Raw genomic sequence first — 57671 nt, forward strand, 5'->3', positions numbered from 1 at the left:
ATTTCGGAAGCAAGCTTCCAAAATAACCTCGCTCGACTTGCATGTATTAGGCACGCCGCCAGCGTTCGTCCTGAGCCAGGATCAAACTCTCCAATAAAGTTCGGATAAGTGCTCTTGCCCGAAAGCAAGAGGCGCTCCATCCGATTATCGAATAAGCTGATAGCTCATTTTGAATCTGACGAGATCAGATTTGCATCTGACTCTATTATTAGATTTCACTTGCGTGAAACCCGCTCACTCGTTGTTCAGTTTTCAAAGATCAAACCTTATTTCGTGCGCCGATATTGTTTCAGCAGCGACTTTTATAATGTATCATGGACGCCCTTCATAAGTCAAGACTTTTTTTAAAATAAATTGTCCGGCTGGCCATATCAATATCGGCCTATTGAAGAAGCGATTTATAATGTAACACACAAATCAAATCAACGTCAACCATTAAATTGAATCAAAACATTGTTAATTTAAGGCCGAGCAGTAAACCAACACCAGGCAGCCCGAGCACAAGCACCGTACTTATAGTTGCCGGGTTCATCGGGATATATGCCTCGGTCAGCAGTCCGGAGAAATTAACGACGTAAATACCGAGTGCGGCCAGCACGATGTGCAGGCCCAAGCGGGTAAGCCAGGCTAATCCAAGCTTCCGCGTCAATAGAATGTACGTTATTAATAACAGGGATACGATAAGCACCATTGTAAGTATTACTCTCATCCTTCTTCCCCCTTGAACAAAAATACACTTTCCAGCGGTTATTTTCTATAGGATGTACGAAATTGGGACTCCAGTTGAAACGGCTCCCATGTTACCTGAGCCTGCTTGGCTGCCTTCAATTGAACTTGATACCGCCTCTCCGCGGCTTCTAGTATATAGATCGCTATGTCGACCTCATCCGAGCCAACCGCTTCTTGGAACGCACACCACGCTTGCTCCCATTCCCGTTGAGCCTTTTTAACCTCTTCGTATAAATGCTCCTTGTACTCCAATTCTTTCTCGTACCGGCGAATATTCATTTTACCGAGCAGCCATTGCATCAACCTCACGATTATCCTCGCCTCCCTGATACGGTATATTTCATGTGTATCGGGATTAGGACAAACTTAGAACTGCCAAATTTCACCCCTTTTTTTATTTCTCAAAAAATACCCCGGCCATCCCAGCCAGCAAAAAGAAGCCCCGGTTATCCAACCGGAGCTTCCAAACAATCGACGGATACATATGAACTTATCTTAACTCGCGCCTGCCCTCGAGCGCCTTGGATAAAGTCACTTCATCCGCATATTCCAAATCACCGCCGACCGGCAGTCCATGCGCAATACGAGTGACGCGAATTTCGAACGGCTTCACAAGACGAGAAATATACATCGCCGTAGCTTCACCTTCAATATTAGGATTGGTTGCTAAAATCAACTCTTTCACCCGCTCATCGCTCAAGCGGTTCAAAAGCTCTTTAAGCCGGATATCATCCGGACCCAGCCCTTCCATGGGTGAAATGGAGCCCTGCAGCACATGATAGTACCCATCAAACTCCTTCGTCCGTTCCATAGCCACCAAATCCTTGGGGTCCTGAACGACGCAAATGACGGAAGGGTCCCGGGTCTTATCCTGACAAATCCGGCATGGATCGGTATCCGTAATGTTGCAGCATACCGAGCAATAATGCAGATTCCGCTTCACGCTAACTAGAGCCTTGGCAAAATCAATCACATCGTCTTCCTTCATATTCAGCACGTGAAAAGCCAGCCTCGCGGCCGTCTTCGGCCCGATTCCCGGCAAATGAGTAAAGGCGTCGATCAGCTTAGCGATCGGTTCGGGATAATACAATGAGTGTGTTCTCCTTCAGTCTTATAATTAGAACAGGCCTGGGATCTTCATTCCGCCTGTGAATTTGCCCATATCGTTGTTAGCCAATTCATCCGCTTTGGTAAGCGCATCGTTTACAGCCGTCAGGACGAGGTCCTGCAGCATTTCTACATCGTCCGGATCTACAGCTTCGGGTTTAATGTTGATGGACAACACTTTCTTATGTCCGTTCACCTGCACCGTAACAACACCGCCGCCCGCGCTTCCGTCCACTGTTTTTTCGCCTAGTTCCTCCTGGGCTTTCAGCATTTGCTCCTGCATTTTTTTTACTTGTTTCATCATTTGGTTCATATTGTTCATATCAAACACATCTCCTTCACTTTAGTCATTTTCATTTTATATATTAAAAGAGGTTGTTCCAAGAGTCCCCTTTTGATCCGATCTTTGAGAAAGCGATTAGCGGGTTAGTAAGTCGGTGAGTCGGTGCATCGGTGAAGCAATAATGCAATGATTTAGCAAAAAGCCTCACTATCAGCCCAGAACAGCTCACGACCCATACTAAGCCTTCGGCAACATTACAGATGCTCTAACTCTACCCGGCCCAGACCAATTCCCTACTCCTTCACGATCACAAGATCGTCACCGAACATTTGCAACGCCTCATCTACCCACGGCTCCTTGCCGCCGCTTTCCTCCTCAGAACCTGGAACTAGCTGAAAAGGCTCCTCCTTGGAAGGATCGGCCGCAATCCCTTCAACATTATCGTTCCAATCTTTCAACATCATCGTTACAAGCCGGTATGGCGACCCAAGCACCCGTTCCATAACCATTTCAATCAGTTGCTTATTCGCCGGCTTCTCCGTAGTTTCACGGTGAATATCATTTTTAAAAGCGACCAGAACGGCATCTTCCAGCACAGAAACGGGTTCCCCATTCACGAACCAGGCATGGATTGTAATTTTCTCATCCTTGACGCCCTGCAGCACTTGACTCCACTTGCTCTGTACGGCGGTAAACTCCGGACTACTGCGCTGGGCGACATACCGGTCGAGTCCTGATGGAAGCTTGGCCTTGGAAGATACCCGAGGGGCAGCAGCTCTCGATGCCGGGCGGCTCCCTTTATTGTCCGCGTCTTGACCCGATCCGCTCAGGCCTCCTTGCATGGCCCGTTCCAGCTTCTTCTCCAGCTCCGCCAATTGGCGCCGAAGCTGCTGGATCTCGGAATGGCTGTCGGCAGAGCCGGCAGCGGCGGATGGCGCAGCTTGCGGCTGGGCCGCTTCTTCATGCTGCGGGATGCTGCACAGCTTCAGCAACGCTACCTCAAACAGCGTTTGAGGCTGCAGCGCATACTTCATTTCCGTCTGATATTGATTCAGCGTATCAATGATCCGGAACAGCTGCGAGCGGGTAAAAGCTTCCGCCATCTCCCCGAAATCCTCGAGATCGAGCACGCGTTCCGTCATTTTATCTGCCTGCGGAACCATTTTGATCATTAACAGATCGCGAAAATAATACAGCAGGTTCTCCATGCACTTATCGGCGCTCTTGCCTTCCTGCATCAGACCTTCGATCAACTGCAGCATACCGCCGACATCGCCTTCAATCAGCGTCTTGGCAATCGCCGCAAACTGTTGCGAAGGGATCCCGCCCGTCATATTCAGCACCTGCTGGTAAGACACATGCCCGTCCGAGAAGGAAGCGATTTGATCCAGTATGCTCAGTGCATCCCGCATCCCGCCGTCCGACAATCGCGCGATATATTGAATAGCTTCATCTTCGGCGGCAATTCCCTCCTGCTCACAGATCAGCTTCAACCGCCCGCTTTGTTCCTCCAGGGATACCCGGCGAAAATCAAACCGCTGACAGCGGGAGATGACTGTTGCCGGAAGCCGGTGCGGCTCTGTCGTGGCTAAAATAAACATGACGTGTGACGGCGGTTCCTCCAACGTCTTAAGCAGCGCATTAAACGCCTCTGTCGTCAGCATATGAACCTCATCGATAATATAAACCTTCTGCCGCACTTCTGTAGGGGCATATTTTACTTTTTCACGCAAATCGCGAATTTCCTCGACTCCCCTGTTGGAAGCGGCGTCAATCTCGAGCACATCCATAACAGCCCCTGCCGTAATCCGCCGGCATGAGTCGCAATCGTTGCACGGCTCTGGAGCTGGTCCCTTTTCACAGTTCACGGCTTTGGCCAAAATTTTGGCCGCACTCGTCTTGCCCGTTCCCCGGGGGCCACTAAATAAATAAGCATGCGAAAGCCGCTGCTCACGAATCGCATTCTGCAACGTGCGGATAATATGCTGTTGTCCTACCATGTCCTGAAACGACTGCGGCCGCCAAGCACGGTACAGCGCAATATGCTCCATATGCGGCACCTTCTTTCTTCATGAAGCGATAATCGACACTTTCCCATTATACTATACTCTACGGACGAGAAAAACTTCTAGCTGATAAGTTGCTCCGACATATTTCAATCCAATCGGCCTCTTCCCCCTAACTTACGCCTACCCAGATTGACAGCCAAACTAACAGCTAGGTGTACAAAGAAAAACATCCATTTTATATATTCCTGCCCCACCTGCATATTCCTGGAATTTTGTCTCCCTGTTTGTTTCTGAAATGAAAAAACATCTCTGTCCAACAGACAAAGATGTTGATGTATAAACCTATGTAGCCGTGCACCTGTTATTGATCATTGCGATCCAAGCGGCACCTTTACGGCGCAACTCGAGACAGGCTTCCCCCCGGCACAAAAGTAGGACTGCTTATGGCTGCTTCCTTCCGGACCTGACCAGGTTCACAGGTACTCATTGCGGAGGACCCGTCTGTCAACGTCTGCCGTAAAGACCGGACCTCACATCGGCAAGACCTCTAACAGGAATTCAACCTCGCTATAGCGGATTGCGAGTTACAGGGCACCGCTACCTCCCCATCTAGCACGGTGAAAATAAGTATATCTCATACATGTCCAAAATGCAACCGACGGCAAAAGTTGTCTTTTTACGTTCCTTAGGACATGCCTTCTCTCTTAATTTTTGATATATTTATAGAATAATATGGCACTTCATAGAGAGGATGTATTTTGATGAAAAAGATAGGCCAACTCCTACTCGCTGCCGCATTAATGAGCGGAGTCTTTGCCGGGATTACGCCGCCGCAGCGAGCTCAAGCCGCCGCCCCAATCCGTATCATGCTTGATGGTTACCCGCTCGGTTTTCCAGCAGAGCCTATCGTGGTTAAAGGAACAACCCTGGTGCCTTTTCGCGCCATCTCCGAAGCGCTGGGCATTCAAGTTACATGGGACTCGAAAGAAAAGAGAATCTCCGCTGTTAAAGGAAGCGGGGCAAACGCTATACGCGTACAGCTGACACTGAACAGTACAAAGGCAACCGTTAATGGAAATCCCGTCAGCCTGGCCGTAGAGCCGCAAACCGTAGATGGCAATACATTGATCCCGCTTAGCTTTTTTAGCCAGCAGTTTGGCGCACAGGTCGATTGGGATCAGGAGACACGCACCGTCTCGATTGCATCGCCGCAAAAGCGAGTATACACACTGGGCTTCTATGCGATCTCCTCTTTTTCTGAGGCATCCGCCATTCCGCAACTTGATTCCGTCGCCTTTGGCTGGAGCCGTATCGATGAGAATAGCAAATTTACGCTTAGCGGCAAAGACTTTAAATGGCCTCTTCCTGCCGGAGATGTCACGCCGGAAAATCTGGTCAGTGAAGCGGCAAAATCCCGGACTCTTCCTTATTTAATGGTTTATTCAGGGGACGTCTATGGTGAATTGACCAACATTATCGAAAATACCGAGCTACGGAGACAAACAATTTCGGACATGATTAGCGCAGCCAAAAACAATCAATTTCAAGGCATCATGCTGGATTTCGAAGGCCTTGGACTAACTACGGACAAAGCGAAAACCCGAGCTTCCTTCACCGCATTCGTGAAAGAAGTATCTTTGCAGGCCAAATCAGAAAATTTAAAGCTGGCCCTGGCGCTGCACCCGTTAAACTCGTCTTATCAAGGCTATGATTACAAGGCGCTCGGCCAAATTGCCGATGAAATTATCATTATGGCCTATGACTACCGCAGCACCGGTGGAACGGGTCAACCGGAGCCTGCAGACAAAGTGGATGAAGCGATTCGCCTTGCCCTCAAAGAGACCAACAAAGACAAGCTTGTGCTCGGCCTCAATTTGAACAGCGAAAATGCCAAGTCAGTCCATACGCTGATCGGCTTAGCCAAACGCTACGATCTCAAAGGCATTGCTCTATGGCGGCTCGGCTTGATTAGCAGTGATGAATGGACACAAATGCAAAAAAGTGTGGAGTTCAAAAAGTAAAATATGGCACACCACAAAAAATCCCCCGTTCACTTTGAACCGGGGATTTCGCATGTATTCGAGATGCCGCAGCGCAGCATATCAACATCAAATGTAAATTAGATGCCGTATTTTCTCTTAAATCTGTCAACGCGACCGCCAGCATCCACGAATTTTTGCTTACCTGTGAAGAATGGATGGCAGTTGGAGCAAATCTCGACGCGCAGGTCTTGTTTAACAGAACCTGTTTCAAAGGTATTGCCGCAAGCGCAAGTTACCGTTGTCACGTGATATTTAGGTTGAATTGCTTCGTTCATGACTTCACCTTCTTTCCGCCCTGAGCCTCAAGCGTGCACAGAGTTATAAATGACACATAAAGAGATTATATCACGCGATGTTTTGTCGCGCAATTGGAATATATGAGGTTTATCCCCGTACTTTTACCCGGGCTAATTCGGCAGGCGGCACATGCGTGTAAGAGCCGATGACTACATCCGGCAGCTCTTGCTGAAATATTTCAATCGCCTGTTTCATGCCGAATATATCCCCTTGGGCCGGAGGAATGAGCTCCAAATAGCTTTCGGGGTCGATATTCAGATTGCGAAGCTGAATGAGACGCAGCTTCGTACGGCGCGCGAATTCAATCATCGCTTCAATCTCTTCCTCCCGATCGGTGACGCCGGGAAAGATCAAATAGTTAATCGACGTGTATACGCCTTGATCCGAGGCATAGCGGAGCGACTTCTCCACATTTGCCAAAGTATATCCGCGCGGCTTGTAATAAGCGTTATAGTGCCCGTCCAGCGCACTAATCGTACTCACGCGCATCAAATCAAGCCCGGCATCGACGATACCGCGAATGTGGTCGCTAAGGCCGGCATTCGTATTAATATTGATATACCCCATATCGGTCTGGCGCCGGACTTCGCGAATCGCTTCGATGATCAGCTTGGCCTGCGTCGAGGGCTCTCCTTCACAGCCTTGACCGAAGCTGATGATCGACTCCGGTGTCTTCAAATGCTCCAGCATAATTTCAATAAGCTCCTCCACACGGGGACGGAAGTTCATTCGTGTCTGCGGGGCAACGAACCCGCTGTCATCCGGCTGTTCCGAAATGCAGCCAAAGCAGCCGGCATTACAGGAATAGGATACCGGAACAGCCCCCTCCCAACGGTTCAAAAACGTGTTGGAGGCAGTCAGGCATTCGTAGCCTAACGCACAATTGGATAAGTGATCGTACAGCCGGTTGTCCGGATATTTTGTCCGAAGCGCCTTAACTTGACTCTTCAGCTCTAAAGGGTCGCAGTTCAGAGGATTCCATTTCTCGGGATCATCGGATAATCGGGCGGTCACATAAAATTGATTGTCCTTCCATACAACCGCTGAATATCCGAAGAGCGGCAGCTTGTAATCTTTATCCGTCTTCACGTAACCGGGGAGGCAAAGGCGCGTATAGCCTTGCGGAAGCAGGGCGCCCACGGCCTGGACATCACCGGGAACCGGCATCATTTCTCCCGTAACCGGGTCCATCCCGATCGGCCTCGTAGAAGGCAAACCTACCAGAGTCGCTCCTTCCGGCAGCGGAATGAGCTCGTCCTCTAATATTTCCACAATCATATCTGCGCTGCGGGCAAGACCGTACAGCGAGGAATGATCATATACTTGTCCTTGTTTGTCTGCATATACTAAATACATGTCGTTCTCCTCTTCGCTTTACGTTATGGCCCATTTTGAACCACATCATGATGCCAGGCGTATGGTTATGACCCTGAGCCTGATCCAGAGCCTGATCCGGAACCTGATGGCGCAGCCGTACGGGTCGTGCGGCGCACGCCATTTCCGCTGCCGGACGAAGGTGCATGTCCAGTTGCCGCATTGCCGGCGGCATCGAAGGAAGCGAGAAATTCCGCGTTAGTTTTGCTGTCACGCAGCTTCTTCAAGAAACCTTCCACAAAATCGTAGGAATCGTTCATATTTTTGCGAATGGCCCAAATCGTATCCAGTTCCTCCTTCGTCAGGAGCACTTCTTCCCGTCTTGTCCCGGAACGGCGAATATCGATCGCCGGAAAAATACGGCGCTCTGCCAGCTTCCGATCCAAATGAAGCTCCATGTTGCCCGTCCCTTTAAACTCTTCATAAATAATATCATCCATTCGCGAGCCTGTATCCACAAGAGCTGTAGCCAAAATCGTCAGGCTCCCGCCCTCTTCCACATTACGCGCCGAACCAAAAAACCGTTTCGGGCGATGGAAGGCCGCAGGATCGATCCCTCCGCTTAGCGTACGGCCTGAAGGCGGCACGACAAGATTGTACGCTCTGGCCAGGCGGGTAATACTGTCCAGCAGAATGACGACGTCTTTCTTATGCTCCACAAGGCGAAGCGCACGCTGCAGAACAAGCTCAGCCACCTTGATATGATTCTCCGGCAATTCATCGAACGTGGAAGCGATCACTTCCCCCTTTACCGAACGCTGCATATCCGTAACTTCTTCCGGGCGCTCATCGATAAGTAACACAAATAGCTCAATCTCGGGATGATTAGTAGAAATGCTGTTGGCAATTTCTTTAAGCAACAGCGTCTTGCCCGCCTTCGGCGGTGCCACGATCAAACCGCGTTGTCCAAGACCGACAGGGGCTAGAACATCCATGATACGAGTGGATAAATGGTTAGGGGTTGTTTCAAGCACGAGCTTGCTTTGCGGATAAAGAGGTGTTAATGCCGGGAAGTGCAGACGTTCGGCTGCAATGGACGGATTCTCTCCATTGACGGCATTCACTTGCAATAGTCCGAAGTATCGTTCATTTTCTTTCGGCGTTCTACATTTGCCGGATACGAGGTCTCCTGTTCTCAAATCAAACTTTCGTATTTGGGATGCGGAAATATAAATATCTTCCGTACTTGGCAAATAATTAATCGGTCGAAGAAACCCGTAGCCTTCCGGCAAAATTTCCAGGACGCCCTCCATAAACATGAGACCGCTCTGTTCGGCCTGGGCCCTTAAAATGGCAAAGATCAGTTCCTTCTTCTTCAGCTGACCGTAGTAAGGAATCTGATACTGCTTCGCCAGTTTATACAGCTCCGTCAGTTTCATTTCTTCCAAATCGGCAATTTGTAAATCCATATAGTATACCACCTATTCAATTTTCATTTTTGTTCAGCGATTTCTCTTCATGTTGCTTCTTTTGTTTTCCCTATCTTTGATTTTCCTAATTTTGGTTTACCCTAATTTTCATTGAAACGAATTTTTCTATTACACTATGAGATCAGTATAAATCTATAAACAATAAAAATGATAGACGCATTTTATTAATATTACCCGGAAATCATCATTTTATGCGGCCGGGCAGAGATATCTACTCTGCCTGACGCCACACATCCGCGCCAAGGGCACGCAAGTTGGTTACAAGATGATCATAGCCGCGATCGATCAGCTCCACGCCCGATATTTCGGTCACTCCGTCTTTGACGGTCAAACCGGCAATAACGAGAGCGGCTCCGGCCCGTAAATCGGTAGCTTTCACTTTAGCGGCATTGAGCTCGCCGCCCTCAATAATAGCTGACCGGCCTTCCACGCGGATTTTAGCGCCCATGCGTATGAGCTCAGGCACATGCTTGAATCTGTTGCTGTATACAAAATCGCTTAGCACACTGACTCCTTCAGCCTGCGTCAGCAAGCTTGTCATCGGCGATTGCATATCAGTCGGAAAACCAGGATAGATTAAAGCCTTCACGTCGACATGCTCATACTTGGATGCGCCGAGCACACGAATCGACTCGTCCATCTCTTCGACACTGACGCCCATTTCAATCAATTTCGCTGTTAGCGCCTCCAAGTGTTTAGGAATGACCCCATCGATAATCATATCGCCGCGCGTGGCCGCCGCTGCAATCATATAGGTACCTGCCTGAATCCGATCGGGAATAATGGAATGACGGCAGCCGCGAAGCTCCTTAACTCCTTCAATCCGGATCGTTTCTGTACCAGCACCCTTAATGCTGGCTCCCATAGCATTTAACAATGTAGCTACATCTATGATTTCAGGCTCCTTCGCCGCATTCTCAATAATAGTAGAGCCTTTAGCTCTTGCAGCAGCCAGCATTATATTTATCGTAGCTCCAACGCTGCAAACATCGAGATAAATTTTAGCGCCTCTTAATTCCTTCGCTTTGAGATGAATAGAACCATGTTCATTGGTAACTGTAGCCCCGAGTGCTTCAAATCCTTTAATGTGCTGGTCAATGGGGCGCGGCTCGAAATTACAGCCCCCCGGCAAGCCGATCGTAGCCTCGCCAAATCGCCCGAGCATCGCTCCCATCATATAATAAGAAGCGCGTAATTTCTTTACAGGCCCGTTAGGCATCGGGATAGAGCGAATCTGGCTGGGATCAATTTTGATCTGGCTGTCTTGCCAGGTCACGGTAGCCCCAAGCTCCTCCAAAATTTCCGTATATACAGCCACATCGCTCAGATGCGGCAAATTATCCAGCGCTACTTCTGACTCCGCTAAAATGGCAGCAGGAAGAAGCGCAATGGCGCTATTTTTAGCTCCGCTAATTTGGACGGTTCCCTTTAGCGGACGCCCGCCACTGATCATTAACTTTTCCATAAGACGAAAATCCCCCTGAAGCCAAAAATAAGTCTTAGCTTAATAACTCTAATGATTCTTATCCATAATACCACTTCTATGCTGAAATAGGAAAGACACCGCATGAAGAGCGGTGTCTTTCTTGTAATATAAGACTTCAAATCGTGCCTAGAAGTGAATGATTATGCTTGGTTGTTAGAGCCAAACTCGCGTATTTTACCAATAACCGTTTGTTTGATAGCTTCACGGCCAGGTTTCAGGAATACACGCGGATCGTATGCTTCCGTCTTCTCAGCGAGAACTTCCCGAACTACTTTCGTGAAGGAAATTTGGTTCTCTGTGTTCACGTTGATTTTGGAAGTACCCAGAGAAATAGCTTTCTTAATATCATGAAGAGGGATGCCTGTGCCGCCATGCAGAACGAGCGGAACGCTAACCGCGTTGCAGATTTCCTCCATTTCCTTGAAGCCCAGGTTCGGTTCGCCTTTGTATGGTCCATGTACGGATCCAAGAGCTGGTGCAAGTGTGTCGATGCCTGTCTCTTGGACGATGCGGATACAATCATCCAGCTTCGCGTACATCACTTCACCGATCACATCGTCTTCTTGTCCGCCGACCATACCTACTTCAGCTTCGACGGAAACGCCTTTGGAATGCGCATATTCAACGACAGCTTTCGTCGTATCAATGTTCTTATCGATTGGGCTGTGGGAGTCATCGATCATAACGGAAGTAAATCCGGCTTCGATCGCCTCTTTACATTTCTCAATGCTTGAACCATGGTCAAGGTGGATTGCAACAGGGATAGTGATTTTCAAATCTTCCATCAGACCTTGCACCATCTTAACAACGGTGTTAAAGCCGCCCATGTAACGTGCTGCGCCTTCAGAAACACCAAGGATTACCGGTGATTTCTCTTCTTCAGCAGCCTCAAGAATAGCGTGTGTCCACTCCAGGTTGTTGATGTTGTACTGACCCACTGCATACTTACCTTTAAGAGCTTTGTTCAACATGTCTGTCATACTTACTAATGGCATGGCTCCAATCCTCCTAGGACGTTTGTTTATATTCATTTTGCCGACATTCACACGTAATTATTATAACACAACCCGACAAAAATACTATTCAAGCTTTTCCATCTATTTGTGAAACTCTCATGTTGTACAGCGATTTAGAAGCAGGGGAACTCCCAGTAGATTTTACCCGGTTTATTATACAAAGAAACCTCCTTTAGAATAAACGCAGGGAAATGGAAATCCTGCTCTTACCTAAAGGAGGCTGCCTTATCTTATACAATGAAGCATGAAGGAACCGTTCATACAATCCCGATCGGCCTCTGAGTTCGGCTGATTCAGACTGAGGTGATATTATGCGCTTAAAGAACAGCGCCGCCTTTCAGCTCCATGTTTACTGCCAATCTCATTTCATCAATGTCGAAAGGCTTCGTAAAATGTCTCAACGCGCCGAGTTCGGTCGCTTCCTTGATCATATCCAGCTCGCCGTAGGCAGTCATCATAATTACCTTGATGGCCGGATTGACTTCCTTGATATGTTTCAAGATCTCAAGTCCATCCATACCAGGAATCTTCATGTCGAGAAGCACCAGATCCGGCGAATCACTGCGGACGATTTCTAATGCCATCTTGCCGTTAGCAGCCTGGAACGTCTTATAGCCCTCGCTGCTGAACACTTCCATCAATAAGATACGGATTCCGTTCTGATCATCAACAATCAACACTTTCTTCTCTTCCACTGAGACACCCTCCTACAAGTTACCCTTGTAATCCTCATAAAGGTATAATTCGCCTCAATTTAGGAAATCCCTTCTGAATTGGTAAAAAGATACTTAAAAACATTCGGAATATCCCGGAGGGCTGTTCCCGTGGTTTAATATAGAAGAAAAATGTAAAATAATCTTTCTTATTTGAACCGGTCTGTCGAATTTGACCCAGACTGTCGAACTTAGGCTTGATGTACTATCGAAGCTTTCACAAATTCCCGGAACAATGGCTGCGGCCGATTCGGACGGGAGGAGAATTCTGGATGGAATTGAACCGCCAAGAACCACGGGTGGTCTGGAAGCTCGATAATCTCAACCAGCCGTCCGTCCGGCGATGACCCGGAAATCCGCAGACCCGCTGCTTCAAGCTGTTCACGGAAATTATTGTTGAACTCATACCGATGGCGGTGTCTCTCGTGAACAAGTTCTTCCCGATAGCATTTTTCGGCAAGCGAGCCCTTCTCCAGCTTGCACGGATACAGTCCGAGGCGCATCGTGCCGCCTAAATCCTCGATATCCTTCTGCTCTGGCAGAAGGTCGATAACAGGATAGGCCGTCGACGGATTGATCTCTGAGCTATTCGCCCCGTCCAATCCAGCCAGCGCGCGGGCAAACTCAATGACAGCCACCTGCATGCCAAGGCAAATTCCAAAGAACGGAATTTTGTGCTCGCGGGCATAGCGGATCGTTGTAATTTTGCCCTCAATCCCCCGGTCGCCAAAGCCTCCGGGCACAAGGATGCCGCCAATGCCTTTTAACTGCTCGGCCACATTCTCAGAAGTTACTTCCTCCGCGTTCACCCAGCGGATCTTCACTTCCGCATTGTTATCGAAGCCCGCATGCGACAGCGACTCAACAACGCTCAAGTATGCATCATGAAGGGCTACGTATTTACCGACGATGGCAATTTCAACCGTCTTCTCGAGCTTGTTAATGCGGTCAACAAGCTCCACCCATTCGCTCATGTCCGGAGCCGGAGCATTCAGCTTCAGATGATTTACGACAATCTCATCCAAACCTTCCTCCTGAAGGTTAAGCGGAATCTCATATAACGTATCCGCATCGCGGCACTCTACGACCGCATTGGCATCAATATCGCAGAAGAGAGCGATCTTCGCCTTCATGTCCTCGGACAGCTCATACTCTGTACGGCATACGATTACGTTCGGCTGAATGCCGATGCTGCGGAGTTCTTTGACACTATGCTGGGTCGGCTTTGTCTTCACTTCACCGGCAGCCTTGATATATGGAATAAGCGTGACGTGGATATACATGACATTGTCGCGCCCAACATCGCTCTTGATCTGACGGATCGCTTCCAGGAATGGCAAGCTTTCGATATCGCCCACCGTTCCGCCGATCTCCGTAATGACCACATCCGAGCCCGTCTCGCGGCCAGCCAGGAACACACGCTCTTTGATTTCGTTCGTAATGTGCGGGATCACTTGAACCGTTCCACCGAGGTATTCCCCGCGGCGCTCTTTGCCGATGACGGAGGAATAAACTTTGCCTGTCGTGATGTTGCTGTTCCTAGACAGATTGATGTCGATAAAACGCTCATAGTGACCGAGGTCGAGGTCTGTCTCAGCCCCGTCGTCCGTGACGAACACTTCCCCATGCTGGTAAGGACTCATCGTACCCGGATCCACGTTGATGTAAGGATCGAATTTCTGGATCGTTACCTTTAAACCTCTATTTTTAAGCAGCCTGCCGAGTGAAGCGGCCGTAATCCCTTTGCCAAGGGAAGATACAACCCCGCCTGTTACGAAAATATATTTTGCCACAGTTTAAAAACCTCCTACATAATAGTCCAGAAATTCAGGCGACTCAGATCATAGCGTAACCCATTAGCTCAATAATCATAGCTAAAAATGGCATAAAAAAACAAAAAAGTGACACCCGAATAGGTCGGGGCACTTTTTAAAATTAGAACATATTTATAGGTTTGAATCATAAGCCCATGCAATAGTTTAACCGTTCGCCACTTCTCTGTCAAGTAAAGAAGAAAGCATTTCTACGGGTAAAAATTGTGGCAATCTCGTGCACAAAAAGGGGACGAAAAACCTATTTTTCCTCATATTCATCGTCGTATTCGTCTTCTTCAGACTCAATCTCTTCGTCGTCCTCATCTAAATCTTCATCATCGATCAGGGAGTCATCTTCGACCTCATCGACTTCATCGACTTCTTCATCATCTTCATCCGAGAACAGTTCGTCTTGATCTTCTTCATCATCGATTGCATCAAAGTCCTCGTCCTCGTCAGAGAAGTTCTCTTCCTCGTCGGTAAAGTCTTCATCCTCCAGGTCGTCGTCATCATCGTTAATGATGCGCGGACGCTTCGCATTCGCCACAGGATCCTCAGACTTCTCAATCGGGTACCAGCGCTTCAAGCCCCACAAGTTGGTGCCGACGCAAGCAAATCGTCCGTCGATGTTAATCTCCGTGTACAATTGAGCGATCGCTTCATTGATTTCTGCCTCAGACATATTGCGGATCTTAGCTACCTCGCTCATCAGGTCGCGGTAATAATACGGTGTATTCGCCGCTTTTAAAATCAAAAAGGCCAAGTCAACCATCGGAATTTCATGCACTTTCTCCGGGTCGATTTTCAAATTAAGTGGGGTACTCACCAGGCGGACACTTCCTCTCACGCAAAGTTCAGAATACAGGTATCCGAAATCAAATTGTAAATTGATTCCTTAACTAACATATCCATATCACACATAAGTAAAACCTATTTGGTATTGCCATGTCAAGTTTATTCCTCCAGCCGAAATATGTCCAAAGGATGTCGGGAACATTCGGCGGCAAAGTGACTGCCCACACAAAAAGACGGGAACGAGTCGTTCGCCGTCTCTTGACTGTATCCTATCCGGAAAAGAAGCGCCTTGTCCGGATGGCCGCGAAGGCTGCAAAAACCTTCATTACATCCTATGTCTGTAAGTCCGCTTTGACACGGGACTCCAGGGCCAATCCCTATAATTCATCAAAAAATATCGAGACCTGTTTGCCCATTTCCTTGAAACAGGGCCTCTTCCCCACTCCCGGGTAAAGCCGTCATCATAGAATACTCCAACACGCTAATCTCGGGAGGACACCAGATTATGGATTACTCCAAACTTTTGCGATATTTGAATGACTACATCGACACTTCCGGACAGGGCGGGCGGCATATTATCCGATTTTCGCAGCCCGCCCATTATGCTGAATGCCTTCGCCAATTACTGAAATACCGGCGCAAATATCCCGCCCTGCGGCTTGTTCGCTCTTCATCGCTGCTTCACGCCCTGTTCTGTCCATTACGAACACCGGATGCCGCAATATACGCAGAGCCCGAACTATCTATTGAAGAGGATGCCACGATCAGCGTTCATTCCTCAGCATCCTCCGGTAAAGAACGGGCAACCGACATTCCTTGGGGCGTCAAGCGCATCGGTGCCCCCGAGACGTGGTCAGTATCGACTGGACACCGTATCCGTATAGGCGTCATCGATACGGGAGCTGACTATAGCCACCCTGATTTGCACCATTCCCTCGCTCGGGGGATTCACCTGCTGAACCGGGCCGGCCTGCCTCATGACGACAACGGGCATGGCACGCATATTGCCGGCACGATCGCAGCGGCTGGCGGATCGCAAGGGATGATCGGCGTGGCTCCCCGCTCTTTGATTTATCCGGTAAAGGCGTTTGATCATAATGGCTCGGCGTACGTCTCCGACATTATTCTCGGAATCGACTGGTGCGTCAGAAACCATATGCACATTATCAATATGAGCTTCGGGATGAAATCAACGAGTCAATCTTTGAGAAATATTGTCAGTAAAGCGCACGAAGCAGGCGTTGTCATTGTCGCCTCCTCAGGAAACGACAAAAAACAGCGTACCGCCGATTATCCGGCAAAATATGCTCAAACGATTTCAGTGGGAGCCACGAACCGGGATGGAAAAATCGCCTCCTTCAGCAATTTCGGGCCTTACATTGACATTTACGCGCCCGGTGAAAAAATAACGTCCTCTTGGCTAGGCGGAGGCCACCGCGAAATGAGCGGTACATCCATGGCGACTTCCCATGTCAGCGGTGCAATCGCCCTGCTGCTCGCGCTGCGCCCTGGCCTGACACCGGGCGAGATCAAGCGCCGGCTGCGCCGCACGGCCCGGCCGCTGCCCTGCTCTACCGCCCGGGCCCGGTCCAGGCCCGGCGAAGTCAATGCGGTACGGCTGCTGCGCGGCCGTACCGGGCGGCGGGCGTAGGCGCCGGAGCACAGCAAAGCGCAAAGCGCAACGAGCACAGCAAACGCCGGAGCACACAAAGGAACTGCCCAATAAGACCCTAGAGTTAGACGGAGGACATCACGTTTTTCCGTCTAATTTTTTTTCACATCTGCTTTTATCCTGTTGTGAGGTGTTGGTCCTGAGGTAGCTAGTTGTCGTCGGTTGGTTGTCGGCTGTGAGGCTTGGGTGGGTGGCTTGGTGGCTTGGTGGCTTGGTGGCTTGAGTGGCTTGAGTGGCTTGGTGTACTTGAGTGGCCAGGTGGTCGGTGGTCCGTGAGGCTTGGGTGGCTGGGTGGCTGGCTGGGTGGCTTGGTGGCTTGGTGGCTTGGTGGCTTGGTGGCTTGAGTGGCTTGGTGTACTTGAGTGGCCAGGTGGTCGGTGGTCCGTGAGGCTTGGGTGGCTGGGTGGCTGGCTGGGTGACCTAGGTGGCTTGGGTGGATGGCTGGGCAACTGGATATATGCGGACACTGGGGACGCTAACTGGATATATGCGAGCCTAACGGACATAGGGGACGCTGTTTGTGAAATAACGAGACATCTGAAGAGCTAACGGACCTACGTTCCGCTATTGACCCCAAAAGCCTGTTTATTGCAGTCCATTTGGTCGAATAGCGGAACCAGGGTCCGTAAGCATAGCGAAAGAGGGTCTATTTCAACAAATAGCGGATCTCCTGTCCTTTAGCGGATGACCAGCCCCACCAGTTCTGCCAATTCCATTACTTTCATCATTCTCATCCGTTTCATCAGTCTCATTAGTCTCATAAGTCTCATAAGTCTCATAAGTCTCATTAGTCTCATTAGTCTCATCAGACTTTATCAGTCTTATCTCGTCAGTCTCGTCATTCTCATCAGACTCATTAGATTCATAAATCTTATAAGTCTTATCAGTCTTACCAACCCATCCACACCACCCCCACCACTCTCACCAATTCCACTAATCCCCAAACCGCCACCCTTTGAAGATGAAGAGGCTGCCCTAAAAGTCAGTTTTTACTGACTTTTGGGACAGCCTCTTCAAACGGCCTGGCAGCGGAAGCCATCCGCCGCGGACCGGGCCAGGTCGGGCCGGGCCGGGCTTGGGGCTCACACCACCGTACATGCGGCGAGTCCGCATACGGCGGTTCCTGACCAATGGCTGCGTTACATGCGCTCTGGCGCGGATACGCCGATCAGCTTCAGCACATTGGCCAGCACGGTGCGCACGGCGCTGAGCAGCGCCAGCCGCGCAGCCGTCTGCGCCGCGTCCTCGGTGATTACGCGCTCGGCCTTGTAATAGCTGTGGAACAGCGCCGCCAGCTCATACACGTACCGCACCAGGCGGTGCGGTGCAAAGCTCTCGGCCGCCACGCCAATCTCTTCCGGCAGTTCGCCGATTTTGCGCAGCAAATCGAATTCATGCTCAGCGGTCAGCTTGCTAAGCTGCACCTCTGATAATGCCGGAAGATCGATCCCCTGCTCCGCGGCCTGGCGAAAAATGCTGCAAATCCGCGCATGCGCGTACTGCACATAATACACCGGATTTTCATTCGATGCGGAAATCGCCAGATCCATGTCGAAATCGAGATGGGAGTCCATGCTCCGCATCGTAAAGAAATAGCGGATCGCATCAACGCCGACTTCATCCATCAGATCGACCATCGTGACGGCTTTGCCTGTCCGTTTGGACATTTTTACCTTCTCACCGTCCTGGAATAGGCTGACCATTTGCGCGATCAATACGGTCAGCTTATCCGGATCATATCCGAGCGCCTCCATGGCAGCTTTGACACGCGGAATATAACCATGATGGTCAGCGCCCCAAATGTTGATCATCCGATCGAAGCCCCGGTCGTATTTGTTCCGGTGATAGGCGATATCCGGCGTCAAATAAGTATAGGTGCCATCATTTTTGACAAGCACGCGATCCTTGTCATCCCCGTATTGGGTTGATTTCAGCCATGTTGCCCCATCCTGCTCATAGGTTTGTCCCTTGGCCCGCAGCGCTTCCAACGAACGTTCGACCTGACCGTCGGTGTATAGGGACGTTTCGCTGAACCAGACATCGAAGCCTACGCGGAAACGGTTCAAGTCACGCTTGATCTTCTCCAGTTCTTTGTCCAATCCGTATGTCCGGAGAAACGCCTCTCTCTCAGCGGGAGTCCGGGACAGCAAGCCATCCCCCTGCTCAGCTACAAGCTCCTTGGCGAATCCCTTAATGTCCTCACCATGATATCCATCCTCCGGCATCTCCACGTCCTGGCCAAGCTCCTGCAAATATCTGGCCTCAATCGACTTCACCAGATTGACAACCTGATTGCCGGCATCATTGATATAATACTCCCGCGTCACCTCATATCCGGCAAAATCGAGCACATTGCACAAGGCGTCCCCGACAGCTGCCCCGCGCGCGTGCCCCAAGTGCAGGCTTCCGGTCGGATTGGCGCTGACGAACTCTACCTGCACCTTCTTGCCCTGTCCGAGCGCAATGCGGCCATACTTTTCACCTTGTGCAAAGACCTGCTCCAATACCGGATACAGATAGCTCTTGCTTAAGAAAAAATTGATAAACCCCGGACCGGCAATTTCGGCACGCTCCACTCCTGCCTGCTCATAATCCAAATGCTTCAAAATTTCCTCCGCAATTTGACGAGGGTTCTTCTTGGCAATCCGCGTGAGCTGCATCGCGGCATTCGTGGCGAGATCTCCGTGCGCTTTATCCTTGGGCACTTCCAATACAACAGCAGGCACCTCTTCACGAGCCGCTAGGCCTGCGGCGATGACCGCATTCAGGATCGCTTCTTTGACGGATTGATTAATTTGTTCTAACGGGTTAACTGTCATATTAATTTTCCTCCTGTATATGTAAACTGATTGCAAAATGTCCGGTCATTTCTTCATGCACAAGCAAGCCATACTCCCAGGTCACGGTTCCATAGGGGCCTTTCAGACGAACCTCCAGCCGGCTCGTATCTGTAGACAGATTAAACCTCGTATACGGAGAACGGTAGAATCCCGGCAAGCGCTTGCCCTGCTGGAACGTCTGCTCCGACTCCACTTCACCGTGGCGCATCACTTTGAGCTCGTCCGGCGATATTTTGACTGTGGCGCGTGTAATTCCCCCCGTTGGTCCATGCTCAGGCTCGACGTATCTAATATAGACTGAATTCCCCTTGATCAGGGACTCGCCTTTAATTCGCTGCTCCGATACCTCATCGCCATCGCCCTGACGGCTGTTGATGACGATGACAGCGGGATTCCATTCCGGCATCCTATCCTCTCCATCCATTTAAGGCTTAACTCAACTTAAGCCTAATCTCAACATTTTCTTATTGTACTACTATATCCAGTTCACCGGTGCAATTCAATATTTGAGGTGATAAACCATCTTCGCCCTATTGGCAAAACAGAGAGCATTGAAAAAAAACAGAGAGCGGCTCATGATGGATCAGCCGGAGAAAAGGTGAAGCCCTCAGAGCAGCTTATGCTGGATCAGCCGGAGAAAAGTCGAAGACCGCGCTTCACTGAAACGCTGAAAATCCGCCCAACAGAAAAAACCCCGCCAACTGGCAGCGAGGTCACTTATTATTTTGCCACGTAGCCGGCTCCTTCTATAAAGCGCGGCAATTGTGAATGGTGGCATTATGTGGTTTAACAGCCATGCCGCAGAAGCCTGCAATAAAAACGCAAGCCTTGTCAGGCTTTCAGCATATATGGGGCCACAGCCTGCTTTATGGCAGGACAATTTGTCAGAGTATGCCGGACAAATCGTTAGAGCGTATAAGACAAATCGTTAAAGCGGCTGGCTGAGCACCATGTATTTGACCTTAGAGTTATCGTAGTAAAGATGAAACCGGAAGTAGTCCCCGGATTTGTAGCTCCATATACTCGGAAGCGTGCTGGCCTCAGCATCCAGCCTGTTATCTACTTCCTGGGGAGTTAAGCCTACTTTGACTCCGTCAGGCGTCTCATGAGTACTGTCACTAAATACAATTTGATTGTACAGGTATAGAACACCCGCCTTGTACTTGGCTACCTTTCTGACCTCGCCGCTTGCGTAATCGTAATAAGGAATTTCCCATTCGGCTTCCTCATTTTTGAGGCGGTCCTCCCACTGAGCATAGATCAGGCCATCTACAGCGATTTTCTCCCTATCTACCCCCTGCGGCTCGGTCAGGACACCCTGCTCCATTTCCTGCCTGATCCTCTGCTCCAAGGCTGCAAATACGCCCAGCTCCGAGTCAGGCTTAAGCAGATCATGCATCAGCAGCATAACCTGGTCATTTGCATAATAAGCCTTGCCTTCTGCTGCAATTGCGTTGCTCTCCAAATAATAAGGCAGTTCGATCACCTGATCATTGTTCAAATTAAACTGCAGCACAGTCCGTTCTGCGAAAGAAGGCACTTCCGTCACAGCGGCCTGCATATCCGTAAAGCGCAAAGACTGCAGCAGGACCTCCTTCCGTTCAGAAGGGACCTTTTTCTTCGCTCCTCCGTGGACTACAGAGACAGACTTCACCTCATCCTCCGTAAAAGGAAGGTAGTCGAGCAGATAAGGGGAAACGGCCTCCTCACTGCTTGACTCTTCAGTCTGCTCGGAAGGGGGCGGTGACACGACCGGCTCGGCGTTATGAAATTCCAGGGACGGGTCGGATCCCGGGGAGTTTTGGGCATCGCTTTCGCCCATTGTCTCGACCGGATTCGACTGGTCTTGTTGCTGCAATTTAAAAATACCGACAATGAAAATCGCCGCCAGCACAATCAGCATCCCTGCCAGTAAATAGCCTTTTCGTTTGTTCTTATTGTTCATTGTTCCTCCTTGGGTAGAGCGTATAACACGTATTAAGACGATATCAATGAAATATTATTTCAAATTCCAAGTGATTAGACGCATCAACCCGGTAAAAGTTGCCATAATTTCTCGCTCGCCATAAAAACAGTGCTTTCTTCCCACAGCAAATTATTCAGCTCCGCTGAAAACTTATAAATTCTATAATCTCAATAACCTACAAAAAATGCCCTGCAGCGCATAGCACGGCAAGGCATAGCAGCGTAACTTGGAATAACATGACGCAGCAAAGCACATTAGAGTGCATTATTATATTTTCATGTTTAATAACCGATCTAGCTACGGGCCTCTACTGCTAGCTAGGACGCTCCACTACTTCACAAAGCCAAGCAGCATTTCACGGATCAGCTTCGCCGCGACAATCTGTGTTTGCTCTGTAGGATCATAGATCGGGGCGACCTCTACCAAATCGCAGCCCACGACGTTCACATCGGATCTCGCAATCAAATGAACCGCTTGAAGCAGCTCCTTCGAGGTGATTCCGCCAGCCTCAGCCGTACCTGTACCCGGGGCGCAGGACGGATCGAGCACGTCGATATCGATCGTCACGTACACCGGACGCGAGCCCATCTTCGGCAGCTCGGTCTTCAACGGCACAGCTACCTCGAACGGGTGGAAGTTGATATTTTGCCGCCCGTAGAGGAATTCTTCCTTCGAGCCGGAACGGATGCCGAATTGGTAAATGTTCTTGCCGCCCATCAATTCAGCCGCTTTGCGAATCGGCGTAGAATGGGACAGCGGCTCGCCTTCATATTGATCGCGAAGATCGGCATGCGCGTCGATATGAATGACGGCCAGGTCCGGATATTGCTCATACATCGCCTGAATGACCGGCCAGCTAACGAGGTGCTCCCCGCCCAAACCGATCGGGAACTTGCCGTCCTTCAGCAAACCGCGAACATAGTCGCCGATCACATCAAGACTGCGGGCCGCGTTGCCGAAAGGCAGCAATAGATCCCCCGCGTCGAAATATGTTTCATCCAAAATGCTTTTATCCAAATAAGGACTGTACTCCTCCAGCCCGACTGAAGCCTGGCGGATCCGCGCAGGGCCAAACCGTGAGCCGGGACGGTAGCTGACGGTGTAATCCATCGGCATCCCGTAGATGACGGCTTTGGCGTCTTCATACGATTCCGAGCTGCAAATAAACACGTTTCCCGAATAAGCCTGATCCAGTTTCATCGCCGCACTCCCCCTTATTTCACGAGATCTTCTACGAACTTAGGCAGCACGAATGCAGCTTTGTGCAGTCGCGGCGAATAGTACTTCGTGTCGATCTCCGGAATTTGGGCTTCATCCACTTGAAGCGGGTCATAGGTTTTGCTGCCCATCGTAAAGGTCCACAGCCCACTTGGATACGTTGGGATGTTAGCACCATACACGCGGACGATCGGGAAAATTTCCTTGACGTCTTTGTTCACTTTCTGAATCAAATCGGCCTTGAACCAAGGGTTATCAGTCTGTGCTACAAAAATGCCGTCTTCCTTCAGCGCTTCGTAAATCCCTTGGTAGAAGCCGCGCTCAAACAATGGAGCCGCCGGGCCTACAGGCTCCGTCGAATCAACCATGATTACGTCGTACTTATTTTTGCTCTGAATAATATGCATATAGCCGTCATTCACTTGAACCTCAACCCGAGGGTTATCCAGCTCACAGGCGATTTCCGGCAAATATTTTTTCGAATATTCAATCACTTTCCCATCAATATCAACAAGAACAGCCTTCTCCACCTTAGGGTGCTTCATAATTTCGCGTATAACGCCGCCGTCACCACCGCCGACAACAAGCACATGCTTCGGATCTGGGTGCGTAAACAACGCTGGATGGGCTACCATCTCATGGTATACAAATTCATCCTTCACCGTCGTCATGACCATATCGTCAAGCACCAGCATTCGTCCAAACTCTTCGGTATCAATGATCGCTAAATCTTGAAAATCCGTCTGCTCTCTCACCAATGTCTCCCGAATTTTTGCCGTAATGCCAAAGACGGGCGTCTGTTTCTCCGTAAACCACAATTCCATCGTATAACCCTTCTTTCCGTTAGAATAGTGTTTAGCCGTCATATTAACCCATACCGGAGGCCGGGGGCTGTCCAGATTCACTTCTTGCAAAGTTTCTCTTCCTATTGTACCAAACATGTTTGATTATATTAAAACAAGGTGAAAATGCAACTGTTTGCGTAAATCTTTGATTGTGGCCAGAAGCGATTGTGCTGCCTATGAATATCTCCCCTAAATTTTCCCATACTTAACAATAGCTCATTCATGCGAAAAGTGACGAAAAAGGGAGGGTTCAATGCCATGCAGCGACTTATCCGAAGCAGCAGACGGGGGCGCCGTCGCGGGAAACTGTTATTCAAGCTGATACTGATTTGCTGTGTTACTGGACTCATTGCTTTCAGTGCACTCCTGTTCTATTTATACCAGACCGACCTTCCCCTGGCGGACTCCGATCGGAACTCACAGCTGCTTAGCCGGCAGGGAGAGGCGATTGCCGTCTTCTCCAGCACCGATAGAAACCGCTCAGACGTATCGCTGGATGAAATATCGCCGTATTTGATTCAAGCCACTTTAGCAGTAGAAGACCGGAATTTTTTTGAGCATTTCGGTTTTGATATAAAAGGAATGGGCCGGGCCCTGCTCGTTAATATAAAGGAAATGAACAAAGTACAAGGAGCCAGTACACTGACGCAGCAACTCGCGCGAAATCTGTATTTGTCCCATGAGCGAACGTGGTCCCGCAAGTTTAAGGAAGCAATGTACACAGCACAGCTGGAAATGAAGTTCGATAAGGATAAAATTCTGCGCATGTATTTGAATGAAATATATTACGGGCACGGTGCTTACGGAATTGAGGCGGCGGCGCAAATGTATTTCGGCAAGCCCGCCAAGCAGTTAAGCCTGGCTGAGAGCGCCATGCTGGCAGGGGTACCGAAGGGGCCTACTTATTATTCCCCTTTTAATCAGATGAAGAACGCCAAAGACCGGCAGCGCCTCGTGCTGGGGGCCTTGGTCGAGATGGGGAATATTACCCGGAAGCAAGCCGATCAGGCCTATGATGAAATGCTGTATTTCCAATCCCCGAAGCTGCGGACGGCCGGAGACAAGGCTCCTTATTTTCGCGACTATGTCAGGAATGTCGTCATTAATGAGCTTGGCTTCGATGAAAGTCTGCTTGAGCATGGCGGGCTGAAAATATACACCACCTTGGATATGGAGGCACAGGAGGCCGCTGAACTTGCCGTGGCAAGCGAACTGAAGAGTGCGCCGGATTTGGAGGCCGCCCTGATCTCGATCGACCCCCGCAACGGCCATATCAAAGCGCTCGTCGGCGGGAAAAATTATGTACAGAGCCAATACAACCATGTGTTCGCCACCACCCGCCAGCCTGGCTCCACCTTTAAGCCCATTATGTATTTGTCGGCCCTGGCTTCTCACAAAATGACCGGTGCAAGCAAATTTTCCAGTCAGCCGACCCTGTTTCACTATGACAATAACCGGAAGACGTACAGCCCTAAAAATTTTGGCGATAAATATTTGGGGGACATCGATATGCGTCAAGCCATTGCTGCGTCGGACAATATTTATGCCGTCAATACGATCCTGACCGTCGGAGCCGAGCAGGTGATCGAGCTTAGCCGGCGCATGGGCATTACGAGCCCGCTGAATGCCGTTCCTTCCCTGGCGCTCGGCACGTCGCCCGTCAGTCCGTTCGAGATGGCCACGGCCTTCGGCGTGATCAGCAATCAAGGGAAACAGGTCAAGCCGGTTGCCGTACTGAAAATTACCGATGACCAAGACCGGGTATTATATGAAGCTCCCCCGGCAGTGACGGAGCAGGTCGTGGAGCCTGCCGCAGCCTATGTGCTGACACATTTGCTGGAGAGCGTATTTGAGGCCGGGGGAACTGGGAACCGGGTATCGGCGGACATCAAGCGTCCGGTTGCCGGGAAGACGGGCACAACAAGCACCGATGCCTGGCTGGTGGGATTCACTCCCGAGCTCTCCACTGCGGTCTGGGTCGGTTACGATAAGGGAAAGACGCTGGGGACAGCCGAGTCACGGAAGGCAGCGCCCATCTTCGCGAAATTTACAGAAAAGGCGCTGGAGAAAGTTCCCCCAAAAATTTTTCCGATTCCCGATGGGGTAGTCAGCGTATATCTCGACCCTAAAACTGGTCTGCTTGCGACTGAAGATTGCCCGGACAAAAAATTGGAAGTGTTCATCCAGGGCACCGAGCCGACGGAAGCCTGCAGCGAGCACGGAGAGAAACAACCTGAGCCGCTTCCGGTGGAAGACAAGCAAGAGAGCCGCTCTTGGTGGAGTGATCTGAAGCGCTGGTGGATGGACTAGCCGCAAAGTATTCTGTAACATAGGAAGTATCTTTATTACAATACTTATTACGGTACTTATTACAGATCAAGACAAGGAGAGCTTCGACGATGAGCTTCGCATCTGATCAATATTATGAGGGAGCACCGCTGCCCCGGGCATTTTATGAGCTACCGGCTCTGGAGGCGGCTCCCCGCTTGCTTGGGCATACGCTCGTGCGCCGCACAGAAGATGGAGAGATTCGCTGCCGCATAGTCGAGACAGAGAGCTACGGAGGAGTGCAGGACAAAGGAAGCCATGCCTTTAACGGGCGGAGAACGGCCAGAACGGAAATTATGTTTGGCGAAGGGGGCGTGGCTTACATTTATTTAATCTACGGCATGTATCACTGCCTCAACGTCGTCACCGGAACAGAAAACGATCCACAGGCTGTGCTCATTCGTGCGGTGGAGCCTCTGACTGCACGGGATGAAGCCATGATGCGCCATCACCGCGGGGCCGCGGCAAGGAGACCTGTGGATTTATCTGGAGGTCCGGGCAAGCTGTGCCGCGGACTGCGTATCGACAAATCTTTGAACGGCCAATCTCTGGCCGATCAGGGCGGCCCTCTCTGGATTGAGGCAGGAAAGCCGCTGAGAAGCGAGGACATCATGCAGTCCCCCCGGATCAATATCGCCTATGCGGAGGAATATGCCGCCAAGCCTTGGCGCTTCTTCGTGAAGGACAACCCGTATGTCCCACTCCTCGATAAGAACATAAGCAGGTACAAACCATCATAGACAGCAACCTAAATTTCGAGAGCGCTGGTTCGGCGCTTTTTTGTTTGCCGCTTACCGTTTGCCGTTTGCCGTTTGCCGGAGCTTGTACGACACATTCAAGCAAACATTTGAATCTCATAGTGATCAGGAGTATACTATATTCAAACAATCAAATGAACGATTGAACATTATTGTCTTCTATTTACTATTTTTCTATTTACTATTTTACTATTTACCATTTACTGTTTACTACTATTTTACTGTTTCCGTTAATTTTCTGTTTTTGCTGCTTAATGCTGTTCTTTTACTGGTGATTTACCAATGTTCGGAGGTATTTTTTGATGGCAAACTTTGCTCCCTTCATTCAATCTGATGAGCATTCTCACTTACATAATGAAAACGATATAACGACAGACCTGCGAAACAGTCTAAACGAAGAGGACATCGCCGGCATGGCGCAAATGTTCAAAGCTCTTTCTGACCCGAACCGGATGAAGATCGCCTATTTGCTGCAGCAAAAGGAGGAGCTGTGCGTGCGCGATGTTGCAGCCATTCTCGATAGTTCCGTCGCTACGGCCTCCCACCATTTACGTCTATTGAGACAAATGGACATTACCAAATCGCGCAAAGAAGGTAAGAACGTGTTCTACTCGCTAAAGGATCATCATATCCAAACGCTGATCACCATGACGCTGGAGCATCAGAAGGAGAAGAATTACCAGGAGTAAACCATTAAGTACCTCAAGCCGAGAGCAAGCCGCCCCCCAAGTTGAGTACAATCATCGATCATCTTCTTTATATAGAAAAGCACACGAAGGGCAGAAGATATGCTCTTCACGCCTTCGTGTGCTTTCTTTTTCATCCGTTCTATTAATCGAGCTTCCCGCCCTCTACGACAAGCTCTTCTGCAAATCCCTCGCCATAAACCGAGTTCAAAGTTTCTTGATATGCCTGATGAATGAACTGCTCCTCTCCAAGTGCCGCCAGTTCGTTGTTGATCCAATCCAGCAGTTCCTTGTTTCCTTTCGCAACAGCAGGAGCGATCGTGTCCTGTCCGCCAAAGGCCGGAATAGTCACGGTAAATCCAGGGTTCGATTTCGCCCAAGCGATCAATTCCGTGTTGTCATTGGCAATCGCAGCACCGCGCCCGTCTTTAAGTGCTGCGAAAATTTCCGTGTACTGGTCGAACTTAAGCAGCTCGATATCCGGGTGATTTTTAGTGAAGTAAGTTTCCGCGGTCGTTCCTTTAGCCACGATCAGCTTCTTGCCGCCCTCTTTCAATTGATCAATCGATGTAATCGGGGCGCTGTCCGGTGATACGATGCCAAAGGACAGCTTCATATAAGGATGGGCAAAATCGACCTTTTCTTGTCTCTCCTCGGTCACTGTAAAATTGGCCATAATGATATCTACTTTGTTCGATTCCAGGTAAGCCACGCGGCTGGCTGCATCCACCAATACGAATTCGACCTTACCTTCATCTCCCAAAAGATCCTTGGCAAATCGCTTGGCAATATATACGTCGAAGCCCTGATTCTCGCCATGCTCATCCACATAGCCAAATGGCGGTTTATCCGCGAAAACTCCGATTTTAATTTTATCGTTCTTCTTGATCTGCTCGATGGAATTAAATTTAGCCGAGCTTGCATTGCCTCCCCCCAAGCCGCATGCAGCTAATCCCATAAGCAGTAAAAGTCCAACCATCAGCCATCCTAATCTCTTTGTAACCTTCTCCATTCTCCCATCTCCTTAACGAAATTAATGATCGTATTGAAATATATCCAGAAAGTGCTGAGCACGCTCTGACTGAGGCTTGGTGAAAAATTGCTCCGGCGCTGCGATTTCGCTAATTTTACCCTGGTCTATGAACACGATGCGATTGCCAACTGACTTGGCGAACCCCATCTCATGGGTGACGATAAGCATCGTCATCCCCTGATCAGCAAGCCCACGTATGACGTCGAGCACTTCCCGCACCATTTCCGGGTCCAAAGAAGCGGTAACCTCATCAAACAGCATAATATCCGGATTCATGCACAACGCACGGACAATCGCAATTCGCTGCTTCTGTCCCCCCGACAGTTCGCGGGGATAACTGTTTTTGCGGTCAAGCAGTCCGACCCGTTCCAGCAGCTGTTCCGCTTGCTGTAAAGCTTCCTGCTTCTCTCTTCTCTGCACCTTGAGCGGACCGAGCAAAATGTTATCGATGACGGTCAGATGCGGAAACAAATCATAGCTCTGGAACACCATGCCGATATGCTGGCGGACTTCCCGCCAATCCGTGCCCGGGTCCGTTAAATTCTGCCCACGGTAGAGAATGGTTCCGCCCTGTACAGATTCGAGGCCGTTAAGACAGCGCAGCAGTGTACTTTTTCCACAGCCGGACGGCCCTAATATTACAGTGACTTCTCCTTGCCTCACCTCTAAGTTGATATCATCCAATACGTTTCGTTCTCCGTAATTTTTTACGAGCTGCTTGATTTCAAGCAGGATTTCAGCGGATCTTGCCATCCCAGTCTTCCCCCTCAACCGCTAACTTTGCCACCGGCGTTCAAATTTTCTCGATAATCTCGATAACGGGTAGCACACCAGAAAAAATAAAATGAAAATAAACCCATATACCCAAATGGAAGCATTCGGCGCCTTAATGACACCCAGCTCGATAATTTGCTGCCCGACCTTGACGACCTCGATTACCCCGATCAACACCACGAGCGAGGTGGTCTTAATCATGCGTGTAGCCAGATTGATCGTCCCTGGCAGCATGCGGCGCACAGCCTGAGGAATCAAAATATATCGATAGATTTGCCCGGCTTTCAGGCCCAGCGCTTTCCCTGACTCCAGCTGATGCTTTGGCAAAGATTCCAGCGCTCCCCGTACGATATCACCCATTTCCGCCGCACCCCACAGACTAAAGACGAGCACGGCCGTTAGTTCTCCGCCGATGTCTACGCGCAGCATGGGCGTAAATATGAAATAAGCCACATAGAGCCAGACCAAAATCGGAATGATGCGGAATGCTTCCAAATAGAAGCGGAGAATGAATCGGAGCGGCCAGGATTTTAACGTCCGTAAGAGCCCCATCAATAGCCCAAGTGCAGTACCGATAAAAATCGAGGTAAACGCGATCTCGATCGTGACAAGCAGCCCTCCTAGCAGACGCATAAAATTCGATCCCTGGAACAACACCTCAATCCCCAAACTCTGCATAACGCACCTTCCTTTCCAGCCACGACAGCAGAAACGACAATGGCAAAATTAATACAAGATAGGCTGCTACCAGCAGCAGCAGGGATTCCTCCGTCCTGTAAAACATGCCGATTAAGTCTCTGGTCAAATTCGTCAGGTCCATTAACGAAATCGCACCGACCACAGAAGTCTCTTTGAGTAAAAATATCGCGTTGGCCCCCAGGGATGGGATACTAATGGCGAACGCTTGCGGCATCACTACATGTCTGGCCAGCTGCAGGCGGGAAAGCCCGATGCTTAGTCCCGACTCGATCTGTCCCCGGGGTACGGCCTCAATCCCGCTGCGAAACGCCTCGGCCATATAACTGCCGCCCAGAAACGTCAGCCCGACAATTGCACAGCTCATTTCACTCATGTAAATGCCGATCTTGGGCAAGCCGTAATACAGAAAAAATAACTGTACGAGCAAAGGCGTATTTCTGGAAAGCTCAATGTACGCCGTAATGACAGTCTGAACCCCCTTGACTTGATAATGCTGTAAAATGCTGGCCACAAGACCGACGATGAGCGAAAACAGAATCGCCCAAAAAGCGAGCTTCACGGTCAGCCACATTGCTTCCCCATAGAGAGGCAAGCTTTCATAGATGTAATTCCAATTTAAATTCATGTGCCATTCCCTCTGCCAAAAATTAAAATTTGAAATAAATTCTGATTAATCCAATGCATTAAGTTGGTAATTAAGTTGATTAGATTATAGGCATGCCCCTAAAAGCTGTCAATACAGGAAATCACTTATAGCAAAAATTCAACAAAAACTTCGGGCATACAGCCAAAAAAAACAGCGCCAATCGCCGACTAACTCACGATTTACGCTGTTTCCAGTTTATTTTTCAACGCTATTTGCTTATGATTTATGACTCTAGAGCCGACTTAAGCTCGTCAGAGGAACGATCCCACCACTCCGGATTGGTATCAATCAGCAGCTTTTTAAGTAAAGCTTTCTGAGCTTCAGACAAGCCCTCGAGCTGGACTTTTCGTTTCAAAGCATAGTCCATTTTGTTAACATGATCGGCTAAAATCTTCCACCCCCGGCGGGCTTCCGTATCGATCCACATTTCACAGGCTGTCATCCCGCCATAAAACTGACCTTTCTCCGGATGGCGGTCTACCGCAATCCATACGATCCATACTTGACGTCCAGCGGGAACATCCTCCCGGTTCGTTGAAAATTTAATTCCCTTCTCTACCTTGCTCTTCGCATGCATAGCGCCGATATCGATATAAGCTTCATCTCCATCGATAATGACCGGAGACATGCTGTTCAAGTCAATGGAGCCTGCACCGAAGCCTTTATGCTTGCTCTTCTCGTCATTACTAATAATATTTAAGGCAAATATTTTCTTACCCGTCTTTTGCGAAGTATCTTTATGATCCATAATTCCCTCCACCTGGCTTGAGGCAATCACCGCTAGTACCGCTATTCTCTAAACGGTTGATGCTTCAAGGCAGCTTTCGTGTGTTTTTTCCTTAGATAGAGCGGCTGTATCTCCAACATGCACATTAATTTTATTTTAGCTAATAATCTCCCAAATGCAAACATATACATGCTGTAGATGCTTGTCAACAGGAGGTATCCATTGTATGACCCGAACAACTTTTATCCTTCGCCTTTCTATTCTTACCCTGTGTCTTATCGGCGGTTTCATCATGTACAGGCTTTATGCCGACAACGAGGCTGCTCCTTTGCTGGCCCCAGGCCAGGATAAGACCGCAGCAGCAAACACCCCTTTTCCCCAGCAAGTGGAGAGCATACAGCAGCCGACGGCTGAAATACTCAGCAACCGGGTTACAGAATACCATATTGACGTCAAGCTGAATGAACAGGAAAGAACTTTGACCGGCACCCAAACAATGACCTGGACTCATCCCGGGAAAAAAACGCTGAATGAACTTTATTTTCACCTATATCCCAACGCCTTTTCCTCTTCCAACACGACCTTTATGAAGGAATCAGGCGGCCGCCTGCGCAGCGACGTGATGCCCAAGGATGGCTGGGGTTCTATGGAGCTGACTGAAATCCGGACGATGGACGGCATTTCCCTCCTGCACCGGGTTCAATACGTTCAGCCTGATGATGGAAATCCGCATGACAGCACGCTCGCTAAAGTACGGCTGCCCATGTCCGTTCAAGGCGGTGAAAGTATTACTCTCAAAATTGATTTCACGGTAAAGCTGCCTAAAATTTTTGCGCGCATGGGTACTGCCGGCGATTTCGTCATGGCTGGCCAATGGTTTCCTAAGCTATGTGTTTACGAACCAGTCTTACGGAGAGGTCGGACGACCGAAGGCTGGAATTTGCACCAATACCACGGAAACTCGGAATTCTATGCCGATTTCAGCATCTATAACGTAAGGATCGATGTCCCTGGTACGTATACCGTAGCAGCTACAGGATTCCCGACGAAAGCAGCCGCACCAGAAGGAGAACGGCGGATTTATCAATACTATGCCGACGATGTGCATGACTTTGCCTGGGCAGCTTCGCCTCAATTTGTCTATGCGGAGGAGCCCTTCTCTTCGGACGAGGTGCCCGGAGTCCGCATTAAGCTGTATTTGGATCCGGTGCATCAGGATTTAAAGGATCGTTATTTCTATGCCGCCAAGGTCGCGCTGGCTAACTTCAGCAAATGGTACGGGCGCTACCCCTATTCCACTTTGTCGATCGTTGTCCCGCCGGCCGAAGGGAACGGGGCGGGGGGTATGGAGTATCCCACGCTGATCACGGCGTTTGGAGCAGCAAATGACTCCCCCAGCTACGACGAATTGGAGCGTACGGTAATTCATGAAATTGGACACCAATTTTTCTATGGCATGGTCGCCAACAATGAATTTGAAGAAGCGTGGCTGGACGAAGCGTTTACTTCCTATGCTGAAGACCGTTTAATGGAGCAGGAATTCGGCATAACAACCAATTTGCCTATACAAGCAGCCTTAATTCACACTCCGCAGCCATTGACGCAATTCTCCTGGGAGTTTGGATCATCAGATACTTATGCCAAAAATGTATATCACCGCGGCAAGCTTGTGCTCCTCGATATCGAGCGGCAAATCGGCTCTAAAGCGATGAATCGCACGCTGTCTGTCTATGCCCGCAAATATCGTTTCAAGCATCCTACCTCGTCCGATTTTCAACGGGTGCTGGAGCAGACGACAGGGCGTTCCTGGAAAGCTTATTTCAATCAATACGTCTATGACGGAAAAATGGCGGACTACGCTGTAGAGGATGTGGCCATATTTCCAATCCAGCAAGAGCAAGGGCAGCTGTACGAATCCGTCGTTGATGTGAAACGCAAAGGGGGAACCCATCCGAAGGTGCCGATTCTTTTCACTTTTCAGGACGGACATACGCTTCGCAAAAATTGGAACGGAGAGGAAGAGCAGATTCAATTCAGACTGCGCTATAAAGAGCCGCTCGCTTGGGCCATGATCGACCCGGAATACACGTTAGTGCTTGAAAACCGGCACATTAACAACTACTTCAAAGCTGTTATTGATGAGAAGATCAGCACGCGCTCCAACATTAGTATAACGAAGCTGCTGGAGCTGCTGGCCGGCTCATTCCTATGGTAGTAGTTTTGTTCGGAGTTTATTCTGGGCAGTATTGCTCACAAAACTAGGCTTAGGCTTTCGATGTAAGTTTTGTTCGTAGTCTATTCGGGGCAATATTGCTCACAAAACTAAGCGTAGGCTTTCGATGTAAGTTTTGTTCGGAGTTTATTCGGGGCAATATTGCTCACAAAACTTTTAGGAGGGAATATCATGCCCTATATTCGCAATGGGTGGAGCAGCGTCAAAAGACAGTTCCCCTCCGTCATCATTCTGTTTCTGTACCAATTGCTGTGGGGGGTCTTTTTATACCGGCTCGTAAATTCGGCCGTTGTTCAAGTGCTGCAAAGGTTCCCGGATCCTCCGCCGAATGAGTTGAATCGAATCTTGTTTATGGTTGAAGGACAGAACAGGCTGTGGCAAATTCCAGAAGTTCATCATTACGCATGGATTCTAATCGGTATGATTGTACTCCGCCTGCTGTTAACCCCATTGATTCAAGCCGGCATATTATACGGGCTTCTCCCTGACGATGAGCAGGCCACTGGACTTCCCTTATTCCGGGGAATGCAGAAATTCGGAAAGCCGGTCGCTCTATTCTACTTGCTGGAGCTCGCGCTGATGATTATACCTGCCTATTGCTTCCTTCCCAAAGTGATTGACTCCTTGTCCCGCCTCCTTTATGGGAACAGTCCTCTTCCAGCCTTCCTCATATCTATTGCTTATGTGCTCAGCTGGCTGGCATGCAACTGGTTTATTCGTCAAACGATGCTCTTTGTGCAATTTGGTTATTTATTCAAAGGCACTGCCTGGCCCTCCCTGCTTCTTTGCTGGAGGCATCTATTAAACGGCCTCTGGATCTCCTTCCTTCTTACAGCTTTCTGCTCAGCCATTTTTGTAATATTCGGAGCGGTATCCTGGACCTGGACTGGAATTCTAGCTTTAATCCTGCAGCAAATCTATCCATTATTCCGTAGCATATTCAAAATTTGGAAAACAACCTCTCAATTTAATTTATGGCAGCAAAAAAGTTAAAATTTCTTCATCTTCCTAACTCCCTTGAGCCACAAGGCTTCCGTGCTTGCACGGGGCCTTTTTTTATAGTTTTCTATATCATTCTCGCAATTTAACCATTGCCAAATGATGCCTGCCTTGTTACAATAACAACAGTACTTTTTAAGTAACAGATTTGTAATCATTTCTGTCATAATTAACGGAAAGCCAAGCATTACTGGCGAATCCATTACTGACACGATTATGGAATACGTTCTCTGTGGGATTAAATCATAGCCGAATTCCGTCACAGGGGAAACGGGGGAACCACTTTGGGTGAATTGATCTCGCTTCAGAGGGATCATAGGTTACCTTCAAACCGAATCCTTAAGCTAACCTCGTAGGCATTGGAAGGAGCATAATTTCTTTGAAGAAAAAGTTGGCCGTAGCAGCTTTAAGTTTCTCAATTTTATTCTCCCTGGGAGCTGGCAGCGCTTTCGCAGACTCTAAACTGGACAGCACTGTTCAATCTGCTCTAGGGACTAAATATCTGGCAGGCGGAACGACAACGGATGGCTTCGATTGTTCCGGATTTACGACTTACGTTTTCAAGAGTCTCGATATCAAGCTTCCACGCACATCGAAATCCCAATTCGAAATGGGAACAGCGGTCAAGAAAGATGAGTTGAAGGCAGGTGATCTCGTATTCTTCAACACTTCTGGAAATGGAATCTCCCACGTTGGCGTTATGGTCGACAGCGAGAGCTTTGCACATTCTTCTTCTAAGAAGGGCGTAACAATCAGCAAATTAAGCGAAGACTATTATGTCAAACGCTATGTCGGGGCCAAACGTATTTTGAGTACAGACAAGTATGTAGAGGTTGCGGAACCGGGCCAAGACCATGATGATGTAGAATAACATAAGTCCAAGAAACCTGTAGAGATTGTGGTTGAATCCCTTTCTGCAGGTTTTTTTATTTTGTTGAACAAACAACCGCCCTGCGGGAAATCTTTACCAACATGCAATGACGGGGCAAAGCCTTGCAAATGCTGGACTACTTTGTTAGAATAACCAATGAAATAAGTAACAAACTTGTCATTATTATTGTTAGTCGTTTCGTTTCGGGTGCATACAACTTGACCAGCCGAATTCCCGGCACCCGGGAAACGGGGGAACCATTTATGGGTGAATTGATCTCGCTTCAGAAGAGATGATAGGGAACCTTCAACCGAATCCTTAAGCTAACCTCGCAGGCCTTGGAAGGAGTAATACAACTTGAGAAAGACTTTGACAGCAGCGGCGACGAGCTTGGCTATTCTTTTCACGATGGGAACAGCAAGCGCCTACGCAGACTCGGACACTACACTCAACAAAACAGTAGCCTCGGTATATGGCACGCCTTATAAGCTCGGAGGAACCACAGCTAACGGCTTCGATTGCTCCGGATTTACCAGTTACGTCTTTAAGAAAATGGGTGTGAAGTTGGCTCGTGTATCGTCAGCCCAGTACAAGCAAGGTACACCAATTCCTAAGAATCAATTAAAAGAAGGCGATCTTGTATTCTTTAACACATCTGGCAAAGGGGTATCCCATGTCGGTATTTATATCGGCGATGGAAAGTTTGCCCACGCCTCTTCTTCGAAAGGAATCCGTACGGACAAGTTAAGCAACAGCTACTATAAGAAACGTTATGTGGGAGCGAAGCGGATTTTAAGCAAATACGGCTATTCAACTCATGCCGCCCAATCCTAATTCGCATGACTGAGACATTACCTTCGAGCATTTTATTGCATTTCACTGCACTTTACTGCCTTTTGGCTGACCCGCTGTGACAATTCCTGCCGGAATTGTCGCAGTTTTTTCTTTACTCCGGGTTATTTCCATTACTCCATGTTATACGAACTGAGCTTGCGGCTTATTCTAAACATTAAACGAAATAGCATTGGAAAAGGTTTCACCAACCCGGTCTTAAGTACTAAATTTTTTTCAAAAGTAGTTAAAGCGTTTTCAGTGTGGGCGGGAGAAATATTTTCATTGAAATGAGCCTCCTGATAAAAACATCGACTTTAGAGCCTTTACAATGAAATAAAATCCCGTTACAGTGGTGGTAAAAAGATCGCGCCGGAGCAATTCCATGGCACGTCATTTCCATTTGTACAAGGAGGCGCAAGATGGATAAACAAGATATTCAGTTTCATATCGTTCCTATGGAAGAGCACCACGGGGAAGCCATTAGTACTTGGCGCTATGATTCTCCTTATGATATCTATAGCTGGCTGCCTTGGGAGCAAATGAAGGCTCTTGATGTCGAATTCGGCAATCCTGTCTTACGGGCAGAGCAATATGTTTCCATATTGGATGGGGAAGGAACTTTGGCCGGGTTTGCCCAGTATTTCCCGATGGAGAACGTGACCCGGCTCGGCATCGGGATGAGACCCGATTTATGCGGCCATGGATTAGGTAAAACATTTGTGCTAACGATTGTCAAAGAAGCACAGCGCCGTGCACCATCCCACACGATTGATCTCGAGGTGCTTACGTGGAACACGCGAGCGATTCGGGCCTATCAGAAATCAGGCTTCGTCATTACCGACCTGTATGAAAAAATGACTCCCGGGGCTATATCCAAACCTTATTATTGCATGGTATACCGCGGCGAACGATTATAATAGCGGCTGCAATAGTCTGAGAGCGCCTGTGAGGCGATCTCAGACGTTTGTGTGCTTAGTTTGACCTAAATTAAGAGTCCAATCACAACAGCTCTCATTGGCGCTGTGAGGATGCTCATATTTACAGCCCGATTTGCAGCATAAATACATCTAAATCGTTGCTTTTTTTGTCACAAATGCTATGATCAAATAGCATATTCCGTTATAATAATAAGGTAGCTTACATAGGAGGGACGATTGAAATGCAGAAGTGGATAATGAGCGGACTATTCTTTGCTGCATGTACATTAGCTATTGTGCTAATATTCTTTTTGCCAGGTAAAGAACAAGTCGCACAAGAAAATAAGACGCAAATGCCTGAAGTCACATTAAACGCCGAACAAGCTGAGGCCATCGTCAAAGCTAACTGTATCTCCTGTCACGGAGATCAATTGGAAGGCGGAAATGGACCTAGTCTGCAAACTATCGGCGCCGTCATGTCACCGGAAGAGCTTTACAAGGTTATTCACAGGGGTAAAGGCCAAATGATGCCTTCATTTAAGGGTCAGCTGGAGGACGAGGAAATTGCCAACGTCGCGCTGTGGCTTGCTGAAAAAAAATAACGATCTCCGGCTCATACACGCCCATTAGGATCACGTTCCTGATGGGCGTGTCCCGTACCTGGCCGAAATTGTTCCATCACCTGCAGCAGCGCTCCTCCGGGCCTGCGGCAGCCTGCATGCAGCAACAAGATTGGGCACGGGGCAAGCCCCTGCTGTCCTGGCAGATGGCCATTTGCAGCAGGGGTGTTTGGAATAATATATGGACGTATCATCTCTCCTTGTGTTCGACATTTTGAATGGGTAACCTTATTCTGATGAACTCATCTTGTCAAAAGCCTCATTATATTGTTCAGCTTCCTTAATATCGATGGCCGTAATTCCACCTTCCTCCCATGATGTCAGCCGAAGCGTTACGGTCTTATAATCAATTGTAATAAAAGGATGATGGTTAAAAGCTTCGGAGATGGCAGCCACTTCATCAACAAAAGCAATCCCCTTCATGAAATCAGAGAACGTATATTTACGTACGATCCAACGTCCCTCTTCCAATTCCCATCCTTCCAGTTTTTCTAAATGCGCCTCTACTTCTTGTGGTGTAAACGGCATATTTTTTCCTCCCCGTTCTTTCTCAAGAACTCCAAAAGCTATGTAGTTCTTCCTTAATCCATTTAAAGGGCCAAAGAGCAGTGGGCAAAGCAGGAGTATTCTCCTTTATTGTTATTCCTCTTTAGCCCTGTTCATGCATAACCAGAAGAAGATGTTGCCTGGTATTCTAATCTCATATTTTACCACGCTCTAAGTCACATGCAAAATAGCTTTTAGCTTTATTCCCTATATCAATTTTACTGATGTCAGCTCCTCATCCCCGATTAAGACATTAATACGATGAGCTTCCGGGTCATAGATCACTACGGCGCTGCCTACGGCAATTACGGGCTCAGAGCCGAGTCCAAAGAACAAATCCTCAGCCAATGCCTCAAGCACCTCATGCTTTTCCTCGCCTGACAGCCCCTCCCATTCCAAAGAATCCATCTCAAAGAAATCATAACAATCCGAAATACGGCCAACCGCCTCCGTAAAATCCGCCAAAATATATTCATAATCTCTTCCGTGCTTTACTCCCACGGGCGATTCGCTCCTTTCAATATCTGCTTAAATTAGCCATCAACTTATTATAAACGAAAATACCACTTAAAAAAAAAAGGAATTCTGTCGATAAAAAAGATAACCGTTTATTTAAATATGGTTTCTGTCTTTTCGCAAGGATGCTTAGGGACAAAGCAGGGTTCAATTTAACTCAAGGACGAGGTGTATAATGGAAATTTCATCACTCATCGGTATTATTCTCGGTTTAGTCGCCGTAGTTCTGGGGATGTTCCTTAAAGGAGCCCCGATCGTAAACCTGGTGAATAACCCGGCGGCGTATGTCATTATCTTAATAGGAACCGCAGCGAGCCTGTCCATAGGCTTCCCTTCCTCGGAATTGAAGAAAATTCCAAAGTTGTTCAAGAAACTATTCGTCAAGCAAAAAATGATCAGCAAGGCAGAACTCATCTCGCTCTTTATGGAATGGGCTACAGTTACCCGTCGCGAGGGCCTGCTGGCGCTCGAATCGAAGGTCGAGGAAATCGATGATGCTTTTCTGCGCAATGGCATGCGCATGATCATTGACGGTAACGATCAGGAATTCGTCAGCGATGTGCTCGCTGAAGATATTGCCGCTACCGAGGAAAGGCACAGAGCTGGCGCACTCATCTTCTCCCAGGCAGGTATGTACGCTCCAACCCTCGGGGTTCTCGGAGCCGTTATCGGGCTGATCGCCGCCCTTGCGGATATGTCCGATATGGATTCATTGGCGCATGCGATTGCTGCTGCCTTCGTTGCGACACTGCTCGGTATATTTACCGGTTATGTTCTATGGCACCCAATTGCGAACAAGTTGAAGCGCCTTTCCAAGCAGGAAGTCGAAATCCGCCTGATGATGGTGGAAGGACTGTTGTCCATTCAATCTGGTGTCTCAACGATTGCCATCCAACAAAAGCTGGCTGTATTTCTGACTCCATCGGAGCGCGCCGATCTATTAGACAAGGTAGGTGAATCCGGTGAGCAAAAAGACTAGGCATGAACCCCACGAGGAGCATGCTGATGAATCCTGGCTAATTCCTTATGCTGACCTGATGACGCTCCTTCTGGCTCTATTTATTGTCCTCTACGGCATGAGTTCTACAGACGCCAAGAAATTCGAAGAAATGAGCCAGGCGTTTAACAGTGTCCTTACCGGCGGTGTTGGAGTTCTGGATCAGAATTCCTTCAACAGCAACACCAAAAATTTTAACAGCGACAACCTGATACCGAAGGATTCGTCAGATGGCATGCTGAAAAAAAGAGACGAGCTGATGCGCAAGGAGCAGCAAAGCCTAGAGGCTCTGAAAAAGCGCCTGGACAATTATATTAAAGAGAATGGGCTGACAACGCAGCTTAATACACAGCTTAATCATTCGGCCCTAATGATTACAATCAGCGACAACGCCCTTTTCTCATCCGGCGAAGCAGATGTGAAGCCGGAGTCCCGGAAGCTGGCCAAGGCCCTCTCCACGATGCTGGAGCAGTTCCCGGATTATGAAGTCGTCGTCTCTGGCCATACGGATAACGTTCCGATTTCCACAAGCGAGTTCCCTTCGAACTGGGATTTAAGTTCTGGCCGTGCGCTTAACTTTATGAAGATCCTGCTGCTTAATGATAAGCTGGATCCTAAAAAGTTCAGCTCTACTGGACAAGGGGAATACCACCCTGTCGCTTCCAACAACACGAGCGAAGGACGTGCTAAAAATCGCCGGGTTGAAGTATCGATTATCCGGAAATTCCAGGAAGACGCCAGAACAGGCATCCCCGCGATTAACTAGCTTGCATTATTCTCATTTCAATACCCATATAGAGCGAACAATCAGGCCTCACTTGAGAGCCTGATTGTTCGTTTTTTATGCGCCTGATTGTTTTTTACGCCGTATAAAGACTACCGCCTTGGGAAACTCCCTTCCCTACACGAGATTGTAGTTCAGCGCAGCTCCCAGCTCCTGCTTCTCCTGTGCCGTTAAATCCCGCCAGGCCCCTGTCGGCTGTTGGCCTAAATGAATATTCATAATCCGAATCCGCTGTAATCGCTTCACCTCATAGCCGAGCGCGCTGCACATCCGGCGAATTTGACGATTTTTTCCCTCTGTCAAAATAATTCGGAACACTTTGTCTGACATTCGTGTCAGTTGACACGGCTTCGTCATGGTGCCCAGAATGCGTACGCCTTCGCTCATTGCCTTCAAAAAGGAAGGGGTGATTGCCCTATCTACCGTCACGATATATTCCTTCTCGTGCCTGCCTTCTGAACGGAGTATTTTGTTTACAACATCTCCGTCGCTAGTCAGCAATATTAACCCTTCCGAATCTTTATCGAGGCGTCCGATTGGAAATATCCGTTCCTCATGCCCTACGAAGTCGACAATGTTGCCGCGGATATGCCGCTCTGTCGTACTGGTGATCCCTACCGGTTTATTAAGGGCAATATACACATGTTTGGACGTCTTCTGGGCGAGCGGCTGTCCGTTAATTCGCACATCATCCCCCATCTCAGCCTGACTGCCGAGCACTGCGGGCTTCCCGTTAATCGTCACCTGCCCCGATCCGACCAGCTTGTCCGCCTCTCGCCTGGAACAATAACCCGTTTCACTTATAAATTTGTTTATTCTCATTTCTGTCACCCCGTCTATGCTATATCTATGCCGGCCTGAGCTCCAGGGCCCTGATTCAATATCTGCAAGCAGCCTTACCGTTCTCAGGGTCTCACCCTACCCTTCCCCCAGTCCGTCCTTCTGGCTGGCTCTCCGGGCGGTTCCCTGACCCGCTCTCGGGCCTGTCCTCCGCTCTATTCTCTAGCCGGTTCCCTGACCCACTCTCTGGCTCGTCCTCCGGTTCAGTCTCCATCTCCAGCAACCGTGGAAGCGTGATCGTCACCACCGTGCCGCTGCCGACTTCACTGTCAATTTCCAGGTATCCCTTATGTCCTTCAATAATACGCTGACTAATCATGAGACCCAGGCCTGTCCCCTTTTCCTTATTCGTATAAAAAGGTTCGCCAATCTTCTGCATTCTCTCTTTGGAAATTCCTTCCCCTTCATCTATCACCCGAATGACAGCTAAATGAGGTTCATCGGAGTACAGCTTCAGCGTAATTTGTCCACCTGCCGGCATCGCTTCCATAGCATTTTTCAAAATATTAATAAATACCTGCTTCAGTTGGTTCTCTTCACAGTGTACCAGAATAGGCTCCTGGGAGAAATGAACGCTGAACTCTATATTATGTAAATGAGCTTCACTATCCAGAAACGAAATCACATCACCAAGCGTAAACCTGACATCCCTCGTTTGGAATTGAACCGCCTGCGGCTTAGCCAAAATTAAAAATTCACTGACTATGAGATTTATCCGATCGAGCTCGGAGAGCATAATATCTGTATGCAGTGGATTAATTACCTTAGAGCCATGCTGCATTTGCAAAAAACCGCGCAGTGTCGTCAGCGGATTCCGTATTTCATGAGCTACGCCTGCGGCTAACTGCCCTACCGTCGTCAGCTTCTCTGAGCGGCGCAGCAGCTCCTCCATTCTGTTATGCTCGGTCATATCCCTTGAAATACAAATATAAGCTGATATTTTACCGAATTTATCAAAAATCGGTGACTGACTGATGCTAACCTCCACCAGGCTCCCATCCTTACGTTTACGGACAGTCTCGGATAGCACGATAGATTTCCCTTGCTCCAGCTCCCGTGTCCATTCCTTTCTGTCCTCTTCGAGAAAAGAAGGCACATAGTCAAGGTATTGGCCCACGATTTCTGTGCTTTTCCAGCCGTATAAGCATTCAAACGCCGAATTCACGCGAACAATTATCCCGTCCTGATCCATCAAATGAATCGCATCCGCGGTCTGGCTAATGATCGACTCTAAATATTCATTCATTGAACGGTTTTCTTCATTCTTCGCCTCCAGCTCAGCGGTATAATGGCCTAAGCTGCCAGCCATTGCATTAATTTGATGGCCAAGCAGCCCAAGCTCGTCCCTCCGATTCACCTGCAACCTTGTCTCAAACTTTCCGGAAGAAAGCTGGTTTACCTTAATCAGAATATCCTGAATCGGCCGAATAATTTCACCGGCAAGAATATAACTTGCAAAAATGACGAATTGGAGCAGAACTAAAGAAATCGTCACCTGACTAAACATCTGCTTGGAAATAACAGAGGAAATCGGTTCATAACTTGAAACAATCCGAATCACATATGGCCCTTTATTCACAGGTGAAATGGGTATAAAGCTCTCCAGCACTTTCTTCCCGTTAATCCTGCTATCATACATCACACTGTTGCCTTCTCGGATTGCGTCCCTTATAGCTCCCTTGTCCATAATCTCATTTACATAGTCATATGTACCAAACAAAATCCCTTTGTTCCCGCTTATGAAGCTCTCCGGATCGAGGCCGGTAATTTCAAGTAAATTGGGATTGGAATGCAACGTCTCATGGGTAATCCGTTCGGGACTAGTCATTCTAAGCATTCCTTCCGCCAAACTCCGGCTCATGTTACCATTATTCTGCCTTTTGATATATTCATTGACAGAGCGGCTTTGTTCGACAGCCAAGGCAATCTGACGGGCGGTCATCATCATATTGGATTCACTTTCGTTCCTTAAATTGTCCCGGGTTGAGAAGTAACTTAAAGCGATATTCAAGGACAGAAGCACTAACGCGAAAAACGACATAATTAGAGACAGCTTTATTTTAATAGACAAACTTCCCCCCACCTTTAGGACATATCATTGGTGAATTATGGAATAATCCCGTTTCTATCATCATAACTGTAACGACATGTTTTGCAAAGACGTTGATATTCCCACTCCATTTCCCTACAATAAGAAAAAATACCTATAACCATGTAAGAATTACCGGTATGAAAAAAGTTATGCACAAGTTATGAACATATCAACAGATGAAAATAACTTGTTGTGAATAATACTGGGGATAAAATGACGGTTATGCACAGAGTTACCCACAACATGTTAACAACGAATATTTGTTCGTTGGACAGTGTATTTTCTAATGATTTTGAAGGAGATGACTATAAATGGCTTCTGATCCGTTGAATCCTCCCTTATCTACTTATTCCGATGAATATTGGATGCAAGAAGCGATCGCAGAGGCGCGAAAGGCTGAAGCAATTGGTGAAGTTCCTATTGGCGCTATCATTGTGCTTGGAGATGAAGTTATTGGAAGGGGACATAACCTGCGCGAAAGTATACACGACGGAACAGCACACGCCGAAATGATCGCGATCCGGGAAGCCAGTAAAACATTGGGGGCTTGGCGGCTGCTGCATTGCCGGCTCTACGTGACGCTGGAGCCCTGTCCGATGTGCTCGGGGGCCATCGTACAATGCCGGCTCCCTCATGTCATCTACGGGGCCGCTGATCCAAAGGCAGGATGTGCAGGCACGCTAATGAATTTGCTCCAGGAGCCGCGCTTCAATCATCGTACAGCCATCACTTCCGGTGTATTGCAGGCGGAATGCGCTGCTATGCTCACAGAGTTCTTTCGGCGCCTGCGCAAGAAGTAACGGCGATGGGCACCTTGCTGGAGCAGCGCCCGCCACATTAAAAAGGCGCCCCAGGGTCTGATCATAGACCTTGGGAGCGCCCCTAACTTTTGCAATACCGCTGATTTGATAAAATTAATAACCAAGCTCGGTCATTTCCTGTACGAATTCCTGAACTGTAATCGTATTTTGGGGAATACCCACAGAGAACTCCGGCTTTTCGTTAATACTTGTGAATTCAGTTTTCACTTCCATAACGAGCTTAACCTCTTCCCCGGTATCAGGGTCTTTAAATTCTATATCTGCCACCGCCTCTTGATAAGCCGGATAATCATTTTTATCAATTGCCGTATTCACGTAAAACTTATGAATGATTAAATCCTTCTGAACGTCATCCAAATCCTTTTGGAACTCTTCCTGGTCTAGTTCAGCGAGTTCTTTTTTGGCCTTCTCAATCTCTTTTGGTGTAAATTGCAGCAGTTTACGATATTCATCCTTCGCGACAATATCCAATGCCTGAGGCAAAACATGATTAACCAAAGTCGTCAGCGCTTCCCTCAAATTGTCATTATGGATATAAAACTGTACGACCTGTTTAGCTTCTATGCCCTCGGGCAACTCAATTTCTTTAGTTGGTATATCTTTTAAATACGTCTCTGATTCATATTCAGTTAAAATGACATCCGCCAGTTCCGCTACGAACCTTTGCGTTTTATCGGTATCCAGCAGTTCTGCATTAAAATTCCCTAGGCCTGTATTTTTTAATTCGTTCAAATCCACCGCTACGAACTTTCCAACGACTTTATCGGGAATCGGCAAAAATGGGATCTTCGGCACCTTCACGTAAATTTTATCCTGGGTCATCACGTATTGAAAAGTAATCGTACCTGAAAAATCACCTTTCAGCTTGACTTCGAGGGAAGCCTCGGTTTGCATCGGTTCTTTCTGATACACTTGCGTCAAAGTTATATCAGAATCCTTCAACATGGAATAGATTTCTCCCACCCCAGCAAACGCAGAGGCATCCAGCGTCAGATCCGTAATTTTTATATGACTTTTGGATACGTACGAGTCCATATTCAGTGCAGCTGCTGCTGCATTTTTCAATGCTTCCTTTGGCTCCTTCTGAGCGCCGCAGCCGGTTAAAATCAAGGTTACCGACATAAATAAAACGAAAATTGATAATAAAAACCTTCTAGTCATGCTTGCTCCTCTCCATCTTTACAGATACAACCTCTTTTATGCAAATTTCAAACGATATATTAACCATTCCAAGGCGGATCGAATCACATTTGATTAGACTAATTAAAGTAAGACTTACTAGTGTAAAACTACTAGTGTAAGACTTACTAATGTATTGCTTTTTTCTTAAAGCGCCCGCCCTTCACATCATGGATATATCCCACAGCCAGAAAAGCATTTTCATCAAAATGATTTACAATATCCTTCAGTTTGGCTTCCTCTAAACGTGTTATTACACAAAATATAACCTTTTTTGGGTCGCCTGAGAAGCCCCCTTCACCCGACAAGTACGTCACTCCACGCCCCAAGCGGTGAAGTATTGCCTCTCCGATTTCATCAATCTGTTCACTGATAATCCACACTGATTTAGATTCATTTAACCCATCCACAACGATATCAATCGTTTTGAAGGCTATATAATAAGCCAACAACGAGAATAATGCACTCTCCCATTGAAGTACAAACCCTGCACTAAGCAGAATAAACAAGTTGATAAACATAATGATTTCTCCCACTGAAAATGGCGTCTTCCGCGATACGAGAATCGCTACGATTTCGGTTCCATCGAGGGATCCGCCAAAGCGAATCACCATCCCCGTACCCAAACCAAGCAGAATGCCGCCAAAAACGAAGGCCAGCAGCGTATCCTTTACAAAAGGATCCACCGGATGCAGAATCGCTGTGCCAATAGACATGACTGTAATACCTAGCAGGGTGGAGAAAGCAAACGTCTTTCCGATTTGCTTATACCCTATAATAAGAAAAGGGAGGTTAAATAAAAATAGAAATATACCGAGCGGCCATCCCGATAAATAGAAGGAAATGACGGAGATCCCTGTAATCCCGCCATCTGTAATTTTATTGGGGACTAGAAACAACTCCAACGCTACAGAGACAATCAACGCTCCTATGATAATAAACAAAGCTCTGACCACAATGCTCCCCATGGTCCGCTTGTTATGTTTACGCATAGGGAGGGGAACAGGTACCGCAGGAATAGGGCTTAAATGATCAGATTCCAATACGCATCACGATCCTTTCATGTGGATTTCTCGTGAATCTTATGTTGATCTCATGCTAATTCCATGTTGGTTTGAAGCATCCGCAGAGGGTAGTTTCCCTTGAAACGTTCTCTTCTTATTATGACATTATTTGAACTTCATGTCTGCAATATTGCAAATTAGAAATAAAAACCTCAGCCCAGGGCTGAGGTTGGAGATTCAGAATCGGTTATATAACTATACATACTACGGTTCAACATATACAGGCTAAATTGGCATGTGTAATTAGGGCTCCAGCAGGTGCGTTATGGTTCGCTAGATAGTACCGCGCCAGAGTTTCCTCAAATTGTATTTAAGGTCGTATCTCACTAGCCTCACTAGTCTCACTAGTCTCACTAGTCTCACTAGTGTCTTACCAGTGTCTTACTAGTCACTTTGATACGGTCTCTTAGGCTAAGCCTCTGCTAGCGTCTGCTGGTGTTGTTGCCTTGGGTTAAAACATAGCATTTCCGTCTCACCAGCCACTATAGCCGCCTCTACACTTCCAAACGCAAACGTTGTTCCAAGCACAGTCGGCTAACCTTCCACGCGCAGATCGCTAACATTCCGTGCATAGGCCCTTGAGTTCCACATGTGGTTATTTCCTGATCGCTGTTCCCCCATACGTTCAACTGCCTTGAGGATTGTTATGGCTGACATGATTTTGATTTTTGACCTTCTTGGAACCAGATAACGGTTCAGGCCCCCCGTTTCCACGCTCTCTGCGCTCATTCGTATCGGGCTGGGTTCCCCGGGTCATATAGGATTTGGGTTTACTCATGAAATAACATCCCCTTTCGACTCATCGAGCTTGTTCTAACATATCTTAAGGTGTGGATAACCCGGTTTTTTTATACATAGGGATTGTTGGGGTCCATGTTTGGTTTGATTCGACAGCAAAATGACTTCGGTCCACCGCACTACTTCCCGCCACCAATGATTTTTCCCAGAAGGAGAAGGTCCCCCCTCAAAGAGTTCTCCTTTCGGGTCTTTCGCCACTTCTTTACCCGTACTTCCTTCCCCCGTACCTTTTTACCCGTACTCCTCCGTACTACTCCGTACATCCACCCTTACTCGTACTTCATCCATTGTGCTTACGGACACCAGAGACGCTATTCCACCTGTTTAATGGAATACGGAAGGGCTAACGGACCCAGGATCAGCTATTCACCCTCAATACGCTTGGTTTCAGGCTCATTTCGCGCAATAGCGGAACCCTGGTCCGTTAACTTTGAATTTGGCGACTTTTTGGGGAAATAGCGGATCTACGGTCCGATAGGTCCACACGGTTAACAATTAACATGTAAAATAGCACGTAACACATAACGTGAAAACTAAAAAGTTGCACAAACACTAAAAAACCGCCTCCCTATCGGGAAACGGCTTGATTATTATTAGTTAATCTTGAGCGATGCTAATACTAACACTAACACTAACATTTACGAGCCTATGGAGCCTATGCTCCGACGAACTTTGTGGGTTCTCAATATGTATGGCGGAGAGGGTGGGATTCGAACCCACGTGGGCTTGCACCCTAACGGTTTTCAAGACCGCCCCTCGTTATAAAAACCCGCCATCCCTTATGCTTAATGACTTTATGGCACTTTATTGCTGAACCGCTAAAGCGGTCTGAGTTAAAACGTTCAATTAGGTATGTGACCGTTGGATATTTTCATCTTATTATCTTCACACGTATGAGTCAACCTATAAAAACAAATAATAATCTTTATCCGTCACCATCTCGATAAATTCGCTATTCGTTGGCTTAGACTTGCTGATATTGATGAGTATCGTCAGTATTGCGGAAACGTTTTAAATTCCTGGTTTATCATGGGTTAGGTATGACTTGTTTTGAACTATACGAATATCGAAGTTATTTTCCCAAAAATCCGAATGTTTATTGGCTTTCCAAAGTAGAATTTTTATGGACAACAACGCCCTGATATAAAGATACGGTAAGTTACTGCAAAGAGTCTTGGGTAGAGTAACTTCTGCTTGACTGTTAGCATTGGACTCTACCTCGAAAAACATGGTTACTATAGTCCACTGATACGCAACTGTGAAGACGTATCAATGTACAAAAATATATTTTGTATTAGTTTTAATATTTCTCTTGAATTTGTTGATGACGCATTGTATTCGGGGTCTTCAAGAAATGATTCTCTAAGATTAACCTTAATTATATTTAAAAATTCATCTCTTACAGAGTCCGATAACAAAATAGCGGAGAGTAGTTCCTTATCCTTATAAAGTCTGTTGAAAATTCCAGCAAGTATCATAGCAATTGATATTTGGAACTTATAGTTTCTGCTGGAAACTCCATAAATTTCTTTTGAAAATGGAAATTCACATACTTCATGTATTCTGATAATAAAGTGATTGAATTGCTCAAAAATCTCTCTCACTTCATGGAAATTGCTTTCTAATGCCGAAGGGTTATGCTTATCTAAATCAGCTTTTTCCTTCATATATTTCTCAGCATACACCAAGGATTTTTCATATGACTCATTAATACCATACTCCAAAATACTTAGAACCACAAAAAGATTTTCTTGGACTTTCTTCTTTTGAATTCTATCTTTTGTAATGTTATATGAGTTGAAAAGTTCATTTTTTCCTTTTTTCTCATATAGACTAAATGTGAAATTATTTATATATGTATTAAAAGGAGAATTATATACAGCATGCCTTATCTCCTGAGGAGTTAATGGTTTTGTTCCCTTGTTATATCTGTTAAAAATCTCAAGTTCAAATTCAGTTCCTGGAAAGTCTTTAAAAATAGTTACCAACAAGGTCATATCAATAAATTCAGATTTTATTTCTATGTCCAAATCGTTGAAACATTTACCTTCAAGACTATTCAGGAGCTTTAAGCCACTAAGTTTAAATTCGTTGTTATAGAATCTGTATAGCGCACGAAGTCGATGCTGTCCATCAACAACGTTTGTTACCCTGACATTATTATATTTGTCAGTAGCCAAAAAAATTGGAGGAATTGGAATACCTACCAGTACAGATTCAATTAGTTTTGCTTCATCATCAACGCTAAACCTATACTCCCGTTGGTATTCTGGGGCAAGGATTATTGAACCATTAAATTTTAATATATCCTCATCGCTTAGTTCTCTATCATTAATATCTTGTAACTTGTATCCTTTATCAATCCTATCAATTAATACTCCAATTGATAGGTTTTCAATTTCAGGATTGATTTTATAAGTATTCATTATTCCCCTCCTCCTTCCTGTCTGTATTTATTATACTGACTAATACTGTCTATCATAAGAATATCTTTTGCTATCGAAGATAATTCAGGGTATATTTGTGTAAATCCGATTCCCATAGCATACAAAGATGCAAGAATATCCTTTTTATGCTTTCCACTAATAATGACCTTTCTCAATATATCCTCTGAGTTTACTTGTTCCTCTAAGGGAACTGCGGTGTCCTGGAAGTACAAGAAGACACCGTTTTGAGCATTAATACGACTATTTAACTTTCTGCCTTGGACAATAACTGGTCCACTCAACTCATCTAGTCTAATATCTCTTTCTGAAAGTACGATTAAGTCTGTTCTATGGCTATGTAATGGATTTAATTTTTTTGGGTCTAAGAACCAAACAACCGCATCTCTAGGTTCTGTATCATCATCTGTAGTTTCTGTAAATGCGGTTTCCACTGCGAACATTAAAGCAATTATATGAGATTGGGTAAAGTCTAAGAGTCTGGTCGGAATACCAAAGTGTTGGGCATGAATCATCCACTCATAATCATTTTGAATATCCCAAGGTGAATCCATATAATAATGACTGTTTATTTTAAATTGTTTCAAAAAGTGTGTGATAGATAAAGGAGCATATTTCCTATTACCTTTATTGTCTTTTCTTAGGGCACTTGGTAATAAGGGGAAGTCTCCAGTTTGTCCTCTTGATAAGCTGAATGTGGCAGGCAATTTCTCAACAAACGACATATACTCGCTTAGTTTTCGAATTTTCCCATCGTGCTCTGGAGCTTGCAGTTCTTCGGGTAATTCAATACATTCTTCAGTTTCGGGTTCAGTTATTATTTGGTTCTCAACCCCATTTGCCATTCTCTTTTCCCCTTTCAAGTTCTTCTGGTTAAATCAGTCATTGAAAGGAATTATACTACACTTAAAAAACCAGGTAAATATTTCAAGTAGTATTCATGGATTATTAGTCTGGGACTAAAGGGGGCAGAATCTATATCCATTCTAAATTCAACGTGTTTATAAATGTGTGAATCCTCTAATGAACGTCCATTAATGAATTTAATTACCTTTACAAACATAAATTCAGCTATTTATTCAAGGTTTATAATAGTATACGTTTGTAAACACAGTGACTACTACATTACATTGTCCAGTGATTGACGGTGAAATCGTCCTAAGTGTGATGGTAAAGCTGTCCGGCAGGGGGTACTTTACAGTCTGGAATGCATCAAAGCTCATTGGAGCGGGGCGAACACTTCAATCCACGAACCCTACAAATAAATATCGCGATACGATAGCCTTTTTAAATCCTGAGAAGTAACATTTTTACTTGAAATGACAATAGGAACCAAGTTCTCATAGAAGATCATTATCGCAGTCCACGATTACAAACAATCAAACGCTTTTGATACTTTCTTCTCCAAAATTTGTAGTTCATTAAGTTCTAGAAAAGATAATTTGGCTCTTAACTTCTCTTTATAGTCTCCGTTCACCAAATCCTGTTCTTTGGCACTAATAAGATATATCTGCTTATTTGTAACCTTACCTTCAATTCGTTTACTTTCACATAGATACAGGTAGAATACATTCCCATTATTTTTTGCTATTCGTTTCTTCACTCTAATATACATAATAATCACCCTTCAAATTAAGCTGTCAAATCACGAAAGAGCCATAGAACATAGTCCTACGGCTGTAATATTAACTTATCTAATAAATATCTCATTTAGATGTGATAATTCGTCTTCCTCATTTATGTCGTATTCTACTACAGCTTTTATTATCTCGCCTGTTTTTTGATTAACTTCTTTTTCATTTGCCCAGCCAATCTCTGCCTCGTATTGTTTCGCTGTTATTTTCCGTTGTTTTGGAATGACATTAAACTGTATCATGCTCGTAGCAAACTCATTAGGCTCCTTAACGCCATAGGTATTTGTTTTTGTTTCCTTATCCTCAGGTTTATCTAAACAGAATGGTTTATGGTCATTTGTTATCATGTTGCATCTCTCTAAATTTTCAAGCTGTTTCTTCACTTCATCTATTGAAAGCCCTGTTAATCGAGCCAATTTCTTTTGAGAACAATTATACGCATTATTAAATTTATCAGTCATGTATTTCAAGAAACAGTACAGGTAGAATCCTTCAACGCCCAACTCTAAATCAGCCATGCAGTAAATGAATACATCAATGTCAATCATGTGAGTATTTTGAATCATATAGAATGTTCCATCTTCATAGTTATCTTCCTCTGATTCTTTAAACCGATAGAATCCCTTTACAGGCATTGCCACTTTCCAGTTCTTATTATTTCCATAAATTTGTGGATACTCACTCTCATAAACGAATTGAACCTCTTTATACTTTGTTCCTTCTTCATACCAATATCCACAAGGCTTATCTGTCACTTTGCGAATGTAGTCCAGTTTAACCAGTAAACCAGTTTTATTCTTAGTAAGGTATGTATATTGTTCAGATTTCGGGGGAAAACCAAGAATTTGCTTAATTATTCCTTCATTTATACTGGTTGTCACACCTGATTTATCATTGTAATAGTGGTACTGGGCATATCTCCATTGGTAGTTTGCAAGATAATAATAAGCATAAGCATATGCAATATGCGTTGAAGTTTTACCTTGCATTTCCTCTGATCCAAATGCTTCTAGTAAGTCCTCAAAAATCTCATTAGGCATGTATACTTCATGTTGTTTTTCATTTACTCCAAGTAGCTTAATCATCATCGACTTAGTGAAATATGTCTGTCTTTTTCTCGCCATTTTCATCTCTCCTGTCTATTATCCCCTACAATGATTATCCAGATTAAATAACTAAACCTTAAAATTATCAATACTCGCTTGTAAGTTACCGCTTCTTGCAAATAACCAGAACCTATTACCACTCTTCTCATGTAATGCGGAGCAAATGTAGCTAAATCCGCACCTCTTTAAATGCGCCATCATCTTTGCGTTGTAGCAAAAGAAATAATCCTGCTCTACTCGCATTTACAATTCCCCCTTCATTACTTTTCAAAAAGAAACTTTTTGCCCTTACATTTCTAATAGCGTTTAAGTCGATGATTTTTCTAGTCTTTCGGCTACGTTTCCAATACTAATGAAACCAATTCATTATCATAAAATCCGTTCAACTACACCCTTATTTAATAAATAATTTTAATAATATAATATAGAAAATTAATACTACATACTAATTTTATTATTATATAAGAGTGTTATAGAACGGATTTTAGAATAGAGAACACCTAGACAATCAGTCTATGATTAAACAGAAGTGGTTTGTGTTCAACTAGGGTCACTCAATTGAGATTGAGCAAGCGTACAATATCGAGCAATGTACAAAATGTAATTGCAAAGACTTGCAGAGCAAGAACATTAAAATTAAGGAATCGTCAGTATCATTGTCGAAGGCTTCTTATGCCCTAAATGTGATGAAGAATATTATCCAGAGACAATTAAAGAAGTGACGAGATTACTTAATCGAAGAGAGATTGAGCGCCGTATAAATCCACTCCACCTGCAATCTGAGGAATATCAAATGTCATCAGCGGAAGCCTCAAGGGATGATGATGGAGACTATTAACTTAATAGTTAAGAAGACCATTTCGATTTTATGAAGTGGTCTTCTTTTTATCTATTCAACCCTCACTAATCAATGGCATCCTCATAAGCATTCATTATTGCCTTTGATGATTTCTTTAAGAGCAAATTGGCTTCCTCAATTCTCTTTTTACTTTCATCGACCTTTTGTTCCATAGATAAGTCCATTGAAGCGTCAGATAAAATTCCTATCCCTTCCTAAAATTCATCGTGTACTTCTTTGAACCTTTCTGGTGCTGACTCCTTCTTTAATACTTCATTTATCATTCCAAAAGCCATTATTCCTTCAAATAAACCTTTTGCTGTTTCTTCGGATTTTTCATTTTTCCGTTTCTCCAAAGCTACATCGAATTTATCTTGATAATTTTCAAGCTGGTCAACTGCCGCTTTCATGGTTTCCAGATATTTTACTTCTTTTTGTGTGTATTCTATCTTTTGTTCTGAACAAGCAGTAAGCAGTACCGAAATAATTAGCATAAGTAAAATGTTTTTCATTCTAACCTCCGAGTTGTCTACGTGATAGATATTACATTTAACATTTGTTTACCTTTTCGCAAGCATCGAGATAATCATTCATTAAATTGATTTCCTTCTTTAGCTGATTAATCTCCTTATCAAGCTGTTTAATTCTAGCCTTTCGTTTATCACTCTCTGATTCACAAGCCGTTCCCACTAGAATCAAACAGATGCAAGTAAAACCGAATATGTAGTTCTTTAATCTCACATGTACGCACCTCCTAGTTGTAAAGTCATATATCAAATATAGTATCGTATATATACGATGTTATCAACGAATCTTCTGATATAAGATTATGTGAAAGCCTGTACTCCTTCCATACGCTTGAATGGAAGGGAAGTGATTAGAATGTCTTCTGATTTTTTAAAACTCGTTGGAGAACGTATTAGAACGTTACGCAAAGAAAAAGGCTACACCCAAGAGTCTTTATCCGAAAAAAGTGGAATACATGTTACATATATTTCTGATATTGAGCGCGGCGAACGGAACATCTCTATGGAGACATTAGAAAAAGTTATTTCCGCTTTGGAAGTGAATCCAGTCGAGGTATTCAGAATCGAGGGTATTGAAGATATTGAGGAACGGGCTGATAGACAAGAACTAATTGAAGCACTTAACTCGTTATTGTCGGGAAGAAGGACTGAGGAAGTAAAGCTTGTACTTCGTCTTGCTAAGGATGTGCTGGGTACATATGATAAGCTAAAATAACAAATCACCCATTCGCAATGAAGTCGAATGGGTGATGTTGTAGTAACGTAACTATATATATCGGTTTGGTCATTAACTATACTATTCACTCTGACCAATCCTATTTGATAAAATGGTTTTCGCAAGCCGTAAATCTAACAGTTCGGAAAGACAAGTGATTTCTGCTGAATGTAGCGTTGTCAAAACTTCTTCAACGGTCGGCAAATCAAGAACGCTAGTACCTCTCTTATGAACTAGCATCAACAATTCTGAAATCATTTCTTGATATGTCTTTAGTTTGAAACACAATTCATCCTCTCTGTATACGAGTTGTTCGTATTTCTCGAAGTCCACGCTCATTTTACAACCTCCTGATGGAAGGAAGAAGCTAACAACAACTCTCTCTCCGCTTTCAAACGCCCAATTTCGGATCGTATAGCTTGTCTGCGTTCTGGACAAGTGTCTTTTTCGACATGTTCCAAAACAAGCTTAGAGTGCGCCCTAGCGGGTTCTACGAGCTTTGGAGCGATAGTGTTATCCCCCATAGCTAACCATACGCTTCGTGATGTTACCATTGCTCAGTTCCCCCATTCATGAACTTCTCATACTGCTCACGAACATCAGCAACATCTAAATTAACGTAACGATTTACCATTTCCATGGAGGAATGTCCAAGCAATCTACGTAATGAAAACGGGTCGCCTGTTGCCTTTATATAACGAGTTGCAAACGTATGTCGAAATGTATGGGGGCTAATACGAACACCAGTAATTTTAGCCTTCTTGCCTATGAAGCTGATACATCTAGTAGCCCAATTCTTATCTAAGGGTTGACCAAACTCGTTGAGGAATAAGTTTGGAGCTTGTCCGTTTATCTCATGCCAAGCGAGATAAATAACCAACAGTTCTTGTGTTCTAGCTCCATAATAAACCGTCCGTGCTTTTCTGGTTTTAGCTGATTCAGCCCGAACAGATGCGGAACGTTTTTGCAGATCAATTTCCTCTACTAAAATCCTCATACATTCACCAATACGAACCCCTGTATCAAGCAGGAATGACATTAACAGCGCATCACGTAGTCCAGTAAAGGTAGTTAATTCACAGCAATTAAACAATTTACGCTCCTGAGCCTTTGAGATTACTTGAAAGTCTTCTTCTGGAACCTTCAGCAGTTCAACATTGTCAAAGGGGGATTCTTTTATGATTCCCTCGCTCATAGACCAATTGAACATTGCTTTGATTGTTCTCAGTCTGATATTTATTGTGGAAGGCTTCAACTTCTGTACCGTCAACATATGAGAAATCCATGAACGAATCACATCGCGATTAGGTACAAAGTTGTCCAGACCGCTGTACTCTGATGACAAGAAACGGCGAAACCAGTTCATGTGTTTCCTGTAGTCCTCTAAGGTACGCTCTGCCGCTCCTGCGGCTTGCCGTGCGGCATAGTAGCGATTAAACAGCTTAGTCAATGTCAGAGTCTCATATAGCGGTTTCTCTGCTTCTTGATGAGCAGGGCGGGACGTTTCCAAGACCGAAGGAGTAAGTCGGTCTAATAGCCGCTGGGGTAAATCCAGATTATTCTTTCTTTGTCCTCGTTTATGAGCTGATCTGCCTGTGTTTGCGCTCATACTTCCATTCCTCCCGTTAGTTTTTTGTCTAACGGTCACGAACACAAAAAAACGCACTAGACCGCTGTTCAACAGTCAAGTGCGTTTCAGTCATAATCGTCGTAATTCCTTATGTGACGCTAATTAATAAATCTGGCGGAGAGGGTGGGATTCGAACCCACGTGGGCTTGCACCCTAACGGTTTTCAAGACCGCCCCGTTATGACCGCTTCGGTACCTCTCCAAAAGGTGAATCTGATTAGCGTAACAAATCAGATTCTACCATAGAGTTTATTCACACGCAAGTTATTTCTCGATGGAAATATATTCAACATTTCCCATGTAAGGTCGCAGAACTTCCGGTACTTCAACACGGCCGTCCTCCAGCTGATAATTTTCAAGAATTGCAGCAACCGTACGCCCTACGGCAAGCCCGGAGCCGTTCAAAGTATGCACGAATTCCGGCTTGGCTTTAGCCTCCGGACGGAAACGAATATTAGCCCGGCGTGCCTGGAAATCCTCCACGTTTGAGCAAGAGGAAATTTCACGATAAGTGCCTGACTCTGGCAGCCATACCTCAAGATCATATGTTTTGGCAGCGCTAAAGCCAAGATCCCCGGTACACAGAGCCAACACGCGATAAGGAAGCTTCAGCAGCTGCAGGACGCGTTCTGCATTCGCTGTCATTTTCTCCAACTCTTCGTACGACTGATCCGGGTGAACGATCTTAATCATTTCAACCTTGTTGAACTGGTGCTGACGGATCAAACCGCGAGTGTCACGGCCTGCCGCCCCTGCCTCAGAACGAAAACAAGAGCTGTAAGCCACATAATTCCGGGGCAGGTCCTCGGCGTTCAAAATCTCGTCCCGGTGAAAGTTCGTAACAGGTACTTCTGCCGTCGGAATTAGGTAATAGCCCTCCTCCGTCAGTTTGAATAGATCCTCTTCGAACTTCGGCAGCTGGCCTGTTCCGTACAGGCTGTCCTGATTGACAATATAGGGCGGCAGCATTTCTTCATACCCATGCTCGCCACTGTGCAAATCCATCATAAAGTTGATCAGCGCACGCTCCAGACGCGCCCCCAGTCCCTTATAAAAAGTAAACCGCGATCCCGTCACCTTCGCCGCTGCCTCAAAATTTAAAATTCCGAGATCCGTGGCGATATCCCAGTGAGCTTTTGGCGTAAAATCGAACGAACGCGGCTCACTCCAGCGGCGAACTTCTACATTCTCCTCTTCCGAAGCACCTACAGGCACATCCACATAAGGTATGTTCGGAATAGAGAGCATAAGCTCATCGATCTGCGCTTCAAGAGTACGGACCTCATCATCCAGCTCTTTAATACGGTCACCGACCTCACGCATCTCTATGATCAGCTCATCCGCGTCCTCCTTGTTCTTTTTGCGCTTAGCTACTTCCGC

The 57671-nt window shown here is 46.6% G+C and carries 54 protein-coding genes, 1 tRNA gene, 1 rRNA gene, 1 other RNA gene and 2 riboswitches (1 of these 59 running past the window's edge); of the genes, 15 read left to right on the plus strand and 42 right to left on the minus strand.

Annotated features, from left to right (window positions below; translation table 11 throughout):
- From G358_RS0124570 to ffs, 7 genes are all read right to left on the minus strand, one after another.
- Positions 1-97, minus strand: a 16S ribosomal RNA gene (locus G358_RS0124570); the annotation flags it as partial.
- 348 nt (positions 98-445) lie between these two features.
- Entirely contained in the window at positions 446-709 is a 264-nt protein-coding gene (locus G358_RS0124575; protein ID WP_019639922.1) for a pro-sigmaK processing inhibitor BofA family protein, read from the minus strand.
- Between the two features lie 38 nt (positions 710-747).
- A complete protein-coding gene (locus tag G358_RS0124580; protein ID WP_033404453.1) occupies positions 748-1029 on the minus strand; it encodes a DUF2508 family protein in 282 nt (93 codons plus the stop codon).
- 190 nt (positions 1030-1219) lie between these two features.
- Complete coding sequence (gene recR, locus G358_RS0124590; RefSeq protein WP_019639925.1) at positions 1220-1819, minus strand: recombination mediator RecR; 600 nt, start codon at positions 1817-1819, stop codon at positions 1220-1222.
- A 27-nt stretch (positions 1820-1846) separates the two neighbouring features.
- Entirely contained in the window at positions 1847-2158 is a 312-nt protein-coding gene (locus tag G358_RS0124595) for a YbaB/EbfC family nucleoid-associated protein (protein ID WP_019639926.1), read from the minus strand.
- Between the two features lie 254 nt (positions 2159-2412).
- Complete coding sequence (gene dnaX / locus G358_RS0124600; protein ID WP_019639927.1) at positions 2413-4170, minus strand: DNA polymerase III subunit gamma/tau; 1758 nt, start codon at positions 4168-4170, stop codon at positions 2413-2415.
- 308 nt (positions 4171-4478) lie between these two features.
- An RNA gene (gene ffs / locus G358_RS32650) (signal recognition particle sRNA large type) lies at positions 4479-4746 on the minus strand.
- Positions 4747-4889: 143 nt separating this feature from the next.
- On the opposite strand from ffs, the gene G358_RS0124605 reads away from it, so the two are divergent.
- On the plus strand, positions 4890-6149 hold the full coding sequence (locus tag G358_RS0124605; RefSeq protein WP_019639928.1) for a stalk domain-containing protein: 1260 nt from the start codon (positions 4890-4892) through the stop codon (positions 6147-6149).
- 98 nt (positions 6150-6247) lie between these two features.
- On the opposite strand, the gene rpmE is transcribed toward G358_RS0124605, so the two are convergent.
- The 8 genes from rpmE to rpoE form a co-directional block, all read right to left on the minus strand.
- Positions 6248-6445 (minus strand): 50S ribosomal protein L31, encoded by a 198-nt coding sequence (gene rpmE, locus G358_RS0124610; protein ID WP_019639929.1) that lies wholly within the window; start codon positions 6443-6445, stop codon positions 6248-6250.
- 109 nt (positions 6446-6554) lie between these two features.
- Entirely contained in the window at positions 6555-7823 is a 1269-nt protein-coding gene (locus tag G358_RS0124615) for a radical SAM family protein (RefSeq protein WP_019639930.1), read from the minus strand.
- Positions 7824-7888: 65 nt separating this feature from the next.
- Positions 7889-9250, minus strand: coding sequence for a transcription termination factor Rho (rho, locus tag G358_RS0124620; protein ID WP_019639931.1), 1362 nt, complete (start codon positions 9248-9250; stop codon positions 7889-7891).
- 232 nt (positions 9251-9482) lie between these two features.
- Positions 9483-10736 (minus strand): UDP-N-acetylglucosamine 1-carboxyvinyltransferase, encoded by a 1254-nt coding sequence (locus tag G358_RS0124625; RefSeq protein ID WP_019639932.1) that lies wholly within the window; start codon positions 10734-10736, stop codon positions 9483-9485.
- Positions 10737-10897: 161 nt separating this feature from the next.
- A complete protein-coding gene (gene fba, locus G358_RS0124630; RefSeq protein ID WP_019639933.1) occupies positions 10898-11752 on the minus strand; it encodes a class II fructose-1,6-bisphosphate aldolase in 855 nt (284 codons plus the stop codon).
- Positions 11753-12090: 338 nt separating this feature from the next.
- Entirely contained in the window at positions 12091-12468 is a 378-nt protein-coding gene (locus tag G358_RS0124635; protein ID WP_019639934.1) for a response regulator, read from the minus strand.
- Between the two features lie 209 nt (positions 12469-12677).
- A complete protein-coding gene (locus G358_RS0124640) occupies positions 12678-14279 on the minus strand; it encodes a CTP synthase (RefSeq protein ID WP_019639935.1) in 1602 nt (533 codons plus the stop codon).
- Between the two features lie 280 nt (positions 14280-14559).
- A complete protein-coding gene (rpoE, locus tag G358_RS0124645; RefSeq protein ID WP_019639936.1) occupies positions 14560-15126 on the minus strand; it encodes a DNA-directed RNA polymerase subunit delta in 567 nt (188 codons plus the stop codon).
- A 474-nt stretch (positions 15127-15600) separates the two neighbouring features.
- On the opposite strand from rpoE, the gene G358_RS0124650 reads away from it, so the two are divergent.
- Entirely contained in the window at positions 15601-16746 is a 1146-nt protein-coding gene (locus tag G358_RS0124650) for a S8 family peptidase (protein WP_019639937.1), read from the plus strand.
- A gap of 1160 nt (positions 16747-17906) precedes the next feature.
- Here the strand turns inward: G358_RS0124650 and argS are convergent.
- From argS to speE, 5 genes are all read right to left on the minus strand, one after another.
- Positions 17907-19586 carry an arginine--tRNA ligase gene (gene argS, locus G358_RS0124665; protein ID WP_019639940.1) on the minus strand — a complete coding sequence of 560 codons (1680 nt, stop codon included), beginning with the start codon at positions 19584-19586 and terminating at the stop codon, positions 17907-17909.
- Position 19587: 1 nt separating this feature from the next.
- Positions 19588-20013 (minus strand): YwiB family protein, encoded by a 426-nt coding sequence (locus tag G358_RS0124670; RefSeq protein ID WP_019639941.1) that lies wholly within the window; start codon positions 20011-20013, stop codon positions 19588-19590.
- A 522-nt stretch (positions 20014-20535) separates the two neighbouring features.
- Entirely contained in the window at positions 20536-21552 is a 1017-nt protein-coding gene (locus G358_RS30840) for a hypothetical protein (RefSeq protein WP_019639943.1), read from the minus strand.
- Positions 21553-21903: 351 nt separating this feature from the next.
- Positions 21904-22773 carry an agmatinase gene (gene speB, locus G358_RS0124685; RefSeq protein ID WP_019639944.1) on the minus strand — a complete coding sequence of 290 codons (870 nt, stop codon included), beginning with the start codon at positions 22771-22773 and terminating at the stop codon, positions 21904-21906.
- A 14-nt stretch (positions 22774-22787) separates the two neighbouring features.
- Positions 22788-23615 carry a polyamine aminopropyltransferase gene (gene speE / locus G358_RS0124690; protein WP_026342449.1) on the minus strand — a complete coding sequence of 276 codons (828 nt, stop codon included), beginning with the start codon at positions 23613-23615 and terminating at the stop codon, positions 22788-22790.
- Between the two features lie 279 nt (positions 23616-23894).
- On the opposite strand from speE, the gene G358_RS0124695 reads away from it, so the two are divergent.
- The 3 genes from G358_RS0124695 to G358_RS0124705 all read left to right on the plus strand — a co-directional run bounded on the left by G358_RS0124695 (position 23895) and on the right by G358_RS0124705 (position 27411).
- The gene (locus G358_RS0124695; protein WP_019639946.1) at positions 23895-25946 is read left to right on the plus strand and encodes a transglycosylase domain-containing protein; all 2052 of its coding nucleotides are present in this window, start codon (positions 23895-23897) and stop codon (positions 25944-25946) included.
- Between the two features lie 89 nt (positions 25947-26035).
- Complete coding sequence (locus tag G358_RS0124700) at positions 26036-26704, plus strand: DNA-3-methyladenine glycosylase (protein ID WP_019639947.1); 669 nt, start codon at positions 26036-26038, stop codon at positions 26702-26704.
- 320 nt (positions 26705-27024) lie between these two features.
- The gene (locus G358_RS0124705; protein ID WP_019639948.1) at positions 27025-27411 is read left to right on the plus strand and encodes an ArsR/SmtB family transcription factor; all 387 of its coding nucleotides are present in this window, start codon (positions 27025-27027) and stop codon (positions 27409-27411) included.
- Positions 27412-27553: 142 nt separating this feature from the next.
- On the opposite strand, the gene G358_RS0124710 is transcribed toward G358_RS0124705, so the two are convergent.
- From G358_RS0124710 to G358_RS0124730, 5 genes are all read right to left on the minus strand, one after another.
- Complete coding sequence (locus G358_RS0124710; RefSeq protein ID WP_019639949.1) at positions 27554-28420, minus strand: cysteine ABC transporter substrate-binding protein; 867 nt, start codon at positions 28418-28420, stop codon at positions 27554-27556.
- 21 nt (positions 28421-28441) lie between these two features.
- A complete protein-coding gene (locus G358_RS0124715) occupies positions 28442-29194 on the minus strand; it encodes an amino acid ABC transporter ATP-binding protein (RefSeq protein WP_019639950.1) in 753 nt (250 codons plus the stop codon).
- Between the two features lie 21 nt (positions 29195-29215).
- Positions 29216-29893, minus strand: a complete 678-nt coding sequence (locus G358_RS0124720) for an amino acid ABC transporter permease (RefSeq protein ID WP_019639951.1) — start codon at positions 29891-29893, stop codon at positions 29216-29218.
- A complete protein-coding gene (locus G358_RS0124725) occupies positions 29874-30539 on the minus strand; it encodes an amino acid ABC transporter permease (protein ID WP_019639952.1) in 666 nt (221 codons plus the stop codon). The genes G358_RS0124720 and G358_RS0124725 overlap by 20 nt, the downstream gene beginning before the upstream one ends.
- Positions 30540-30783: 244 nt before the next feature.
- Positions 30784-31308, minus strand: a complete 525-nt coding sequence (locus G358_RS0124730; RefSeq protein ID WP_019639953.1) for a YwhD family protein — start codon at positions 31306-31308, stop codon at positions 30784-30786.
- A 205-nt stretch (positions 31309-31513) separates the two neighbouring features.
- On the opposite strand from G358_RS0124730, the gene G358_RS0124735 reads away from it, so the two are divergent.
- The 6 genes from G358_RS0124735 (at position 31514) to G358_RS0124765 (ending at position 37743) form a co-directional block, all read left to right on the plus strand.
- The gene (locus G358_RS0124735) at positions 31514-33502 is read left to right on the plus strand and encodes a M1 family metallopeptidase (protein ID WP_019639954.1); all 1989 of its coding nucleotides are present in this window, start codon (positions 31514-31516) and stop codon (positions 33500-33502) included.
- A gap of 189 nt (positions 33503-33691) precedes the next feature.
- Positions 33692-34513, plus strand: coding sequence for a hypothetical protein (locus G358_RS0124740; protein ID WP_019639955.1), 822 nt, complete (start codon positions 33692-33694; stop codon positions 34511-34513).
- Positions 34514-34756: 243 nt separating this feature from the next.
- Positions 34757-34893: riboswitch (cyclic di-AMP (ydaO/yuaA leader) on the plus strand.
- A gap of 5 nt (positions 34894-34898) precedes the next feature.
- On the plus strand, positions 34899-35390 hold the full coding sequence (locus tag G358_RS0124750; RefSeq protein ID WP_019639957.1) for a C40 family peptidase: 492 nt from the start codon (positions 34899-34901) through the stop codon (positions 35388-35390).
- Between the two features lie 214 nt (positions 35391-35604).
- Positions 35605-35743, plus strand: a riboswitch (cyclic di-AMP (ydaO/yuaA leader).
- 4 nt (positions 35744-35747) lie between these two features.
- Positions 35748-36224, plus strand: a complete 477-nt coding sequence (locus G358_RS0124755; protein WP_019639958.1) for a C40 family peptidase — start codon at positions 35748-35750, stop codon at positions 36222-36224.
- Positions 36225-36643: 419 nt separating this feature from the next.
- On the plus strand, positions 36644-37141 hold the full coding sequence (locus G358_RS0124760) for a GNAT family N-acetyltransferase (RefSeq protein ID WP_019639959.1): 498 nt from the start codon (positions 36644-36646) through the stop codon (positions 37139-37141).
- 242 nt (positions 37142-37383) lie between these two features.
- On the plus strand, positions 37384-37743 hold the full coding sequence (locus G358_RS0124765) for a c-type cytochrome (RefSeq protein WP_019639960.1): 360 nt from the start codon (positions 37384-37386) through the stop codon (positions 37741-37743).
- An 11-nt stretch (positions 37744-37754) separates the two neighbouring features.
- Here the strand turns inward: G358_RS0124765 and G358_RS30845 are convergent, their stop codons facing one another.
- The 3 genes from G358_RS30845 to G358_RS0124775 form a co-directional block, all read right to left on the minus strand.
- A complete protein-coding gene (locus tag G358_RS30845; protein ID WP_033404447.1) occupies positions 37755-37955 on the minus strand; it encodes a hypothetical protein in 201 nt (66 codons plus the stop codon).
- Positions 37956-37989: 34 nt separating this feature from the next.
- A complete protein-coding gene (locus G358_RS0124770; protein ID WP_019639961.1) occupies positions 37990-38289 on the minus strand; it encodes a 4a-hydroxytetrahydrobiopterin dehydratase in 300 nt (99 codons plus the stop codon).
- Positions 38290-38514: 225 nt separating this feature from the next.
- Positions 38515-38808, minus strand: a complete 294-nt coding sequence (locus G358_RS0124775; RefSeq protein WP_019639962.1) for a DUF7167 family protein — start codon at positions 38806-38808, stop codon at positions 38515-38517.
- Between the two features lie 190 nt (positions 38809-38998).
- On the opposite strand from G358_RS0124775, the gene motA reads away from it, so the two are divergent.
- Complete coding sequence (motA, locus tag G358_RS0124780) at positions 38999-39802, plus strand: flagellar motor stator protein MotA (protein WP_019639963.1); 804 nt, start codon at positions 38999-39001, stop codon at positions 39800-39802.
- Entirely contained in the window at positions 39786-40586 is an 801-nt protein-coding gene (motB, locus tag G358_RS0124785; RefSeq protein ID WP_019639964.1) for a flagellar motor protein MotB, read from the plus strand. The genes motA and motB overlap by 17 nt, the downstream gene beginning before the upstream one ends.
- A gap of 135 nt (positions 40587-40721) precedes the next feature.
- On the opposite strand, the gene rluF is transcribed toward motB, so the two are convergent.
- Positions 40722-41426, minus strand: coding sequence for a 23S rRNA pseudouridine(2604) synthase RluF (gene rluF / locus G358_RS0124790; RefSeq protein ID WP_019639965.1), 705 nt, complete (start codon positions 41424-41426; stop codon positions 40722-40724).
- Positions 41427-41517: 91 nt separating this feature from the next.
- Positions 41518-43515: an ATP-binding protein gene (locus G358_RS0124795; RefSeq protein ID WP_019639966.1), complete on the minus strand. Its 1998-nt coding sequence runs from the start codon at positions 43513-43515 to the stop codon at positions 41518-41520.
- Between the two features lie 332 nt (positions 43516-43847).
- On the opposite strand from G358_RS0124795, the gene tadA reads away from it, so the two are divergent.
- Entirely contained in the window at positions 43848-44336 is a 489-nt protein-coding gene (gene tadA, locus G358_RS0124800) for a tRNA adenosine(34) deaminase TadA (RefSeq protein ID WP_019639967.1), read from the plus strand.
- A gap of 114 nt (positions 44337-44450) precedes the next feature.
- On the opposite strand, the gene G358_RS0124805 is transcribed toward tadA, so the two are convergent.
- From G358_RS0124805 to G358_RS0124850, 8 genes are all read right to left on the minus strand, one after another.
- Positions 44451-45518 carry a hypothetical protein gene (locus G358_RS0124805; protein ID WP_019639968.1) on the minus strand — a complete coding sequence of 356 codons (1068 nt, stop codon included), beginning with the start codon at positions 45516-45518 and terminating at the stop codon, positions 44451-44453.
- A gap of 146 nt (positions 45519-45664) precedes the next feature.
- Positions 45665-46504, minus strand: a complete 840-nt coding sequence (locus tag G358_RS0124810) for a YitT family protein (RefSeq protein WP_420836073.1) — start codon at positions 46502-46504, stop codon at positions 45665-45667.
- A gap of 721 nt (positions 46505-47225) precedes the next feature.
- Entirely contained in the window at positions 47226-47378 is a 153-nt protein-coding gene (locus G358_RS32660; protein WP_019639970.1) for a small acid-soluble spore protein P, read from the minus strand.
- Positions 47379-48633: 1255 nt separating this feature from the next.
- On the minus strand, positions 48634-49824 hold the full coding sequence (locus G358_RS0124820; RefSeq protein WP_019639971.1) for a DUF262 domain-containing protein: 1191 nt from the start codon (positions 49822-49824) through the stop codon (positions 48634-48636).
- Positions 49824-50687, minus strand: coding sequence for an FRG domain-containing protein (locus G358_RS0124825; protein ID WP_019639972.1), 864 nt, complete (start codon positions 50685-50687; stop codon positions 49824-49826). The genes G358_RS0124820 and G358_RS0124825 overlap by 1 nt, the downstream gene beginning before the upstream one ends.
- Before the next feature lie 524 nt (positions 50688-51211).
- Positions 51212-51457: a hypothetical protein gene (locus tag G358_RS0124830; protein ID WP_019639973.1), complete on the minus strand. Its 246-nt coding sequence runs from the start codon at positions 51455-51457 to the stop codon at positions 51212-51214.
- Between the two features lie 75 nt (positions 51458-51532).
- Positions 51533-52600, minus strand: a complete 1068-nt coding sequence (locus tag G358_RS0124835; protein ID WP_019639974.1) for a helix-turn-helix domain-containing protein — start codon at positions 52598-52600, stop codon at positions 51533-51535.
- Between the two features lie 1035 nt (positions 52601-53635).
- On the minus strand, positions 53636-53932 hold the full coding sequence (locus G358_RS0124850; RefSeq protein WP_019639977.1) for a hypothetical protein: 297 nt from the start codon (positions 53930-53932) through the stop codon (positions 53636-53638).
- A gap of 370 nt (positions 53933-54302) precedes the next feature.
- Here G358_RS0124850 and G358_RS0124860 point away from each other — a divergent pair, with 370 nt between their 5' ends.
- A complete protein-coding gene (locus G358_RS0124860) occupies positions 54303-54662 on the plus strand; it encodes a helix-turn-helix domain-containing protein (protein WP_019639979.1) in 360 nt (119 codons plus the stop codon).
- Between the two features lie 81 nt (positions 54663-54743).
- Here G358_RS0124860 and G358_RS0124865 read toward each other — a convergent pair whose 3' ends face one another.
- The 4 genes from G358_RS0124865 to serS form a co-directional block, all read right to left on the minus strand.
- Positions 54744-55001 carry a hypothetical protein gene (locus G358_RS0124865; protein WP_019639980.1) on the minus strand — a complete coding sequence of 86 codons (258 nt, stop codon included), beginning with the start codon at positions 54999-55001 and terminating at the stop codon, positions 54744-54746.
- 208 nt (positions 55002-55209) lie between these two features.
- Positions 55210-56271: a tyrosine-type recombinase/integrase gene (locus G358_RS31920; protein WP_019639982.1), complete on the minus strand. Its 1062-nt coding sequence runs from the start codon at positions 56269-56271 to the stop codon at positions 55210-55212.
- Positions 56272-56404: 133 nt separating this feature from the next.
- A tRNA-Ser gene (locus G358_RS0124880) sits at positions 56405-56493 on the minus strand.
- 62 nt (positions 56494-56555) lie between these two features.
- Positions 56556-57671: the 3' portion of a serine--tRNA ligase gene (serS, locus tag G358_RS0124885; protein WP_019639983.1), read on the minus strand. The gene runs 168 nt beyond the window's last position; only the last 1116 of its 1284 coding nucleotides appear in the window; its start codon lies off the right edge, out of view; the stop codon is at positions 56556-56558.

The sequence above is a fragment of the Paenibacillus fonticola DSM 21315 genome, assembly GCF_000381905.1.
GTDB lineage: Bacteria > Bacillota > Bacilli > Paenibacillales > Paenibacillaceae > Fontibacillus > Fontibacillus fonticola.

Coding starts and splice junctions, on each gene's coding strand:
- G358_RS0124715 (WP_019639950.1), bottom strand. CDS start 29,194: ATGGCAAGATCCGCTGAAATCCTGCTTGAAATCAAGCAGCTCGTAAAA.
- G358_RS0124740 (WP_019639955.1), top strand. CDS start 33,692: ATGCCCTATATTCGCAATGGGTGGAGCAGCGTCAAAAGACAGTTCCCC.
- G358_RS0124695 (WP_019639946.1), top strand. CDS start 23,895: ATGCAGCGACTTATCCGAAGCAGCAGACGGGGGCGCCGTCGCGGGAAA.
- G358_RS0124670 (WP_019639941.1), bottom strand. CDS start 20,013: ATGCCGGAATGGAATCCCGCTGTCATCGTCATCAACAGCCGTCAGGGC.
- G358_RS0124710 (WP_019639949.1), bottom strand. CDS start 28,420: ATGGAGAAGGTTACAAAGAGATTAGGATGGCTGATGGTTGGACTTTTA.
- speB (WP_019639944.1), bottom strand. CDS start 22,773: ATGAAACTGGATCAGGCTTATTCGGGAAACGTGTTTATTTGCAGCTCG.
- G358_RS31920 (WP_019639982.1), bottom strand. CDS start 56,271: ATGAGCGCAAACACAGGCAGATCAGCTCATAAACGAGGACAAAGAAAG.
- argS (WP_019639940.1), bottom strand. CDS start 19,586: ATGACAGTTAACCCGTTAGAACAAATTAATCAATCCGTCAAAGAAGCG.
- G358_RS0124770 (WP_019639961.1), bottom strand. CDS start 38,289: ATGCCGTTTACACCACAAGAAGTAGAGGCGCATTTAGAAAAACTGGAA.
- G358_RS0124865 (WP_019639980.1), bottom strand. CDS start 55,001: ATGAGCGTGGACTTCGAGAAATACGAACAACTCGTATACAGAGAGGAT.
- G358_RS0124735 (WP_019639954.1), top strand. CDS start 31,514: ATGACCCGAACAACTTTTATCCTTCGCCTTTCTATTCTTACCCTGTGT.
- G358_RS0124595 (WP_019639926.1), bottom strand. CDS start 2,158: ATGAACAATATGAACCAAATGATGAAACAAGTAAAAAAAATGCAGGAG.
- G358_RS0124765 (WP_019639960.1), top strand. CDS start 37,384: ATGCAGAAGTGGATAATGAGCGGACTATTCTTTGCTGCATGTACATTA.
- tadA (WP_019639967.1), top strand. CDS start 43,848: ATGGCTTCTGATCCGTTGAATCCTCCCTTATCTACTTATTCCGATGAA.
- G358_RS0124650 (WP_019639937.1), top strand. CDS start 15,601: ATGGATTACTCCAAACTTTTGCGATATTTGAATGACTACATCGACACT.
- rluF (WP_019639965.1), bottom strand. CDS start 41,426: ATGAGAATAAACAAATTTATAAGTGAAACGGGTTATTGTTCCAGGCGA.
- fba (WP_019639933.1), bottom strand. CDS start 11,752: ATGCCATTAGTAAGTATGACAGACATGTTGAACAAAGCTCTTAAAGGT.
- G358_RS0124705 (WP_019639948.1), top strand. CDS start 27,025: ATGGCAAACTTTGCTCCCTTCATTCAATCTGATGAGCATTCTCACTTA.
- G358_RS0124825 (WP_019639972.1), bottom strand. CDS start 50,687: ATGGCAAATGGGGTTGAGAACCAAATAATAACTGAACCCGAAACTGAA.
- rpmE (WP_019639929.1), bottom strand. CDS start 6,445: ATGAACGAAGCAATTCAACCTAAATATCACGTGACAACGGTAACTTGC.
- G358_RS0124835 (WP_019639974.1), bottom strand. CDS start 52,600: ATGGCGAGAAAAAGACAGACATATTTCACTAAGTCGATGATGATTAAG.
- G358_RS0124820 (WP_019639971.1), bottom strand. CDS start 49,824: ATGAATACTTATAAAATCAATCCTGAAATTGAAAACCTATCAATTGGA.
- G358_RS0124860 (WP_019639979.1), top strand. CDS start 54,303: ATGTCTTCTGATTTTTTAAAACTCGTTGGAGAACGTATTAGAACGTTA.
- G358_RS30840 (WP_019639943.1), bottom strand. CDS start 21,552: ATGAACAATAAGAACAAACGAAAAGGCTATTTACTGGCAGGGATGCTG.
- G358_RS0124805 (WP_019639968.1), bottom strand. CDS start 45,518: ATGACTAGAAGGTTTTTATTATCAATTTTCGTTTTATTTATGTCGGTA.
- G358_RS0124830 (WP_019639973.1), bottom strand. CDS start 51,457: ATGTATATTAGAGTGAAGAAACGAATAGCAAAAAATAATGGGAATGTA.
- G358_RS0124575 (WP_019639922.1), bottom strand. CDS start 709: ATGAGAGTAATACTTACAATGGTGCTTATCGTATCCCTGTTATTAATA.
- G358_RS0124730 (WP_019639953.1), bottom strand. CDS start 31,308: ATGGATCATAAAGATACTTCGCAAAAGACGGGTAAGAAAATATTTGCC.
- G358_RS0124580 (WP_033404453.1), bottom strand. CDS start 1,029: ATGCAATGGCTGCTCGGTAAAATGAATATTCGCCGGTACGAGAAAGAA.
- G358_RS0124810 (WP_420836073.1), bottom strand. CDS start 46,504: ATGGGGAGCATTGTGGTCAGAGCTTTGTTTATTATCATAGGAGCGTTG.
- speE (WP_026342449.1), bottom strand. CDS start 23,615: ATGGAATTGTGGTTTACGGAGAAACAGACGCCCGTCTTTGGCATTACG.
- motA (WP_019639963.1), top strand. CDS start 38,999: ATGGAAATTTCATCACTCATCGGTATTATTCTCGGTTTAGTCGCCGTA.
- G358_RS0124605 (WP_019639928.1), top strand. CDS start 4,890: ATGAAAAAGATAGGCCAACTCCTACTCGCTGCCGCATTAATGAGCGGA.
- rho (WP_019639931.1), bottom strand. CDS start 9,250: ATGGATTTACAAATTGCCGATTTGGAAGAAATGAAACTGACGGAGCTG.
- G358_RS0124760 (WP_019639959.1), top strand. CDS start 36,644: ATGGATAAACAAGATATTCAGTTTCATATCGTTCCTATGGAAGAGCAC.
- G358_RS0124725 (WP_019639952.1), bottom strand. CDS start 30,539: ATGAATTTAAATTGGAATTACATCTATGAAAGCTTGCCTCTCTATGGG.
- G358_RS0124625 (WP_019639932.1), bottom strand. CDS start 10,736: ATGGAAAAGTTAATGATCAGTGGCGGGCGTCCGCTAAAGGGAACCGTC.
- dnaX (WP_019639927.1), bottom strand. CDS start 4,170: ATGGAGCATATTGCGCTGTACCGTGCTTGGCGGCCGCAGTCGTTTCAG.
- G358_RS30845 (WP_033404447.1), bottom strand. CDS start 37,955: ATGATACGTCCATATATTATTCCAAACACCCCTGCTGCAAATGGCCAT.
- G358_RS0124700 (WP_019639947.1), top strand. CDS start 26,036: ATGAGCTTCGCATCTGATCAATATTATGAGGGAGCACCGCTGCCCCGG.
- G358_RS32660 (WP_019639970.1), bottom strand. CDS start 47,378: ATGAGTAAACCCAAATCCTATATGACCCGGGGAACCCAGCCCGATACG.
- G358_RS0124720 (WP_019639951.1), bottom strand. CDS start 29,893: ATGCAGAGTTTGGGGATTGAGGTGTTGTTCCAGGGATCGAATTTTATG.
- G358_RS0124850 (WP_019639977.1), bottom strand. CDS start 53,932: ATGAAAAACATTTTACTTATGCTAATTATTTCGGTACTGCTTACTGCT.
- G358_RS0124615 (WP_019639930.1), bottom strand. CDS start 7,823: ATGTATTTAGTATATGCAGACAAACAAGGACAAGTATATGATCATTCC.